37 protein-coding genes and 2 pseudogenes are annotated in these 46,285 nt (G+C 72.0%); 13 read left to right on the top strand and 26 right to left on the bottom strand.

The window, feature by feature from the left end; genetic code table 11:
• Window positions 1-301: 301 nt before the first annotated feature.
• The 3 genes from ACIQMV_RS37645 to thyX form a co-directional block, all read right to left on the bottom strand.
• Window positions 302-1,987, bottom strand: a complete 1,686-nt coding sequence (locus ACIQMV_RS37645; protein WP_402597581.1) for a ribonuclease J — start codon at window positions 1,985-1,987, stop codon at window positions 302-304.
• A gap of 157 nt (window positions 1,988-2,144) precedes the next feature.
• Window positions 2,145-3,044, bottom strand: a complete 900-nt coding sequence (gene dapA / locus ACIQMV_RS37640) for a 4-hydroxy-tetrahydrodipicolinate synthase (RefSeq protein WP_402597580.1) — start codon at window positions 3,042-3,044, stop codon at window positions 2,145-2,147.
• A 215-nt stretch (window positions 3,045-3,259) separates the two neighbouring features.
• Window positions 3,260-4,000 (bottom strand): FAD-dependent thymidylate synthase, encoded by a 741-nt coding sequence (thyX, locus tag ACIQMV_RS37635; protein WP_225080559.1) that lies wholly within the window; start codon window positions 3,998-4,000, stop codon window positions 3,260-3,262.
• 202 nt (window positions 4,001-4,202) lie between these two features.
• Between thyX and ACIQMV_RS37630 the strand changes: the two genes are divergently transcribed.
• Entirely contained in the window at window positions 4,203-4,442 is a 240-nt protein-coding gene (locus ACIQMV_RS37630; protein WP_401781901.1) for a hypothetical protein, read from the top strand.
• Window positions 4,443-4,575: 133 nt separating this feature from the next.
• The gene (locus ACIQMV_RS37625) at window positions 4,576-5,130 is read left to right on the top strand and encodes a hypothetical protein (RefSeq protein ID WP_402597578.1); all 555 of its coding nucleotides are present in this window, start codon (window positions 4,576-4,578) and stop codon (window positions 5,128-5,130) included.
• A 79-nt stretch (window positions 5,131-5,209) separates the two neighbouring features.
• Here the strand turns inward: ACIQMV_RS37625 and ACIQMV_RS37620 are convergent, their stop codons facing one another.
• The 5 genes from ACIQMV_RS37620 to rpsO form a co-directional block, all read right to left on the bottom strand.
• On the bottom strand, window positions 5,210-5,665 hold the full coding sequence (locus tag ACIQMV_RS37620; RefSeq protein WP_141357753.1) for a hypothetical protein: 456 nt from the start codon (window positions 5,663-5,665) through the stop codon (window positions 5,210-5,212).
• A gap of 15 nt (window positions 5,666-5,680) precedes the next feature.
• On the bottom strand, window positions 5,681-6,433 hold the full coding sequence (gene dapB / locus ACIQMV_RS37615; RefSeq protein ID WP_402597577.1) for a 4-hydroxy-tetrahydrodipicolinate reductase: 753 nt from the start codon (window positions 6,431-6,433) through the stop codon (window positions 5,681-5,683).
• Window positions 6,434-6,469: 36 nt separating this feature from the next.
• On the bottom strand, window positions 6,470-7,849 hold the full coding sequence (locus ACIQMV_RS37610; protein ID WP_141357757.1) for a pitrilysin family protein: 1,380 nt from the start codon (window positions 7,847-7,849) through the stop codon (window positions 6,470-6,472).
• Window positions 7,846-10,065: a polyribonucleotide nucleotidyltransferase gene (locus ACIQMV_RS37605; protein ID WP_402597584.1), complete on the bottom strand. Its 2,220-nt coding sequence runs from the start codon at window positions 10,063-10,065 to the stop codon at window positions 7,846-7,848. The genes ACIQMV_RS37610 and ACIQMV_RS37605 overlap by 4 nt, the downstream gene beginning before the upstream one ends.
• Window positions 10,066-10,413: 348 nt before the next feature.
• A complete protein-coding gene (rpsO, locus tag ACIQMV_RS37600; RefSeq protein ID WP_141357759.1) occupies window positions 10,414-10,701 on the bottom strand; it encodes a 30S ribosomal protein S15 in 288 nt (95 codons plus the stop codon).
• A 281-nt stretch (window positions 10,702-10,982) separates the two neighbouring features.
• On the opposite strand from rpsO, the gene ACIQMV_RS37595 reads away from it, so the two are divergent.
• The 8 genes and pseudogenes from ACIQMV_RS37595 (at window position 10,983) to ACIQMV_RS37560 (ending at window position 21,734) form a co-directional block, all read left to right on the top strand.
• The gene (locus ACIQMV_RS37595; protein WP_141357761.1) at window positions 10,983-11,276 is read left to right on the top strand and encodes a DUF397 domain-containing protein; all 294 of its coding nucleotides are present in this window, start codon (window positions 10,983-10,985) and stop codon (window positions 11,274-11,276) included.
• Between the two features lie 454 nt (window positions 11,277-11,730).
• Window positions 11,731-11,862: pseudogene (locus ACIQMV_RS37590) on the top strand (SCO5717 family growth-regulating ATPase); the annotation flags it as partial.
• 495 nt (window positions 11,863-12,357) lie between these two features.
• On the top strand, window positions 12,358-15,468 hold the full coding sequence (locus ACIQMV_RS37585; protein ID WP_402597583.1) for an AAA family ATPase: 3,111 nt from the start codon (window positions 12,358-12,360) through the stop codon (window positions 15,466-15,468).
• 315 nt (window positions 15,469-15,783) lie between these two features.
• Window positions 15,784-17,664 (top strand): ABC transporter substrate-binding protein, encoded by a 1,881-nt coding sequence (locus ACIQMV_RS37580; RefSeq protein WP_402597576.1) that lies wholly within the window; start codon window positions 15,784-15,786, stop codon window positions 17,662-17,664.
• A gap of 14 nt (window positions 17,665-17,678) precedes the next feature.
• Window positions 17,679-18,752 carry an ABC transporter permease gene (locus ACIQMV_RS37575; RefSeq protein WP_402597575.1) on the top strand — a complete coding sequence of 358 codons (1,074 nt, stop codon included), beginning with the start codon at window positions 17,679-17,681 and terminating at the stop codon, window positions 18,750-18,752.
• Window positions 18,749-19,693 carry an ABC transporter permease gene (locus ACIQMV_RS37570; protein WP_402597573.1) on the top strand — a complete coding sequence of 315 codons (945 nt, stop codon included), beginning with the start codon at window positions 18,749-18,751 and terminating at the stop codon, window positions 19,691-19,693. The genes ACIQMV_RS37575 and ACIQMV_RS37570 overlap by 4 nt, the downstream gene beginning before the upstream one ends.
• On the top strand, window positions 19,690-20,697 hold the full coding sequence (locus ACIQMV_RS37565) for an ABC transporter ATP-binding protein (RefSeq protein ID WP_402597571.1): 1,008 nt from the start codon (window positions 19,690-19,692) through the stop codon (window positions 20,695-20,697). The genes ACIQMV_RS37570 and ACIQMV_RS37565 overlap by 4 nt, the downstream gene beginning before the upstream one ends.
• Window positions 20,694-21,734, top strand: coding sequence for an ABC transporter ATP-binding protein (locus ACIQMV_RS37560; RefSeq protein WP_402597570.1), 1,041 nt, complete (start codon window positions 20,694-20,696; stop codon window positions 21,732-21,734). Before ACIQMV_RS37565 ends, ACIQMV_RS37560 begins: the two co-directional genes overlap by 4 nt.
• A gap of 132 nt (window positions 21,735-21,866) precedes the next feature.
• Here ACIQMV_RS37560 and ACIQMV_RS37555 read toward each other — a convergent pair whose 3' ends face one another.
• The 9 genes from ACIQMV_RS37555 to rimP all read right to left on the bottom strand — a co-directional run bounded on the left by ACIQMV_RS37555 (window position 21,867) and on the right by rimP (window position 34,077).
• Window positions 21,867-22,823 (bottom strand): bifunctional riboflavin kinase/FAD synthetase, encoded by a 957-nt coding sequence (locus ACIQMV_RS37555; RefSeq protein WP_402597569.1) that lies wholly within the window; start codon window positions 22,821-22,823, stop codon window positions 21,867-21,869.
• Between the two features lie 186 nt (window positions 22,824-23,009).
• A complete protein-coding gene (locus tag ACIQMV_RS37550) occupies window positions 23,010-26,681 on the bottom strand; it encodes a trypsin-like peptidase domain-containing protein (RefSeq protein ID WP_402597568.1) in 3,672 nt (1,223 codons plus the stop codon).
• A 266-nt stretch (window positions 26,682-26,947) separates the two neighbouring features.
• Window positions 26,948-27,853 (bottom strand): tRNA pseudouridine(55) synthase TruB, encoded by a 906-nt coding sequence (gene truB / locus ACIQMV_RS37545; RefSeq protein WP_402597567.1) that lies wholly within the window; start codon window positions 27,851-27,853, stop codon window positions 26,948-26,950.
• On the bottom strand, window positions 27,850-28,302 hold the full coding sequence (gene rbfA / locus ACIQMV_RS37540) for a 30S ribosome-binding factor RbfA (RefSeq protein WP_141357777.1): 453 nt from the start codon (window positions 28,300-28,302) through the stop codon (window positions 27,850-27,852). Before rbfA ends, truB begins: the two co-directional genes overlap by 4 nt.
• 63 nt (window positions 28,303-28,365) lie before the next feature.
• The gene (locus tag ACIQMV_RS37535) at window positions 28,366-28,659 is read right to left on the bottom strand and encodes a DUF503 domain-containing protein (protein WP_100571646.1); all 294 of its coding nucleotides are present in this window, start codon (window positions 28,657-28,659) and stop codon (window positions 28,366-28,368) included.
• A gap of 262 nt (window positions 28,660-28,921) precedes the next feature.
• A complete protein-coding gene (infB, locus tag ACIQMV_RS37530; RefSeq protein ID WP_402597565.1) occupies window positions 28,922-31,978 on the bottom strand; it encodes a translation initiation factor IF-2 in 3,057 nt (1,018 codons plus the stop codon).
• Window positions 31,979-32,143: 165 nt separating this feature from the next.
• Complete coding sequence (locus ACIQMV_RS37525; RefSeq protein ID WP_402597564.1) at window positions 32,144-32,425, bottom strand: YlxR family protein; 282 nt, start codon at window positions 32,423-32,425, stop codon at window positions 32,144-32,146.
• A gap of 165 nt (window positions 32,426-32,590) precedes the next feature.
• On the bottom strand, window positions 32,591-33,577 hold the full coding sequence (nusA, locus tag ACIQMV_RS37520; RefSeq protein ID WP_402597563.1) for a transcription termination factor NusA: 987 nt from the start codon (window positions 33,575-33,577) through the stop codon (window positions 32,591-32,593).
• 2 nt (window positions 33,578-33,579) lie between these two features.
• Window positions 33,580-34,077: a ribosome maturation factor RimP gene (gene rimP, locus ACIQMV_RS37515; RefSeq protein WP_141357785.1), complete on the bottom strand. Its 498-nt coding sequence runs from the start codon at window positions 34,075-34,077 to the stop codon at window positions 33,580-33,582.
• A gap of 195 nt (window positions 34,078-34,272) precedes the next feature.
• Between rimP and ACIQMV_RS37510 the strand changes: the two genes are divergently transcribed.
• From ACIQMV_RS37510 to ACIQMV_RS37500, 3 genes are all read left to right on the top strand, one after another.
• Window positions 34,273-34,884, top strand: coding sequence for a hypothetical protein (locus ACIQMV_RS37510; protein WP_402597561.1), 612 nt, complete (start codon window positions 34,273-34,275; stop codon window positions 34,882-34,884).
• Window positions 34,881-35,357 (top strand): ferritin-like domain-containing protein, encoded by a 477-nt coding sequence (locus tag ACIQMV_RS37505; RefSeq protein ID WP_402597560.1) that lies wholly within the window; start codon window positions 34,881-34,883, stop codon window positions 35,355-35,357. Before ACIQMV_RS37510 ends, ACIQMV_RS37505 begins: the two co-directional genes overlap by 4 nt.
• Before the next feature lie 121 nt (window positions 35,358-35,478).
• Window positions 35,479-36,387, top strand: coding sequence for an aminoglycoside phosphotransferase family protein (locus ACIQMV_RS37500; protein ID WP_402597559.1), 909 nt, complete (start codon window positions 35,479-35,481; stop codon window positions 36,385-36,387).
• 392 nt (window positions 36,388-36,779) lie between these two features.
• On the opposite strand, the gene ACIQMV_RS37495 is transcribed toward ACIQMV_RS37500, so the two are convergent.
• The 9 genes and pseudogenes from ACIQMV_RS37495 to ACIQMV_RS37455 form a co-directional block, all read right to left on the bottom strand.
• Window positions 36,780-38,480: a proline--tRNA ligase gene (locus ACIQMV_RS37495; RefSeq protein WP_402597558.1), complete on the bottom strand. Its 1,701-nt coding sequence runs from the start codon at window positions 38,478-38,480 to the stop codon at window positions 36,780-36,782.
• Between the two features lie 106 nt (window positions 38,481-38,586).
• Window positions 38,587-39,180: a GNAT family N-acetyltransferase gene (locus tag ACIQMV_RS37490; protein ID WP_225080538.1), complete on the bottom strand. Its 594-nt coding sequence runs from the start codon at window positions 39,178-39,180 to the stop codon at window positions 38,587-38,589.
• A gap of 54 nt (window positions 39,181-39,234) precedes the next feature.
• Window positions 39,235-40,083 carry a GNAT family N-acetyltransferase gene (locus tag ACIQMV_RS37485; RefSeq protein WP_402597557.1) on the bottom strand — a complete coding sequence of 283 codons (849 nt, stop codon included), beginning with the start codon at window positions 40,081-40,083 and terminating at the stop codon, window positions 39,235-39,237.
• 145 nt (window positions 40,084-40,228) lie between these two features.
• Complete coding sequence (locus tag ACIQMV_RS37480) at window positions 40,229-41,119, bottom strand: ABC transporter permease (protein ID WP_402597555.1); 891 nt, start codon at window positions 41,117-41,119, stop codon at window positions 40,229-40,231.
• Window positions 41,119-42,054, bottom strand: coding sequence for an ABC transporter permease (locus tag ACIQMV_RS37475; RefSeq protein ID WP_402597554.1), 936 nt, complete (start codon window positions 42,052-42,054; stop codon window positions 41,119-41,121). The genes ACIQMV_RS37480 and ACIQMV_RS37475 overlap by 1 nt, the downstream gene beginning before the upstream one ends.
• Window positions 42,051-43,427 carry an ABC transporter ATP-binding protein gene (locus ACIQMV_RS37470; RefSeq protein WP_402597553.1) on the bottom strand — a complete coding sequence of 459 codons (1,377 nt, stop codon included), beginning with the start codon at window positions 43,425-43,427 and terminating at the stop codon, window positions 42,051-42,053. Before ACIQMV_RS37470 ends, ACIQMV_RS37475 begins: the two co-directional genes overlap by 4 nt.
• Window positions 43,424-44,620 carry an ABC transporter substrate-binding protein gene (locus ACIQMV_RS37465; protein ID WP_402597552.1) on the bottom strand — a complete coding sequence of 399 codons (1,197 nt, stop codon included), beginning with the start codon at window positions 44,618-44,620 and terminating at the stop codon, window positions 43,424-43,426. The genes ACIQMV_RS37470 and ACIQMV_RS37465 overlap by 4 nt, the downstream gene beginning before the upstream one ends.
• A 134-nt stretch (window positions 44,621-44,754) precedes the next feature.
• A complete protein-coding gene (locus tag ACIQMV_RS37460) occupies window positions 44,755-45,816 on the bottom strand; it encodes a LacI family DNA-binding transcriptional regulator (protein WP_401874814.1) in 1,062 nt (353 codons plus the stop codon).
• 295 nt (window positions 45,817-46,111) lie between these two features.
• A pseudogene (locus tag ACIQMV_RS37455) lies at window positions 46,112-46,285 on the bottom strand (4-hydroxy-3-methylbut-2-en-1-yl diphosphate synthase); the annotation flags it as partial.

Genomic DNA, 46,285 nt, shown 5'->3' with positions numbered 1-46,285 from the left:
TACTCACCCTCTCGGGCTTTCCTCCGGGCTTCCCTTCGGTGTTTCCGACTCTATCAGATCTTTCCGATCCGATTTCCTCGGTGCTTTCCAGGTTTCCGCTCTCGCGTTTCCCTTTCCAGCGGCTCCGACTTTATCAGAGATTCTGAGTCGGATTTCCCGCCGCTTCCGGGAGTGTCTTCCGAAGTGCATGAAGCCTTCGGGTTCCCATCCTGGCGGAGCCGTAAACGTACTGGAGCGGGGCGCCCCGATGCAAATCGAGGTGCCCCGCCACCAGTTCGCGCGTCCCGGGGGACGTGCGGGGTCAGACCTCCACGACGACCGGGAGGATCATCGGCCTGCGCCGATAGGAGTCCGAGACCCACTTGCCGAGGGTGCGGCGGATGAGCTGCTGGAGCTGGTGGGCGTCGGCGATGCCCTCCTGGGCGGACTTCTCCAGGACCTCCGCGATCTTCGGGATGACCGCGGCGAAGGCGGAGTCGTCGATGCCCGAGCCGCGGGCCTGGACGTGCGGGCCACCGGTGATCTTGCCGGTGGTGGAGTCGACCACCACGAAGACCGAGATGATGCCCTCGTCGCCGAGGATCTTGCGGTCCTTCAACGCGGGCTCGCCCACGTCGCCGACGGAGAGGCCGTCGACGTACACGTAGCCGGCCTGGACCTTGCCGGAGATCTTGGCCTTGCCCTCGATCAGGTCGACGGTCACGCCGTCCTCGGCGATGACGATCCGGTCGTGCGGCACTCCGGTGAGGGCGCCCAGCTCGGCGTTGGCCCGCAGGTGGCGCCATTCACCGTGGACCGGCATCAGGTTCCGCGGGCGGCAGATGTTGTAGAAGTACAGCAGCTCGCCGGCCGAGGCGTGGCCCGAGACGTGGACCTTGGCGTTCCCCTTGTGCACGACGTTGGCGCCCCAGCGGGTCAGACCGTTGATGACTCGGTACACCGCGTTCTCGTTGCCCGGGATCAGCGACGACGCCAGGATCACCGTGTCGCCCTGGACGATGCGGATCTGGTGGTCCCGGTTGGCCATGCGGGACAGGGCCGCCATGGGCTCTCCCTGGGAGCCGGTGCAGACGAGCACGACCTCGTGGTCGGGCAGGTCGTCCAGGGTCTTGACGTCGACCACCAGACCCGGCGGGACCTTCAGGTAGCCCAGGTCCCGGGCGATGCCCATGTTGCGGACCATGGACCGGCCGACGAAGGCGACCCGGCGGCCGTACTCGTGCGCGGCGTCCAGGATCTGCTGGATGCGGTGGACGTGGCTCGCGAAGCTCGCCACGATGATCCGCTTGCTGGCGCCGGCGAAGACCTGGCGCAGCACGTTGGAGATGTCCCGCTCGTGCGGGGTGAAGCCGGGAACCTCGGCGTTGGTGGAGTCGGTGAGGAGAAGGTCGATGCCTTCCTCGCTCAGCCGGGCGAACGCGTGGAGGTCGGTCAGGCGGTTGTCCAGCGGCAGCTGGTCCATCTTGAAGTCGCCGGTGTGCACGACCATGCCCGCGGGGGTGCGGATGGCGACCGCGAGGGCGTCCGGGATGGAGTGGTTGACCGCGATGAACTCGCAGTCGAAGGGACCGACGCGCTCGCGCTGTCCCTCCGCCACCTCGAGGGTGTACGGACGGATGCGGTGCTCCTGGAGCTTGGCCTCGATGAGGGCGAGGGTCAGCTTGGAGCCGATGAGGGGGATGTCCGGCTTCTCGCGCAGGAGGAACGGGACACCGCCGATGTGGTCCTCGTGACCGTGGGTGAGGACGATGCCCTCGATGTCGTCGAGACGGTCACGGATGGACGAGAAGTCCGGCAGGATCAGGTCGATTCCGGGCTGCTCCTCCTCGGGGAAGAGCACTCCGCAGTCGACGATCAGCAGGCGGCCGCCGTATTCGAAGACGGTCATGTTCCGGCCGATCTCGCCGAGGCCGCCGAGGGGTGTGACCCTCAGACCGCCGTCGGGGAGACGCGGGGGCGAGCCCAGTTCAGGATGCGGATGACTCAAAAGACTCTCCTCACCACGCGCGCCACGTACCGGTGGGCACGTGGCGCGCGTGACGTTCGTGCAGAAGCAGTTGTCATGGTGGGATGCGGGCGCCGGTGTGGCCCGCCTATTCAGTTGTCAGGCCTCGGGTGTTACGGGGTGGTGCGAAGTCTCGTTGTCAGAGCTGTACCCCGCCGGCGGCAAGATCGATCTTGAGCTGCTCGGTCTCCTCGGGCGTGAGCTCGACCATCGGGGGCCGCAGCGGGCCGCCGGGCAGGCCCAGGAGGGCGAGCGCGGCCTTGGTGGTCATGACGCCCTGGATGCGGAACATGCCGGTGTACACGGGGAGCAGCTTCTGGTGGATCTCGGTGGCCTTCTGGACGTCGCCGGCGGTGAACGCCTCGACCAGGGCGCGCAGGTCCGGGGTGACGACGTGGCCGACGACCGAGACGAAGCCGACCGCGCCCACCGAGAGCAGGGGCAGGTTCAGCATGTCGTCGCCGGAGTACCAGGCGAGACCGGAGCGCGCGATGGCCCAGCTCGCCCGGCCGAGGTCGCCCTTGGCGTCCTTGTTGGCGACGATCCGCGGGTGCTCGGCGAGGCGGACGATCGTCTCGGTGTTGATCGGGACGCCGCTGCGGCCGGGGATGTCGTAGAGCATGACCGGCAGGCCGGTGGCGTCGGCGATGGCCTTGAAGTGGCGGTACAGGCCCTCCTGCGGGGGCTTGTTGTAGTACGGCGTGACGGTGAGCAGGCCGTGCGCGCCGGCCTGCTCGGCGGCGCGGGCCAGTTCGATGCTGTGGCGGGTGTCGTTGGTGCCGACGCCGGCCACGATGTGGGCGCGGTCGCCGACCGCGTCCAGGACCGCGCGTACCAGGTCCGTTTTCTCCGCATCGCTGGTGGTGGGGGACTCGCCGGTGGTGCCGTTGACGATCAGGCCGTCGTTGCCTGCGTCCACCAGGTGGGCGGCGAGCCGCTGCGCGCCGTCGAGGTCGAGTGCGCCGTCCGCCGTGAAGGGCGTGACCATGGCGGTGAGGACCCGCCCGAAGGGGGTCTGCGGAGTCGAGGTCGGAGCCATGGGTAACACGCTACTCGCTGCTCAATGTGAGGGCTGCCCTCGGGGGGCGGGCCGGCGGGTGGGGGCAAAGATGGAGCCCGGCACTGCCTGCTCGGGGGTTCAAGCAGTGCCGGGTCCGTTTGATCAGGCTAGATGAACTTCTCCAAGGGCCGCAATCCGGACACTTCGCGCGGCTGAACCGTACATCTGTACCGGAGCGGGCGGGCGGGCGCCGGCTACGGCGCGACCCGGCCGTTGGCGTTGAAGGCGGCATAGGTCAGCGGCATGAGCCTGGCCCACTCGGCCTCCATCTTCTCGCCCACCATCTCGATCTCCCGCTGCGGGAAGGACGGCACCTTGGCCAGCTCGTGCTGGGTGCGCAGACCGAGGAAGTGCATCAGCGAGCGGGCGTTGCAGGTGGCGTACATCGACGAGAACAGGCCGACCGGCAGGACCGAGCGGGCCACCTCACGGGCGACACCGGCCGCGAGCATCTCCTGGTAGGCCTCGTACGCCTCCCGGTAGGAGTCCGCCATGACCCGACCGACGAGCTCCTGCTGGGCCTGGGTGCCCTCGACGAACCGGTACTTGCCCGGGCGTCCCTCCTGCACGAGCTTGCGGGACTCGTCCGGGACGTAGAAGACCGGCTCCAGCTCGCGGTAGCGCCCGCTCTCCTCGTTGTACGACCAGCCCACGCGGTGCCGCATGAACTCACGGAAGACGAAGATGGGGGCGCTGATGAAGAAGGTCATCGAGTTGTGCTCGAAGGGGCTGCCGTGCCGGTCGCGCATCAGGTAGTTGATCAGTCCCTTGGAGCGCTCGGGGTCCTTGTCCAGCTCGGCCAGGGACTGCTCTCCGATGGTCGAGACGCGGGCCGCGAACAGCACGTCGGCGTCGGACGCGGTGTGCTTGACCAGTTCGACGGTGATGTCACTGCGGAAGCTGGGCTTCGGGTCGTCGGCGGGGGTGGCGGTCACGGCTCGGAGGGTCCCTTCCTTGACGGCTGACGGGCGGCGACCACTCTACGGCCCGGCTCTGACATCGGGGCGTTCGGTGCCGGGGCACGACATCTTCGGTGAAGATCTGCGAATTCGGCGAAACCGGGCACCTTTTGGGACACTCGGTCGTCTGTATGGGTGAGACACCCCAGTTCGACCCCCGGAAGGAGTCGTACCCCCGATGTTCCGTCGGCGCGAACCCGTACCGTTCGCCTTCGTCGCCGAAGCCGACCGGTTCCGCAGCAATGTCGCTCCCCCGCCGCGCGAACGCGCGTCCACCGGCCGAATAGCCGGGCGCTGCCTGCTGGGGCTGACCATCGTCGCCGCGCTCGTGGGCTCCGTGATTCTGGGGACGCCCGCGCTGACCATCAGCCACTCCCCCGCCGAGACGCAGCAGTCCCAGGTCTCCCCAGGACACTGAGCGGGTCCGGACCCCCCACCGCCGCGCCGGCGGTGCGGAGATCACCTCCACGGCCCCCACGGGTGGTGGGCACGGACCCAGGCGGATAGCCTCACCGGGCACAGCCCATGCATGGATTGAGTGAGGACCAGCCGTGCCCCTGTCCTTCCTGACGGCCGACCGCGCCTTCGACGCGGCGGACGACGTAGCGCTGCCGTTCGACGACCGCGAGCGCTGGCGACGCCCCTACCGGCCCGGGCCGTGGCGTGTGGGGGCGGCCGCCCTCCTGCTGCTGCTCGCCTCCTTCGTGCTGCTCGCGGGGGTCGTCACGGCGCTCACCGCCACGCTGTCCTCCGCCGGTTTCTGCTTCGTCGTCGCCCTGGTCGTGATCACCGGCGCGCTGCGGCTGCTGCGCATGGGCGTCTGGGTCAGCGCGCGCGGGCTGCGACACGTGAGCCTCCTCGTCACCCGTACGACGCCGTGGGCGCAGGTCGCCGGTGTACGGACGGTGCAGCAGCCGGTGCGCTGGCTGGGGCTGCCGCGCACGGTGCAGGGGCAGGCTCTGGTGCTCGGCCGCAGGGGCCGTGGACAGCAGGAGTCGCCGTCGCTGATGACCACGCACAACGCCGACTTCCTGGGTCGCGTCGAGGCGTTCGACCGGGCGGCGGACGCGGTGGAGGCGTGGGCGGCGGAGAACGGGAAGCGCTGACCCCGGCCGACGACATGCCAGAGGGGCCCGGTCCGCGCGCGGACCGGGCCCCTCCGCGTTCACAGGGGTGCTCCGGGTGTCAGGCGGCCTGCACCGGCTTGCCGTCGTGCAGGGCGATCGCCCGCTGCATCGCCTTGCGGGCGCGGGGGGTGTCGCGGGCGTCGTGGTAGGCGACGGCGAGACGGAACCAGGTGCGCCAGTCGTCGGGGGCCGCCTCCGTCTCGGCCTTGCGCCGGGCGAAGACCTGGTCGGCCGAGTCACGGTCGACGCGTCCGCTGGGCGTGCGGCTCAGCTCGTCGACGGGCAGGCCCCCCTCGGCGTCGAGCTCGGCGGCGAGCTGGTTGGCCCGGCGGACGAACTGGGTGTTCTTCCACAGGAACCACAGGCCGATCAACGGCAGGATCAGCACGGCGATCCCGAAGGCGACGGTGACGGGTGTGCCGTACTGGATGAGCATGACGCCGCGGCTGCCGACCAGGACGAAGTAGAAGACCAGGACGGCGGCCGTGACGAGGTAGGTGATCTTCGCGCGCATGAGGGGCTTCAGGGCTCAGTTCAGGTCGAGGAAGTGCTCCAGGCCGACGGTCAGGCCCGGAGTGGTCACCACGCGGCGCGCGCCGAGCAGGATGCCCGGCATGAAGCTGCTGTGGTGGAGCGAGTCGTGGCGGATGGTGAGCGTCTCCCCCTCGCCGCCCAGCAGGACCTCCTGGTGGGCGAGCAGTCCGCGCAGGCGCACGGCGTGGACCGGCACCCCGTCGACGCTGGCGCCGCGCGCTCCGTCCAGGGCGGTGACGGTGGCGTCCGGGGCCGGGGCCGAGCCCGCCTCGGCCCGGGCCTCGGCGATGAGCTGCGCGGTGCGGGTGGCGGTGCCGGAGGGGGCGTCGGCCTTGTTCGGGTGGTGCAGCTCGATGACCTCGACCGACTCGAACCAGGGCGCGGCGATCTGCGCGAACTTCATGGTGAGCACGGCGCCGATGGAGAAGTTCGGGGCGATGAGCACACCGGTCTGCGGGGACTGGGCCAGCCAGCCCCGCAGCTGCGCGAGGCGCTCGTCGGTCCAGCCGGTGGTGCCGACGACGGCGTGGATGCCGTGCCGTACGCAGAAGTCGAGGTTGCCCATGACCGACCCGGGGGTGGTCAGTTCGACCGCCACCTGGGCGCCCGTCTCGGCGAGGGTCTCCAGCTTGTCGCCCCGGCCGAGGGCAGCGACCAGTTGCATGTCCTCGGCGGCCTCGACCGCCCGTACCGCCTCGGACCCGATCCGGCCCTTGGCACCGAGGACCGCCACGCGCAGCTTGCTCATCTCTTGCTTCCTTACCACCGACGGACGGACAGGGGGTTAGGCGACCGCGTCGTGCAGACGCGCGGCCTGCTTGTCCTTGAGCGGGCCGATGACCGACAGCGACGGGCGCTGTCCCAGGATCTCCCGGGCAACCGAGCGGACCTCGTCCGGGGTGACCGCCGCCATCCTGGCCAGCATGTCGTCGACGGAGATCTGCTCGCCCCAGCACAGTTCACTCTTGCCGATACGGTTCATCAGCGCACCCGTGTCCTCCAGACCGAGGACCGTGGAGCCCTGGAGCTGGCCGATGGCGCGGCCGATCTCTTCGTCGGTCAGGCCGTTCTCGGCGACGTGGTCGAGTTCGTCCCGGCAGATCTTCAGCACGTCGTGCACCTGGCTCGGACGGCAGCCGGCGTAGACGCCGAACAGTCCGCAGTCGGCGAAGCCGGAGGTGTAGGAGTACACGCTGTAGGCCAGGCCGCGCTTCTCCCGGACCTCCTGGAAGAGGCGGGAGGACATGCCGCCGCCGAGGGCGGTGTTCAGCACGCCCAGGGCCCAGCGCCGGTCGTCGGTGCGGGCGAGGCCGGGCATGCCGAGGACGACGTGCGCCTGCTCCGTCCTGCGGTTCTGGAGCTCGACCCGGCCGGCGGCGCGCAGGGTGCGGCGGCCGTCGCGCGGGGCGATGGGGGCGGCCTGGGCGTTCTTGAGGGCGCCCGCCTTCTCGAAGGCGGCGCGGACCTGGCGTACGACCTTGGCGTGGTCGATGTTGCCGGCGCAGGCGACCACCAGGTGGGTGGGGTCGTAGTGCTTCTTGTAGAAGCGGCGGATGCGGTCGGCGGTGAGGGCGTTGACCGTGTCGACCGTGCCGAGGACGGGGCGGCCGAGGGGGTTGTCGCCGAACATCGTGTGCGCGAACAGGTCGTGCACGCAGTCGCCGGGGTCGTCCTCGGTCATGGCGATCTCTTCGAGGATCGCGCCGCGCTCGACGTCGACGTCCTCCTCGAGGATCAGCGAGCCGGTGAGCATGTCGCAGACGACGTCGATGGCGAGGGGCAGGTCGGTGTCGAGTACGCGCGCGTAGTAGCACGTGTACTCCTTGGCCGTGAACGCGTTCATCTCGCCGCCGACGGCGTCGATCGCGGAGGAGATGTCCAGGGCGGACCGGCGGGACGTGCCCTTGAAGAGCAGGTGCTCCAGGTAGTGCGTGGCACCGCCCAGCGCGGGGGTCTCGTCGCGGGAGCCGACGTGCGCCCAGATGCCGAAGGTGGCCGAGCGCACGGAGGGCAGGGTCTCGGTGACGATGCGCAGGCCGCCGGGGAGGGTGGTCCTGCGGACGGTGCCGATGCCGTTCTGGCCCTTGATGAGGGTTTGGGTACGGGCGACGGCCCGCGCCTCCGAGGAGGTGCGGGCCGTCGCCTTGAAGCCACGGGACGTCACTTGTCGGCGTCGTCCTTCTTGTCGTTGCCGTCTTCCTCGCCCTCGATCACGGGGACCAGGGAGAGCTTGCCGCGGGAGTCGATCTCGGCGATCTCGACCTGGACCTTGTGGCCCACGCCGAGCACGTCCTCGACGTTCTCCACGCGCTTGCCGCCGGCCAGCTTGCGGATCTGCGAGATGTGCAGCAGACCGTCCTTGCCGGGGAGCAGGGAGACGAACGCGCCGAAGGTGGTCGTCTTCACGACCGTGCCCAGGTAGCGCTCGCCGACCTCGGGCATCGTCGGGTTGGCGATGCCGTTGATCGTGGCACGGGCGGCCTCGGCCGACGGACCGTCGGCCGCACCGATGTAGATCGTGCCGTCGTCCTCGATGGTGATCTCGGCGCCCGTGTCCTCCTGGATCTGGTTGATCATCTTGCCCTTGGGGCCGATGACCTCGCCGATCTTGTCGACCGGGATCTTCACGGTGATGATCCGCGGCGCGTTCGGGGACATCTCGTCCGGCCTGTCGATCGCTTCCATCATCACGTCGAGGATGTGGAGGCGGGCGTCACGGGCCTGCTTCAGGGCCGCGGCCAGCACGGAGGCCGGGATGCCGTCCAGCTTGGTGTCGAGCTGGAGGGCGGTGACGAACTCCTTCGTACCGGCGACCTTGAAGTCCATGTCTCCGAAGGCGTCCTCGGCACCGAGGATGTCGGTCAGCGTCACGTAGTGCGTCTCGCCGTCGATCTCCTGGGAGATCAGACCCATGGCGATACCGGCGACCGGGGCCTTCAGCGGCACACCGGCGTTCAGCAGCGACATGGTGGAGGCGCAGACCGAGCCCATCGAGGTCGAACCGTTGGACCCGAGGGCCTCGGAGACCTGACGGATCGCGTAGGGGAACTCCTCGCGTGCGGGCAGCACCGGCACGAGCGCGCGCTCGGCGAGGGCGCCGTGGCCGATCTCGCGGCGCTTGGGGGAGCCGACGCGGCCGGTCTCACCGGTGGAGTACGGCGGGAAGTTGTAGTTGTGCATGTAGCGCTTGCGGGTCACCGGGGAGAGGGTGTCCAGCTGCTGCTCCATGCGGAGCATGTTCAGGGTGGTGACGCCCAGGATCTGGGTCTCGCCACGCTCGAACAGCGCGGAGCCGTGCACCCGCGGGAGGGCCTCGACCTCGGCGGCCAGCGTGCGGATGTCGGTGACACCGCGGCCGTCGATGCGCTTCTTCTCCTTGATGACGCGCTCACGGACCAGGGTCTTGGTCAGCGAGCGGTACGCGGCGGAGATCTCCTTCTCGCGGCCCTCGAACTCGGGCAGCAGCTTCTCGGCGGCCAGCCCCTTGACGCGGTCCAGCTCCGTCTCGCGCTCCTGCTTGCCGGCGATGGTGAGCGCCTGGGAGAGCTCGGGGCGGACGGCGGCGGTGAGCGCCTCCAGGACGTCGTCCTGGTGGTCGAGGAAGATCGGGAACTCGCCGGTCGGCTTGGCGGCCTTGGCGGCGAGGTCCGACTGGGCACGGCAGAGCACCTTGATGAAGGGCTTCGCGGCGTCCAGACCGGCGGCGACGACCTCCTCGGTGGGGGCCTCGGCACCGCCCTCGACCAGCTTGATGGTCTTCTCGGTGGCCTCGGCCTCGACCATCATGATCGCGACGTCGCCGTCCTCCAGGACGCGACCGGCGACCACCATGTCGAAGACGGCGTCCTCGAGCTCGGTGTGCGTCGGGAAGGCGACCCACTGACCGCGGATCAGCGCGACGCGGACGCCGCCGATCGGGCCGGAGAAGGGCAGACCGGCCAGCTGCGTGGACGCGGACGCGGCGTTGATCGCCACGACGTCGTACAGGTGGTCGGGGTTGAGCGCCATGACGGTGCAGACGACCTGGATCTCGTTGCGCAGGCCCTTCTTGAAGGACGGGCGCAGCGGGCGGTCGATCAGGCGGCAGGTGAGGATCGCGTCCTCGCTCGGCCGGCCCTCACGGCGGAAGAAGCTGCCGGGGATCTTGCCGGCGGCGTACATCCGCTCCTCGACGTCCACCGTGAGCGGGAAGAAGTCGAGCTGGTCCTTGGGGTTCTTGGAGGCGGTGGTGGCCGACAGCACCATGGTGTCGTCGTCCAGGTACGCGACGGCGGAACCGGCGGCCTGCCTGGCCAGGCGGCCCGTCTCGAAGCGGATGGTACGGGTGCCGAAGGGGCCGTTGTCGATCACGGCTTCGGCGTAGTGGGTCTCGTTCTCCACTAGCGTTTTCTCCTCGTCGTCGTCCTCCCGCCCGTGTGGCGGGTGGACGGTGGCGGAGAAGCGCTCCGTCTGGTGCGGGCCGGTCTTCGATCGAAGCACCCGGGGTTCATTCTCCCGGGGGCCACTACCGAGGACCGGCGGCGGCGAGGTGCGCTCCTCCTCGTTCGTCGGGCGCGATGACGTGCCGTGCCCTCTTCGGGCAGGCCGTATCACGCCGTGTCATGGGTACTGCGTCGTGCTACCACACTACAAAGCGGCACCGACACTCCGCACGTTCCCGTACGTTCCCTTACGTACGGCAAAGGGAGCGATCCCCTGTCTCCCGGGAACCGCTCCCTTCACGACGTCTTACTTGGCGCCCGCCGCACCACGGCGGATGCCGAGGCGGTCGACCAGCGCGCGGAAGCGCGTGATGTCCTTCTTGGCGAGGTACTGCAGCAGGCGGCGGCGCTGACCGACCAGGATCAGCAGACCGCGGCGGGAGTGGTGGTCGTGCTTGTGGGTCTTGAGGTGCTCGGTCAGGTCGGAGATCCGACGGGACAGCATCGCGACCTGGACCTCGGGGGAGCCGGTGTCACCCTCCTTGGTACCGAACTCGGTGATGATCTGCTTCTTCGTGGCGGCGTCGAGCGACACTCGTACTCCTCGTGCTCCGTGAGTGGCCTCCGAGTGCCCCCGGTCTTCATCTCAGGGGAGCTTCCGTTACTCGGGAGGCGGGGATCCGCTGGGCGCGGCCTCCAGGGCCCGCAGGACTTCCTGCGAGGGCTCCGGGGGTGCGTACACAAACGGCCGTCACACAGGGTACCAGGCCGTGGCGGCCCGATTTCCCCCGGTTCTCCGATCCCGCCGAGGCGGGCCGGCGGGCCACTAGGGTGAGCCCGGCACCGTTGGGCGCGTCTGGAAGGGGTCGCTGCGACATGGCGGAGACGGAAGCGGAGATCAAGGCCCGCAAGGAGCGCGAGCGCGACGAACTGTACGCGCTCGACATCTCCGGCGTGCAGTGGCACTGCGCGCCGGGCACGGAGGAGCACGAGGAGCGCGTCGAGATCGCCTACCTGCCCGCGGGCGCCGTCGCCATGCGCTCCTCGCTCGACCCGGACACGGTGCTGCGCTACACGGAGGCGGAGTGGCGGGCGTTCGTGCTGGGCGCACGGGACGGTGAGTTCGACCTGGAGCCGGCTCCGCACAACGGCGGTCTCGCGTCCGAGTGAGGGGCGCGCGGATACGAAGGGGGGCGGCACGTGCGCGTGCCGCCCCCCTTTTTTTGTCAACCGTCCCGCCGGATGTGCGCGGTTGACCGGCCGGGCCTTCAATGACGCCACCGGACAGATTGGTTCATGAGCCTTGGCGCCTCGCGTTCAGTGTTCACCTTCTGTACGGCTTGGCCACGGATGTGTCCGGTTTACCGGCGAATGCCTTGCTGCATACGGTGATTTCGGGCCGGTTGTCGTCAAGTGGGCGGGCGTCGCGAGACGGACAGGCCTGCCATGGTGAGTCTCCTGGTGATTAGGCTGGTACATGGGGGCGCGATGTCAGAACCCGTGGACCGGACATCGTCGTCACGGGGGGAAGTCGGTGGATCGGACGACCTCGAACGACCAAGGACGACGAGAAATGGTCGCCCCCGCACGGCATTGAGGGTGCTCGACCACACCAGGAGGAACTGTGAGCAGCGATCGGGACGGGATCCGCGGGGGCTGGGCCACGCCCGGCGACGACCAGCCCGACGCGGCGTCCGCCATCGAGACGACGGGCGAGTTCACAATCGACTACGCACCGCCCGCCTGGTACACGCAGAACGCGTCGAGCGGTTCGGGATCCGGGGCGGAATCCGGGGCGGGGCAGGGGGCTGACGCGGCCGGTGCGGCCGGGGGTCCTTCCGTTGGCGCGCCGGGCTCTCCGGGTGGTGGGCCGGGCTCGCCGGGTGGTCCCGCGCGACCCGCTTCTCCGAGCGGTCCGGTTCCCGGACTGACTCCGCCGCCGCACGCCACGGCGGCGCCCGGCGCTCCCTTCACACCTCCTCCGCCTCCTCCGGCGCCGGGAGCGCCCTTCACTCCGCCCCCGCCGCCGGCCGGGAGCCCGATCGCCGTGCCGAGGCTGCCGGCGGGGAGCGGGTTCGAGCCACAGCGGGCGACGGGTTCATCGGAGACGGACCCGGCCGGTGCCGGGTCCCCGACGGCGGTGCCGGACATTCCGGTGGGCGGGTTCCCGTCGCCGGGGGCACAGGCGGCGCGGCCGCAGGCGGACCAGGGTGCGGGTGCCGGGGCCGGTGACCTCGAGAGCGGTGCCACCATGCGGATCTCCGCCGTCGCCGTGCGGCGGGAGGCGGCGGAGGCGGCCGCCGGGGCGCAGCCGGAGCCGGCCGACGAGCAGGGTGAGGTGCCCGACGTCGAGGACCCGGAGGACGAGTCGGCCGCGGTGGCGGACACGGAGTCCGAGGCAGAGGCCGAGACCGACGCCGGGACCACGGCTCACGAGGCCGACAAGACGGAGGACGACGAGGCGGACGAGTCCGGGGAGACCGGGCTGACCGCGCTTCGGGACGGCTCCGACGCAGCGGAGGGCGCGGCCGAGGAAATCGACTCGGGCGACGTCGCCGCGGACGCGGACGCGGCCCCGGCGGATTCCGACGCCGAGGTGTCCGGTGACTCCGGGTCCGGCGACGTGGAGGCCGAGAAGAACCAGGTCGCGGAGACGGACGAGCCGGAGGAGGCGGAGGCGGGTACCGCGGGTGTCTCCGATGTCTCGGCGTCCGACGCCGAGGCATCGGACGACGTGCCCGAGGAATCCGCTGCCGCGGTCTCCCAGCCCGTCACCACCGACCCACGGGACGCCGCTCCCGAAGACTCCACGCCCGCCGCGGAGCCGCAGGACGCCGCCCCGCAGGACTCGGAGCCGCAGGACGCGGTCCCTCAGGACGAGGTTCCTCAGGACCAGGATCCTCAAGACGAGGTTCCGCACGGGTCCGCACCGCAGGACGTGGTTCCGCAGGACGCCATTGCTCAGGCCCCGGCACCCCAATCCCAGGACATGGCGTCGCAGGAAGTGGCCCCGACCGCGGCAGCCGAGGCCTCGCAGGGCGCGCCCGCCACCTGGGCTCCGCCGCCGGTCCCCCAGGGTCCGGTGCCGCCCCTGCCGCCGTCGTACCGGCCCGCGGCGCCCGCGCCGGCGGCCCAGTGGCCCAGCGAGCCGCAGTCGGCGGCTCCGCAGGGGCAGCCGCACCAGCCGGTGCAGCAACCGCCCTTCCAGCCGCAGGCACCTCAGCCGGCCCCCGCCGCCTGGAACCCGCCTGCCGCGCCGACACCGCCGCCCCCGGCGGCCCCGCAGCAGGGCTACGGCTTCCCGCAACCCGGTGCGCAGCAACCGCCCGCCCAGCAGCCGGCGACCGCTCCCGCCGCACCCCCGGCCAACCCCCAAGCCGGATACGGCTTCCCCCACCCCGGCGCCCCCGGCGCGCAGCAACCGCCCGCCCACCAGCCCCCGGCCGGACCTCCCACGCCACCGGCCAACCCCCAGCCCGGATACGGCTTCCCCCAGCCCGGCACCGCCGGCGCGCAGCAACCGCCGACCAGCCCCACCACGCCCCCCGCCAACCCCCAAGCCGGATACGGCTTCCCCCACCCCGGCGCCCCCGGCGCGCAGCAACCGCCCGCCTACCAGCCCCCAGCCGGACCTCCCACGCCCCCGGCCAACGCTCAAGCCGGTTACGGCTTCCCCCAGCCCGGCACCCCCGGCGCGCAGCCCTCGGCGGCGGTCCAGCCGCCGGTTCCGGGCTCGGCGGGCGCACAGCAGCCGCCGCAGCCGCACGGCTACGGGTTCCCCCAGGCCCAGGCCGCCCCGCCCGGCGTCCCCAACCCGCCCGCGCAGCCCGGCGGCTACGGCTTCCCGCAGCAGCCCGCGCAGCCCGACGGTGCTCAGCCCCAGCCGCCGGCTCCCCCGCAGCAGCCCGTCGACCCTCGTCTCGGGGCCAGTTGGCCGCAGCCGATACAGCACGACCAGCGGCAGCCGACCAACCCCGGTGCGGCGCCTCTCGGTTACACCGCGGCCGTGGAGCTGTCCTCCGACCGGCTCCTCAACAACAAGAAGCAGAAGGCCCGCAGCACACGTCCTGCCGGTCCCGGGCCGCGGTTCCGGATCGGCGGGAAGAAGGAGGAGGCCGAGCGGCAGCGGAAGCTGGACCTGATCCGCACGCCCGTGCTGTCCTGCTACCGCATCGCGGTGATCAGCCTCAAGGGCGGCGTGGGCAAGACGACCACCACCACCGCGCTCGGCTCCACGCTCGCCACCGAACGGCAGGACAAGATCCTCGCCATCGACGCCAACCCGGACGCCGGCACGCTCGGCCGCCGGGTCCGCCGGGAGACCGGGGCCACCATCCGTGACCTCGTCCAGGCGATCCCGTACATCAACTCCTACATGGACATCCGGCGGTTCACGTCCCAGGCGCCCTCCGGCCTCGAGATCATCGCCAACGACGTCGACCCGGCCGTGTCCACGACGTTCAACGACGAGGACTACCGCCGCGCGATCGACGTACTCGGCAAGCAGTACCCGATCATCCTCACCGACTCGGGTACGGGTCTGCTCTACAGCGCCATGCGTGGTGTGCTCGACCTCGCCGACCAGCTCATCATCATCTCCACGCCGTCCGTGGACGGTGCCAGCAGTGCCAGTACGACGCTGGACTGGCTCTCGGCGCACGGGTACGCCGACCTCGTCGCCCGTTCCCTCACGGTGATCTCCGGGGTGCGCGAGACCGGCAAGATGATCAAGGTGGACGACATCGTCGCGCACTTCCAGACCCGTTGCCGCGGTGTCGTCGTGGTGCCCTTCGACGAGCATCTGTCCGCCGGTGCCGAGGTCGACCTCGACATGATGCGGCCGAAGGTGCGGGAGGCGTACTTCAACCTCGCGGCGATGGTCGCGGAGGACTTCGTCCGGCACCAGCAGGCGCACGGGCTGTGGACCTCCGACGGCAACCCGCCGCCGGTCGCGGCCCCGCCGATGCCGGGCCAGCCGGTTCCGGGCCAGCCGGTTCCGGGACAACCTCATCCGGGCCAGCCGTACCCAGGGCAGCCGGCGCCCGGTCAGGCGTACCCCGGTCAGGCGTACCCCGGGCAGCCGGTTCCGGGCCAGCCCGCCCCCGGCCATCCCGGCCCGGCCCAGGCGTACCCCGGCCCGGCCCAGGCGTACCCCGGGCAGCCCGCCCCCGGCCAGCCGACTCCGGGACAGTTCGCTCCCCAGCAACAGCCCGGCGCTGGTCAGCCGTACCCGGGCCAACCGCAGCCGTACCCCAGCCGGCCCGGCCACCCCGCACAGCCCTACCCCCAAGCCCCTCACCACCCCGAGCACCCCCAGCACCCCCAGGGGCAGACCCCGCCCCCTCCCCCGCCCCACCAGTAGCTCCACCGCACCCTCCGGGCCCGCGCCGTTCCCCACGGCGCGGGCCTTCGCGTGTTCGCAGTCAGAACCGGTCGGATTCCGCCGCCACGCCCTCACCAGGGAGGCTTCAGTGGTCTCCACCAATGGGAGCAAGATCGCGGTCAAGTCGTTATTTCCGCAGGCCACATGGGGTTTGACATACCGTTGACGCGCGCAGACTGCCGCTGATAGACACTCACTTCATTCCGCTGGCGTCACCAGATCAAGCCCGTTCAAGCCCGCCCGACAGAAGACGCAAACCGTCTTCTGCGTGCGACGACGCGAGGTCACCGAGCCATGAAGACACATGATCAGCACGGCAGAGGACGTACCGGCCCCCGCCTGAAGGGCATACGGCTCCTGGCCGCGGGCATCGCCGCCCTCGTCCTCACGGCCGGGCTCGCGACCCCCCTCGCTCCGGCCGCGCCGCAGGCCCACGCCGCGGAGAGCGCGCAGGGCAAGAAGGGCAAGAAGGTCCTCACGGTCGCCGTCGCGCAGAGCGTCGACTCGCTCAGCCCCTTCCTCGCGGGACGACTGCTCAGCACGAGCGTCCACCGGCTGATGTACGAGTACCTGACCAACTACGACCCCAAGGACGCCCACGTCGTCCCGGCCCTGGCCACCAAGTGGGAGTCGTCGCCGGACAAGCTGACCTGGACGTACACGATCCGCTCCGACTCCAGGTGGTCGGACGGACAGCAGGCCACCGCCGAGGACGCGGCGTGGACGCTCAACAAGATGATGACCGACGAGGGCGCTGCCACCGCCAACGGCAACTTCGTCACCAACTTCGCCGAGGTCACCGCGCCCAGCCCCACCCAGCTGGTGATCCGGCTGAAGGAACCGCAGGCCACGATGACCGCGCTCGACGTGCCGATCGTGCCCAAACACGTCTGGGAGAAGGTCACCGACTTCTCCAAGTTCAACAACGACAAGAGCTTCCCGATCGTCGGGAACGGGCCGTTCGTCCTGACCGGCTACAAGCCCGACAGCTATGTGCGGCTGGAGGCCAACAAGAACTTCTGGCGAGGCGCGCCGAAGTTCGACGAGCTGGTCTTCCGGTACTACAAGGACCAGGACGCCGCCGTCGCCGCGCTGCGCAAGGGCGAGGTCTCCTTCGTGGCCGGCTCGCCGGCCCTGACACCCGCCCAGGCCGCCTCGCTCAAGGGCGAGAAGGACATCCACGTCAACGAGGGCCCCGGCCGCCGCTTCTACGCCCTCGCCACCAACCCGGGCGCCCAGGCCAGGAACGGCAAGAAGTTCGGTGACGGCGACCCGTCCCTGCTGGACGAGCGGGTGCGGCACGCGCTGTTCATGGCGGTGGACCGGCAGACCATCGTGGACAAGGTCTTCCAGGGCCACGCGGCGGAGGGCCAGGGCTACATCCCGCCGCGGTACGAGTCGTACTTCTGGAAACCGTCGGCGGACCAGGAGCTGGCGTACGACCCGGCGAAGGCCGCCCAGCTCCTCGACGAGGCGGGCTACCAGCAGAACGCGGACGGCAAGCGCGTCGGCAAGGACGGCAAGCCGCTGAACTACCGAGTGCTCTGCCACGCCACCGACCCCAACGACAAGGCGGTCGGCAAGTACCTCCAGGAGTGGTGGGGCAAGCTGGGCATCGGGGTCGAGCTCAGCTGCCTGGACAACGTGACCGACCCGTGGCTCGCGGGCAAGTACGACCTCGCCTTCGACGGCTGGTCTGTCAACCCGGACCCCGACTACGTGCTCTCCATCCACACCTGCGCCGCGCTCCCGGCGACCCCGAAGGACACCGGCGCCACCGACAACTTCATCTGCGACAAGAAGTACGACGAGCTGTACGCCCAGCAGTTGGCCGAGTACGACCCCGCCAAGCGGGCGGACCTGGTCAAGCAGATCGAGTCGCGGCTGTACGACCTCGGGTACATGAACGTCATGGCCTATCCGAACGCCGTCGAGGCCTACCGCACGGACCAGATCGAGTCGATCACCACCATGCCGGCCAAGGCGGGCAACATCTACGGCCAGGACGGCTACTGGAGCTGGTGGTCGGCCGTTCCGGCGAACTCCGACGATTCCTCGGGCGGTTCCACGTCGACGGGCGTCATCATCGCGATCGTCGCCGGCGTCGTCGTCCTCGGCGGCCTCGCGGCGCTCTTCGCGGTGCGCCGCCGGGCAACGGCAGAAGACCGCGAATAGGCAGTGAGCGCACAATGACCGCTGAAGCGACACCCGCGCTGGTCGAAGGGCCCGCCGCCGATCCGGGGAAGTCCGGACCGGCGGCGGGCCGCGACCCCCGGGCGCGGACCGGTACCGCCTATCTGCGGTACGCGGCGGGCAAGCTGGCCGGTGCGGCCGTGTCACTGCTCGCCGTCCTCGTCACCAGTTTCTTCCTCTTCCGGCTGATCCCGGGCGACCCGGTGAAGTTCATGACCGCCGGCCGGCCCGTCTCCTCGCAGCAGCTCGCCGCCTACCGGAGGGAGTTCGGGCTCGACCTGCCGATGTGGCGGCAGTTCACGGACTACTGCGGCAAGGCGCTGACCGGGGACCTGGGGACCTCGTACCAGTTCCGCACGCCGGTCATCGACAAGATCACCGAGGCACTGCCGAACACCCTGCTGCTGACCGGTACGGCCTTCGTGCTCTACACCGCCCTCGGGATCCTCCTCGGCACCCGTTCCGCCTGGCGGCACGGCGGGCTCGGCGACCGCCTCAACACGGGGCTGGCGCTGACGCTCTACTCGATTCCCGCGTTCTGGCTGGGGCTGCTGCTCATCATCGTGCTCTCGGTCGGTGTGGGCCCCATCCCGGGCCTGTTCCCGACCGGGGGCATGGAGTCGGGCGGCAAGGAGGGCTTCGCGTACGCCGCCGACGTCGCCCACCACCTCGTGCTGCCGGTGCTGACGCTGGTCGCGGTCGAGTACGGGCAGACGTTGCTGGTCACGCGGTCGGCACTGCTGGACGAGATGGGCAGCGACTATCTGACGACCGCGCGCGCCAAGGGGCTTCGCGACGACGTCGTACGACGGCGGCACGCCGTGCCGAACGCGCTGCTGCCGACCGTGACGCTGATCTTCGTCAACCTGGGGCGGACGGTCGCGGGAGTGATCCTCGTCGAGACCGTGTTCTCCTGGCCGGGTCTGGGCGGGCTGTTCTACCAGGCGCTGAGCGTGCCCGATCTGCCGCTGGTGCAGGGGCTGTTCTTCGTCTTCGCCGCGGCGGTGATCGTGATGAACACCCTTGCCGACGTCCTGTATCCGCTGCTCGACCCGAGGGTGGGCCGATGACCACCGACACCGCCACGACCGCCGGCCCGGACCAGGCGCCTGGTTCCGGCCCCGGCCCCCGCGCGCTCGCCCGGCAGCGCCGCCGGGCCTCGGTCGTCCGCTTCTGGCGGCAGTACCGGACGCACCGGGCCGGCCTGGTGGGCCTCGCCGCCCTCGTGCTGTGCGCGCTGGTCGCGTTGACCGCGCCGCTGACCGTCGGGGCGGACGTGCAGAGCGTGACCGACGCGCCCGGCAGGCCGCTGGAGAGTCCGAGCGCCCACTTCCCGCTGGGCACCGACCAGTTCGGGAGGAACCTGCTGGGCCTGCTGATCTGGGGCTCGCGCGTCTCGCTGCTGGTCGGACTGCTCGCCGCCGTGCTGTCGGTGGCCATCGGGGCGGTCATCGGCATCACCGCCGGGCACTTCCGCGGCTGGTACGCCGCCGTGATGATGCGGATCACCGACTGGTTCCTGGTGATGCCGACGCTGGTGCTCGCCATCGCGCTGGCCACCGTGATGTCCCGCTCACTGGGCACGATCATCCTGGCGATCGGCGTCACCACCTGGCCGACCACCGCCCGTCTGGTACGGGCGCAGACGCTGGCGGTGGAGTCACGGCCGTACATCGAACGGGCCAAGGCGCTCGGCGGCGGCCACTGGCACGTGATGTCCCGGCATGTGCTGCCCAACGTCATGCCGCTGGTCCTCGCCCAGACCACCCTGATCATCTCCTCGGCGATCCTGGCGGAGGCGACGCTCGCCTTCCTCGGGCTCGGCGACCCGACGGTCGTCTCCTGGGGCGGGCTGCTCCAGGACGCGCGCGAGGCCGGCGCGGTCAGCTCCGGCGACTGGTGGTACCTGGTGCCGCCGGGCATCGCCATCGCGGTCGTCGCGCTGGCGTTCACCCTGTGCGGGCGGGCCGTCGAGGCCGTTCTCAACCCCAGGCTGGGGGTGTCCCGTTGAACCTGCTCGAGGTGCGCGATCTGGAAGTGACGTATCCGTCGGGGGCGGCCGCGGTGCGCGGGGTGGACCTCGCGCTCGCGTCCGGCGAGAAGCTCGGCATCGCGGGCGAGTCCGGCTGCGGCAAGTCCACGCTGGCGCTGGCGCTGCTGCGGCTGCTGCCGGCCGGGACCCGGGTCGGCGGCGAGATCCTGCTCGACGGCGAGGACGTGCTGGCCATGAAGTGGGGCCGGGTGCGGGCGGTGCGCTGGGCGGGGGCGTCGATCGTCTTCCAGGGCGCGATGCACTCGCTCAACGCCGTGCACCGCGTCGGCGACCAGATCGCCGAGCCGATCCTGCTGCACCGCAGGGCCACGCCGGCCGGCGCGCGGAAGAAGACCGGTGAACTGCTGGAGCAGGTGGGGCTGCCGGCCGCGCGGGCCGGCGCCTACCCGCACGAGTTGTCCGGCGGACAGCGGCAGCGCGTGATGATCGCGATGGCGCTGGCCTGCGACCCGCGGCTGGTCATCGCCGACGAGCCCACCACCGCGCTCGACGTGATGATCCAGGCGCAGATCCTGCGCCTGATCGAACGGCTCGTGAGCGAGCAGGACCTGGGCCTGCTCATGATCAGCCACGACCTCGCCGTGCTGGCCGACACCTGCGACCGGCTGGCGGTCATGTACGCGGGCCGCGTGGTGGAGGAGGGTCCGGCCCGGCAGGTCTACGAGAACGCCAGGCATCCCTACGGCAGGGCCCTGTCGGAGGCGTTCCCCCGCATCGGCGACCCGGCGTCCCGCTTCGCCCCCCGCGGACTGGCGGGCGATCCCCCGGACCCGTCCGCCGTCCCCTCCGGCTGCGCCTTCCACCCCCGCTGCCCGGTCGCCCTCGACCTGTGCGGCACCCGGGACCAGTTCCTGAGGGATGCGGGCCCGCGCCGGCGGGCGGCCTGCGTCCACGTGGACGCGCGGGCGGGGGCGCCGGAAGCGGAGACGACGGAGGACGACGTGAGGAGCAGCACGCCATGACCACATCCTCGCTGCTGAGCGTCGAGGGGCTGCGGGTCGTGTTCCCGGGCCGGCGGGGCGGGGCCGCGGCCCGGGCCGTGGACGGGGTCGACCTCGACATCCGGCGCGGCGAGATCGTGGCGCTGGTCGGCGAGTCGGGCTGCGGCAAGACGACGCTGGCCCGCTCCCTGCTCGGTCTGGTGCCGCCGACCGCGGGCCGCGTCACGTTCGACGGCGCCCCGCTCGACTACTCCTCGCGCGCGCTGAAGGCGTACCGCAAGCGGGCCCAACTGGTGCTCCAGGACCCGAGCGGCTCGCTCAACCCGCGGCACACGGTGTACGACGCCGTGGCCGAGGGGCTGCGCGTCCACGGGTACCGCGGGGACGAGCGGGCGGCGGTCGCCGGGGCCCTGGCGCGGGCGGGGCTGCGGCCGCCCGAGCGCTTCTTCCTGCGCTACCCGCACGAGTTGTCCGGGGGGCAGCGCCAGCGCGTGGTCATCGCGGGCGCCCTGGTGCTGGAGCCGGAACTCCTGGTCGCCGACGAGCCGGTGGCCTCCCTGGACGCCTCGGTGCGCGGCGAGATCCTGGCCCTGCTGCTGCGGCTGCGCGCCGAACTCGGCCTGTCCGCGCTGGTGGTGACGCACGACCTGGGGCTGGCCTGGAACATCGCGGACCGGGTCGCGGTGATGTACCTCGGCCGGATCGTGGAGACCGGCGAGGTGGAGCAGGTCCTGACCGCTCCCCGGCACCCGTACACCCAGGCCCTGCTGTCCGTACTGCCCGAGGCGCCCGGAGATCCGGTCGTCCTGGCGGGCGAGCCCCCGGACCCGTCCCGGATCCCCTCCGGCTGCCGCTTCCACGTCCGCTGCCAGATCCTGGCGAGCGGCGAGGCCGAGCGGGCGGGCGTCGCGCACGCGTGCCGCGGCCGGGACCTGGAGATCCTGGGCGGGGGCGGGGAGGCACAGGTGGCGTGCCACTGGGCGCGTGCCTCGGCCGGGGCCGGGGCCGAGGAAGAGGCAGGAGCCCACGAAGGGGCAGGGGCACAGACGGAGGCGTAGGCCGGTCGCCGGTCGCCGGTCGCCGGTCGCCGGTCGCCGGTCGCCGGTCGCCGGTCGCCGGTCGCCGGTCGCCGGTCGCCGGTCGCCGGTCGCCGGTCGAGGCTACCGGCGGCGGAGCGACCTCCGCTCCCGCTACACCGTCTTGGCGTCCGCCGCGACGAGCCGCCGGCACTTCTCGACGTCCTCGGCCATCGTCTCCAGGAATGCCTCCAGCGAGTCGAACTTCGCCTGGCCGCGGACGAAGTCCAGGAAGTCGACGCCGACGTGCAGGCCGTACAGGTCGAGGCCCACCCGGTCGATGGCGTACGCCTCCACCGTGCGTTCGGTGCCGTCGAACTGCGGGTTCGTGCCCACGGAGATCGCGGCGGGCATGACCTCGCCCTGGGCGTGCAGATAACCGGCGTAGACGCCGTCGGCGGGGATCGCGGTGTGCGGGAGGGTCTCGACGTTGGCCGTGGGGAAGCCCAGCTCACGGCCGCGCTGGGCACCGCGGACCACGACGCCCTCGACCCGGTGCGGGCGGCCCAGGATCTCCCGGGCGCCCTGGACGTCGCCCTCGGCGACCAGTCGGCGGGTCAGGGTCGAGGAGAACGGCTCGCCGCCGCCCGCCTCTCCGGTGACGTACAGGTCGACGACCTCGACCTCGAAGTCGTAGGTCTTGCCCTGCTCGGCCAGGAACTCGACGTTGCCGGCCGCCTTGTGCCCGAAGCGGAAGTTCGGGCCCTCGACGACGGCTTTGGCGTGCAGCTTGTCGACCAGCACCTTGACGACGAAGTCGGCCGGGGACAGCTTCGAGAACTCGGCGGTGAAGGGCAGGACGAGGGCCGCGTCCACGCCCAGTCCGGCCATCAGTTCGGCACGGCGGTGGTGCGGGGCGAGCAGCGGCGGGTGGCTGCCGGGTCGCACGACCTCGCTGGGGTGCGGGTCGAAGGTGACGACGACGGCCGGGACGCCCAGTTGGCGGGCGCGGTCCACGGCGTGTTCGATGATCAGCTGGTGTCCGCGGTGGACTCCGTCGTAGGAGCCGATGGTGACGACGCTGCGCCCCCAGTCCTGGGGGATGTCCTCCAAGCCACGCCAGCGCTGCACTGTGACCGCTCCTCGTCGAACCCGTGTCCGTGTCGTCTCGGGTTGTCCTAGTTGTTCTTGCTGCCTTGTCCGCAGGTCTAAGGGTGCCATGCCCGGCGGTCGCCGCCTGCATCGGCATGGGGGCTGTGATCGGGCGCACGTCGTCGGGCGAGGACGGGTGCGTCGACGACGGAGACGGGTGCGCGGTCAGGCCGGGACGGGTACGCCCGCCATGTTCTCGATCATCCGGCGGGCGCTGGGACCCACCACCACGGCCCAGTCCTCCGGCGCGTCGGTCAGCCAGCTGGCCGCGCGATCGGCGAAACCGGGCACGTGCCGGCCCAGGTCCACCAGTCCCCGGTCGAACACGGCCGCGCCGTCGGGGGTGCGGACGAGGAGTAGGCCGACGCGGTGGACGAGGCCGCGCAGGTCCTCCTCGGCGGTGGAGGCGGCGGCGCGCAGTACCGCGTCCAGGACGGCCGGGGCGCCCTCGTGGGCCAGGAGGAAGTCGAGCAGCTCCCGGCGCAGCGGGCGGGAGGCCGGGGTGCCGGGGGCGGCGAGCACGGTGGCCAGCGCGGAACGCAACCGCTCCGGGCCGCCGTGGTCCCGATGGCCCCGGTCGCCGGCGCCCTCGCCCTCACCGCCGTCGCGCCCCTCCCCGCCGCCGTCGAGGAGGCCTGCGACCAGGGGGAACAGCACCGAGCGGGCGGCGGGGTCGTCGTCCAGGCGGTGGTCGACGTACGCCGCCACCGGCCCGGCGGCCTCCGGGTGCCGTGTCACCGCCTCGCGGACCAGGACGGCGACCCGGCGGGCGAGCGCCGGTGTGGCGACGTCGCCCAGGGCGCACAGGACCTCACCGATGCCGGTGCCCCGGCGCAGGCACGCGCCGATGGCGGCGAGGACCGCCTCGGGGTGGGTGGTCAGGGCGGGCGCCAGCGTGCTCGGCGGCAGGTGCGGGTCGCCCGCCGCGAAGTACCGCAGCGCCTGCGGCAGATGGCGGGCGCGGGTGTGCGGATCCCGGACAAGGAGGGCGAGCGCGCCGCCGTGCAGGGCGGAGTCGGCGGGGTGGCCGAGCAGGGTGAGGGCGGCGTGGCGCAGCAGTTCGCGGTCGGCCTCGGTGCGAGCCCGGGGCGCGGTGCGCAGGCCATACGTCAGGGCCGCCGCCCTCAGCGCCGGGCGGTCGTCGTGCGCCCACCGGTCCACGGCCCGGCACAGCGCGGACGGCTCCTCCTCGGCGAGTACGGCCAGCAGTTCCTCGGCGCGCGGGTGGGCGCACCCGGCCAGCGTGTCGGTGAGGTCGTCCGGGGCGCGGTCGCGGTGGGTGTGGAGCAGGGCCTGGGCGGCCGTGGCCACGGTGGCGTGCGGCGTGGCGGGCAGCGGGCGCTCGTCGTGGAACCAGCGCGTGAGGTGCGGTTGCACGGCGGCGGGGTCGGCGGTGAGGAGGCGCGCGACGGCGTCCAGGTACCGGGACGGGCGGCGGGGTCCGCCGCTCGCGCCGTGGGTGTCCCGCGACGCGCCGTCGGCGAGGAGGAGGCGCCTGAACAGGTCGCAGCGGTCGGCGTCCGACAGGTGCAGAGCGGTCCAGAAACCCGGCCCGAAGCCTGGCGGCACAGGCAGGTCGCACTGCTGCCACACCACGATCCGCTCGGCGAGCAGCCGCAGCACGCGGAGGTACGGTGTCGCGTCCGCCACGCGCAGCAGTACGCCGGCGAGGAGGCGGGACGCCCACCAGGAGTGCGGGTCGGTGTCGAGGGCGCACAGCAACTCCTCGAGCCGGACCGCGAGTCGGCGTGTGCCGTGCTGGCGGGCCAGGAGAAGCAGGGCCTGGACGACGGGTCCGATGCGGTGGTGCGGAACGGGCTGCGGGCGGCGCGGCGTACCGGGTGTGTGCCGCCGGTGGACCAGGACGCGCAGGGCCTCGTCCAGGTCGAGGTGGGTGCCCTGGATCCAGTCGGCGAGCTCCTCGTGCGCGAAGCGGTAGCCGTCGCCCGCCGGCACGAGGAGGCCCTCGGTGAGAACGGCCGCCGCCCAACCGGTGCCGCCGCCGAGGCGGGCCGGGGCGGGTCCCCGGGGGAACAGTTCCTCGAACGCCGCCCGGTCCAGTTCCCCCTGGCCGAGGCTGCGGCGGGCGGCCTCGTGCACCTGGCCGGAGACCCTCGCCGCCAGCCGACGTACCGCGGTGCCGCGCAGACCGTTCTCCGCGGCGAGGCGGACGGCGATGCGCAGGCACATCAGGTCCAGGTGGGCGGCGAGGACGTCGTCACGGTCGAGCGGGGGGTGGTCGGCGGCGTCGGGGAGGGCGGCGCGCACCTCCGCCAGGAGCCGGAGGGTGAGCGGGTGGCGGGCGGCGGCGTCCACCAGTGTGCCGTCCGGGATGCCGTGGCGGGCGCGGGCCTCGTGGGCCTCGGCGGGGGTGAGGCCGCCGAGGCGCAGACAGGGCGGCAGATGGCCGGTGCCGCCGTCCGTACCCGCCCCCGCCGTGACCGGGGTGTGGAGCAGGTCCGCCGGGAATCGCGCTCCCGCCGCCTCCCAGTACGCCTCACGGCAGGCCACCACCAGCCGTACCCCCGTGCCGCGCAGCCACCGCGCGGTTCCCTCGGTCCACTCGGGGAGCCGGTCGGCCAGAGCGGGCGGCATCTCCTCGGGTCCGTCGAGGAGGAGCAGGAGGGGACGGCCGTGGGCGCGGGCGAGGCGGGCGACGCGTTCCGGGGTGAGGTCGGTGAGCTCGGTGGGCAGGGGCGACCGGGAGGACGCGACGATCCGGGCCGCCCGGTCCAGCGCCCGGCCCACCGCGTCGGCGACCGAGGTGTCGGTGGCCAGCAGATCGGCCCCGCGGAGCCACAGGGTGGGCGCGGGGGAACCGCCGCCGGCACGACGGCCGGCCAGCGCCGCGAGCTCCGTCGTACGGCCGCTTCCGGAGTCCCCGACGAGCCCGAGCACGGCGGCCCGGCCGGCACCGAACGCGGCCAGCTCCCCCGCGACGGCGGCGCGTTCGACCGGTCCGGCGGGCGATCCGGGACCGCACGGTCCCCGGTGGGGGAACGGCAGGGCTCCGGCGGGGCCGTCCTGGGCCAGGGAGGTGGCCGTGAGTTCGAGGACCGCCGCCAGGTTCAGGTCGGGGCCGTAGGCGGCGACCGTGGCGGCGTTGCGGCTGAGGAGGTCGGCCAGGGGGCCCTCGCAGGGGCGGCGCAGCGGTACCGCGAAGCCGGCGTCGCCGCGGCCGGACTCCAGGGCCGTGCCGAGGACGGCGACCACCGTGCCGGTCGTCATGTCGAGGACCGGTCCCCCGGCGGCCCCGCCGCCCAGCCGGAGCGCGTCGCGGCCCGCCGTGCCGATCGCCAACTCCGTGACGTCGTCGAGGAGATGGGAGTGGTCCGCGGTCGTGTACGTCACCGCGGCCGCGCCGAGCACGCGGGCCTCGCGCCAGCGGTCGGCCGCGATCCGGACGTAGGTGCCGCTGCGGACGCCGTCCCGCACGGTGACGGGAAGCGGCTCCACGCCGAGGCCCTCGGTGCGGACGAGGGCCAGGTTCAGGGCGGGCAGCGCGGTGATCGCGTCGGCCGTCACCACGCAGGAGCGCTCGCCCGCGCCGGGAGCGTGCAGCACGAGCCGGGACAGTCCGTCGACCGCCTCGTGGCTGGTGATCACCGTGCCCCGGTGGTCGGCCGCGAAGCCGGTGCCGCGGGGCCGTCCCGTCAGGTCGCGGATGCGGACGAGGGAGCGGTCCAGAGCGCGGTCCCGGGCTTCCGTCGCCGCCTGCCGCCGGATCGTGCCGTCCGGTTCCTGTCGGCTCCCGGCGGGCCGGAGCGCGTGGCGGCCGGGGCGGGATCCCTGTGATCCATGCGCCTGTGTGGATTCATGGAGGTCCCGCCCATCCATGCCCGAACCTCCCCGCCGTACCGCCGTGCCTACCCTCGACGGTAGGCGGCGGATGATCAGCGGGACAGGCCGAGCGGCGAACGCGCCCCCCTGCACTCCCCCGGTTCACTCCGAGCGCCCGCACGGCCGGGTGAATGGGCGCGTGCCGCTGGATAAAGCTCATGGGTGGGGGAACCGAGGGGGGACGGGACCGTGGAGCGGCGGCTGAGGAACACCCTGTATTCGCCGCTCCACGGGCGCCGCTCCACGGGCACCGCCGCGCGCGGTCAGCCGAAGACGGCCAGGCTCTTGGCCTTGCCCCGCTGTTCCTCCACGAGCGCGAGGAGACGGCCGCCGGGGCCGTAGACGGCGACGGCACCGGCGCCCGCGTACTCGTCGGGCACCTCCAGCCGTACGCCGTTGATGAGCAGCCGGGCGCGCCGGGCGTCGACGTCCCAGCGGGGGAACGCCGCGGCGGCCGCCTCGCCGATCGGCATCACGGTCAGCTCCTGCTGGAGCTGGTCCAGCGTCCTGGCGGAGTCCAGCTTGTACGGACCGACCCGGGTGCGGCGCAGCGCGGTGAGGTGGCCGCCGACGCCGAGGTCGGCGCCCAGGTCGCGGGCGAGGGCGCGGATGTAGGTGCCGGAGGAGCAGACCACGGACACCACCAGGTCGAGCACGGGGGTGCCGTCGTCGGCGACCGCGTCGCGGACGTCGTGGACGCTGAAGGAGGAGACGGTCACCGGCCGGGCCGGGATCTCGAACTCCTCGCCCTCCCGGGCCCGCTTGTACGACCGCACGCCGTTGATCTTGATGGCGCTGACCTTGGACGGCACCTGCATGATGTCGCCGGTCAGCTTGGCGACGACGGCGTCGACGGCGTCCCGGGTGACCTTGGAGGCGTCCGTGGCGGAGGTGATCTCGCCCTCGGCGTCGTCGGTGATCGTGTTCTGGCCGAGCCGGACGGTGCCGAGGTACTCCTTCTCGGTCAGCGCGAGGTGGCCGAGGAGCTTGGTGGCCTTCTCCACGCCGAGCACGAGCACACCGGTCGCCATGGGGTCGAGGGTGCCCGCGTGGCCGATCCGGCGAGTCCTGGCGATGCCGCGCATCTTGGCCACGACGTCGTGCGAAGTGAAGCCCGACGGCTTGTCGACGATGACGAGGCCGTCGGGCGGGGTGGGCTTGCTGGTCATGCGGTGGTGTCGTCCGTCCCGTCGTCGGACTCCGGCTTCTTGTACGGGTCCGCCTCACCGGCGTACGTGGCACCGGCGGACGTCTCGCGCACCTTCGCGTCGGAGGCACGGGCCTTGTCGAGGAGGTCCTCGATGTTCCGGGCGGTGTCCGGCAGGGCGTCCGCGACGAAGGCGAGGGTCGGGGTGAACTTCACTCCGGCCGCCCGGCCGACCTCGGAGCGCAGGATGCCCTTGGCGCTCTCCAGGCCCGCGGCCGCGGCCTTCCGCTCCTCTTCGTCTCCGTAGACGGTGTAGAAGACGGTCGCCTCCCGCAGGTCACCCGTGACCCGGGTGTCCGTGATGGTGACGTGCGAGCCGAGCCGCGGGTCCTTGATCCCGCGTTGCAGCTTCTGGGCCACCACCTCTCGGATGAGGTCCGCCAGCCTTTTCGCCCGCGCGTTGTCGGCCACTGGTCCGTCTCCCGTTCTTTCTTCTTCTGCTTGTGCGGTGTGGATGGTGCGGTGGGGTGCGGTCTAGTCGTCCTCGCCGTGGAAGCGGCGTCTGACGGACAGCAGCTCCACCTCGGGACGGCCGGCGACCAGCCGTTCGCACCGGTCCAGCACGTCGGTCAGGTGCGTCGCGTCGCCGGAGACCGCGGCGAGACCGATGACGGCCCGCCGGTGGAGGTTCGTGTGGTCCACCTCCGCCGCGCTCACCGCGTACTTGCGCTGGAGCTCGGCGACGATCGGGCGGACGACGGAACGCTTCTCCTTCAGCGAGTGGACGTCGCCGAGGAGCAGGTCGAAGGACAGAGTCCCCACGTACATGTGTGTGCCCGGGTTGCCCGCCGGTACGGGGTCGATGGTCCTGCCCTCTCGGTGGACAGGGACATCAAGAACGGTACCGCGAACCCCGCCGGTGACTCGACGGGGTTTTCCGCGGCCCGGGTGGGACGAGGGTCTCCCGCTGCCGGGGCGGGCGGGGCTTCGCGCCCCGCACGGCTCGCGGGGCCCTGGGCCCAGCGGCCCCGGACACGGCCGTGCCGGCCGACGGGAGTGGTCCCGTCGGCCGGCACGGGTGTCTGCGGCGTTACGCCCGCGGCTTCTCGCGGAGCTCGTACGTCGCGATGACGTCGTCGACCTTGATGTCGTTGAAGTTTCCGAGGTTGATACCACCCTCGTAGCCTTCGCGGATCTCGGTGACGTCGTCCTTGAAGCGACGCAGACCCTCGATGTTGAGGTTCTCCGCGATGACCTTGCCGTCGCGGAGGAGGCGCGCCTTGCTGTTGCGCTTGACCTCGCCGGAGCGGATGAGCACACCCGCGATGTTGCCCAGCTTGGACGAACGGAAGACCTCGCGGATCTCCGCCGTGCCGAGCTCGACCTCCTCGTACTCCGGCTTGAGCATGCCCTTGAGGGCCGCCTCGATCTCCTCGATCGCCTGGTAGATGACCGAGTAGTACCGGACGTCCACACCCTCGCGCTCGGCCATCTGCGCGGCACGCCCGGCGGCGCGCACGTTGTAGCCGATCACGATGGCGTCGGAGCCCATGGCCAGGTCGATGTCCGACTCCGTGACCGCACCCACACCGCGGTGCAGGACGCGGATGTCGACCTCTTCGCCGACGTCGAGCTGGAGCAGCGAGGACTCGAGGGCCTCGACCGCACCGGACGCGTCGCCCTTGATGATGAGGTTGAGCTGCTGGACCTCGCCGGCCTTGAGCACCTTGTCCAGGTCCTCGAGCGAGACGCGGCGGACGCGCTTGGCGAACGCGGCGTTGCGCTCACGGGCGGCACGCTTCTCCGCGATCTGACGGGCCGTACGGTCCTCGTCCACCACGATGAAGTTGTCGCCCGCACCCGGGACGTTGGTCAGACCCAGGACCTGCACCGGCGTCGACGGGCCGGCCTCGGCCACGTTGTTGCCGTTGTCGTCGAGCATCGCCCGGACACGGCCGTACGCGTCGCCGACCACCATGGTGTCGCCGACCCGCAGCGTGCCTCGCTGGACGAGCACCGTCGCCACGGCACCGCGGCCGCGGTCGAGGCGGGACTCGATCGCGATGCCCTGCGCGTCCTGCTTCGGGTTGGCCCGCAGGTCGAGCGAGGCGTCGGCGGTCAGGACGACCGCTTCCAGCAGCGAGTCGATGTGCAGACCCTGCTTGGCGGAGATGTCGACGAACATCGTGTCGCCGCCGTACTCCTCGGCCACCAGGCCGTACTCGGTCAGCTGACCGCGCACCTTGGTCGGGTCGGCGCCCTCGACGTCGATCTTGTTGACCGCGACCACGATCGGGACGTCGGCCGCCTTGGCGTGGTTGAGCGCCTCGACCGTCTGCGGCATGACGCCGTCGTTGGCCGCGACGACCAGGATGGCGATGTCCGTCGACCGGGCACCGCGGGCACGCATGGCGGTGAACGCCTCGTGACCCGGGGTGTCGATGAAGGTGATCGCCCGGCCCTCGCCGTTGACCTCGGTCGCGACCTGGTAGGCACCGATGTGCTGGGTGATGCCGCCGGCCTCGCCCGCGATGACGTTCGTCTTGCGGATGGCGTCGAGCAGTCGGGTCTTTCCGTGGTCGACGTGACCCATGACGGTGACGACCGGCGGGCGGACGACCAGGTCCTCCTCGCCGCCCTCGTCCTCGCCGAACTCCAGGTCGAAGGACTCGAGCAGCTCGCGGTCCTCCTCCTCGGGGCTGACGATCTGAACCTGGTAGTTCATCTCGTCGGCGAGGAGCTGGAGCGTCTCGTCGGACACGGACTGCGTGGCCGTGACCATCTCGCCCAGGTTCATCATGACCGCGACGAGCGACGCCGGGTTGGCGTTGATCTTCTCCGCGAAGTCGGTGAGCGACGCACCGCGCGACAGGCGAATGGTCTCGCCGTTGCCGCGAGGCAGCATCACGCCGCCGACCGACGGGGCCTGCATGGCCTCGTACTCCTGGCGCCTCTGCCGCTTCGACTTGCGGCCACGGCGCGCGGGACCGCCGGGACGGCCGAAGGCGCCCTGCGTGCCACCACGGCCACCGGGACCACCCGGACGGCCGCCGAAGCCGGGACGGCCACCGCCGCCACCGCCGAAGCCGCCGCCACCACCGGGACGACCGGCGAAACCGCCGCCGCCACCGGGACGACCGGCACCGCCGCCACCACCGGGACGACCGGCGAAACCGCCGCCGCCACCGGGACGACCGGCACCGCCGGGACGACCCGCACCACCCGGGCCACGACCGCCGCCACCGGGGCCGGGACGCGGGCCGGCAGCGGGACGCTGCGGCATCATGCCGGGGTTCGGGCGCGGACCGCCCGGACGCGGACCGCCCTGCGGACGGGGCATCGAGCCCGGGGTCGGGCGCGGACCGCCCGGAGCCTGCGGACGCGGACCGCCGCCCTGGGCACCGGGGCCCTGCGGACGCGGACCGGCGCCGGGAGCACCGGGGCCGCCGGGCCGCTGGCCCTGCGGACGCGGCGCCTGCGGGCGCGCCATGCCGGTGGAGCCACCGGAGGTGAAGGGGTTGTTGCCCGGACGCGGACCGGCCGGACGGGCGCCCGGACGCTGACCCTGGCCACCGGGGCGCGCGGCACCCTGGCCCGGACGCTGACCCTGGCCCTGGCCGGGACGGCCACCGGGCTTCGGGGCGCCCGGACGGGCGCCGGGCTTCGGCGCGGCCGGCGACGGAGCCGACGGAGCCGACGGCGGAGCGGTGAACTCCGGCGTGGTGGGCGCGGCCGGAGCCGGACGCGGCGCGGGCTTGGGACCCGGCACCGGACGCGGGCCGGGGGTCGGCGCGGACGCCGCCGGGGCCGCGGGCTGCTGCGCCGGGGCGGGCTTGGGCGCGGCCGGCGGCTTGGGCGCGGCCGGACGCTCCCCCGCCGCCTTGACGGCGCGGGAGGGACCCCCGGCCTGCGCCGGAGACGGCGCGGCGGGCCTGGGGGCGGCCTTCTTCGGGGCACCCGGCTTCGCGGCGGACCTGCCGCTGCCGTTGCCCTGCTGGAAGGCGTCAGTCAGTTTGCGTACTACGGGCGCCTCGATCGTCGAGGACGCCGATCGGACGAATTCACCGAGTTCCTGGAGCTTGGCCATGACGACCTTGCTCTCCACACCGAACTCCTTGGCGAGTTCGTAGACCCGGACCTTAGCCACTTCGCTCCTTTTAGGTCCGGGTTGCGGCCGGACCGTCGCTAGTTCATGGGCGTACTCATCGCGTACTCATCGAGTGCTCATCGCAATCTCGACCTGCTTTCGACTCGCGAGGTACCAGGCCGCACGGGGGCTTCCGTACGACATGTCATTCCTTGCCGTGTTGCCTCAGCAACCTTGTGCCTGCTCGACGTACCGGCGCAACGCCGTTACGTCGAGCGGTCCCGGGACGCGGAGCGCCCGCGGAAATGCCCGGCGGCGCACCGCCTGATCGAGACAGACCGGGGCGGGATGTACATACGCACCCCGGCCGGGCAGCGTACCGCGAGGATCGGGGACGCACTCTCCCTCGACCACCACGGTCCGCAACAGTTCGATCTTGGCCGCCCGCTCCCGGCATCCCACACAGGTACGCTCAGGGCATACGCGGGCACGCGTCCGGCCAGACACAGCTAAGTCTACCTCCCCGCACCGACCTCACCCCTGTGGGGCAAAGATCGAACGGCTGTTGTCGTAATCCGAGCGACCTGCGGCCCGGATCTATTCCCCCCGGACGGGTGAATTCCCCCGCGTGTCCTGCCCGGACGCCTGCTCGGAGGGCTGCTCGCCGGAGGGCTACTCGGGGGCCTGCTCGGTGTCCGGGCGGATGTCGATCCTCCAGCCGGTGAGCCGGGCCGCCAGCCGGGCGTTCTGGCCCTCCTTGCCGATCGCCAGCGACAGCTGGTAGTCGGGCACGATGACGCGGGCGGACCGGGCGGCCAGGTCCACGACCTCCACCTTGGAGACGCGGGCCGGCGACAGCGCGTTCGCCACCATCTCGGCCGGGTCGTCCGACCAGTCGACGATGTCGATCTTCTCGCCGTTCAGCTCGCCCATCACATTGCGCACCCGGCCGCCCATGGGGCCGATGCAGGCGCCCTTGGCGTTCAGGCCCGAACGGGTGGACCGTACGGCGATCTTGGTGCGGTGACCGGCCTCACGGGCGATCGCGGCGATCTCCACGGAGCCGTCGGCGATCTCCGGGACCTCCAGGGCGAAGAGCTTCTTCACCAGGTTCGGGTGCGTACGGGACAGGGTCACCGAGGGGCCGCGGACGCCCTTGGCCACCCGGACGACGTAGGACCGCAGCCGCAGGCCGTGCGGGTAGGTCTCCCCGGGGACCTGCTCCTGCACCGGCAGGATGGCCTCCAGCTTGCCGATGTCGACGAGCACGTTCTTCGGGTCGCGGCCCTGCTGGACGACCCCGGTGACGATGTCGCCCTCGCGGCCGGCGTACTCGCCGAGCGTCGCGTCGTCCTCGGCGTCGCGCAGCCGCTGCAGGATGACCTGCTTGGCGGTGGTGGCGGCGATACGGCCGAAGCCGGACGGGGTGTCGTCGAACTCGCGGGGCTCCTGGCCCTCCTCGAGGTCCTGGGGGTCCTCCTTCGCCCACACGGTCACATGCCCGGTCTGCCGGTCGAGCTCCACGCGCGCGTGGCGGCGGCTTCCCTCGGTGCGGTGGTAGGCGATGAGGAGGGCCGACTCGATCGCCTCGACCAGCAGGTCGAAGGAGATCTCCTTCTCTCGTACCAAGCCCCGCAGGGCACTCATGTCGATGTCCACGGCTACGCCTCCTCTTCCTTCTGGTCCTTGCGGTTGAACTCGACCTGCACCCGTGCCCTGACGACGTCCGGGAAACCGAGTCTGCGGGTCGTGGGCTTGCGCCCCTTCACCCCTGGCACTTCGAGGTCGAGGCCTTCGTCGTCGACCCCGAGGATCCTGGCCACCAGCTCGCCGCCGTCGGCCAGCTGGAACTTGGCCAGCCGGCCCGTGGCGCGCACGTAGTGCCGGTGTTCCCTGAGGAGGCGCTCCGCGCCCGGGGTGCCGACCTCGAGGGTGTACTCGCCCTCGCCCATCGCGTCCGTCTCGTCGAGCCTCGCCGAGAGCGCACGGCTCACATCGGCGATCCGGTCCAGATCGGCCCCGGTGTCGGAGTCGACGACGACGCGCAGCACACGCTTGCGTCCTACGGAGTCCACGGCGATCTCTTCGAGATCCAGGCCCTGGGAGGTGACGAGCGGTTCCAGCAGTTCCCGCAGCCTCTCGCTCTGGGTGGTGCTCATCCGGGTGACTCCTCGGCCGCGTGTGCTGTTGTGGGGTGGTCGCGTGTCTGGTCAAAGGGTATCCGGTCCGAAGGGGTGTTGCCGTCCACCTGGGCAGCAGCGGTGCCGCTGAGTGATGCGTGCGCGGGGCGCGGGTACCGTGATCATGGGCGAGCCGCCCCTCCCACTTCGTTCACGCACCCGAGGACGTCTGCCGTGCCGTTCCCCTCACCTCCGCGCGCCCTGGCGGGCCCGCGCAGAAGGAGCCTGCTCGCCTCGGCCGCGGGGGCCGCCCTGCTCGTGGGCTGCTCCACCGGTTCCGACGACTCCGGCGGCACGGGCCAGGCCCCGTCGGCCGCCGAGCGGATGCGCGCGCGTGCGGCACGCGACAGCGAGGAGCTGGCGCGGCGGTACGACGCGGTGATGGCCGCGCATCCGGAGCTGGCGGAGCGCCTGCGGCCGCTGCGCGCGCACGTCGCGGCGCACGCGGAGGCGTTCGGCGGCACCGCGAAGGCCTCGCCCGGCGCGACGGCGCCGACCACGCCGCCGGTGGCCTCGACCGTGCCGCCGGCGGTCTCGGCCGCGCCCGAGGGATCCGGTTCGCCCGAGGACTCCAGGGCACCGGCGGGAGCCGAGGCCTCGGGCTCTCCCGCCGCCCGGGAGACCGCGAAGTCCGCCCTGGCGGGGCTCGCCGCCGCCGAGCGTTCCTTGTCCGACCGGCGCACGGCGGCCCTGCTCCAGGTGCCCGGCGAACTGGCCCGCCTGCTGGCCTCGGTGGCGGCGGCCGGTGCCGCGCACGCGTATCTCCTGACGGAAGGTGACAAGTGAGCCAGGTGACGGACCGGCGGCGGCTGGAGGCACTCCAGGCGGCGCTCGCCGCCGAGCACGCGGCCGTGTACGGGTACGGCGTCGTCGGGGGCCGGATCGGCGAGAGCCGGCGGGCCGAGGCGCGGTCGGCGTACGACGCCCACCGGGCGCGGCGGGACGCGCTGGCGCGCGAGGTGCGGGATCTGGGCGGGCAGCCGGTGGCCGCGGCGGCCGCCTACACGCTGCCGTTCCCGGTGCCGGACTCCGCGGCGGCGGTACGGTTCGCCGCCGAGCTGGAGGAACGCGTGGCCGGGGTGTACTCCGACCTGGTCCGGGCGGCCGGGGGCGAGCGACGGCGGGAGGCAGCCGGGGCGCTGCGCGAGGCGGCGGTCCGGGCGGTGCGCTGGCGCGGGGGGAGCGTAGCCTTCCCTGGTCTTGCCGAACGGGCCGGTGCGGCGGGCACGCCCACGGCTTCGACGGCACCGACGCCGTAGGGCGTACGGATGTCCCGGACGGGCACGGACGGACACGGACGGGAGGAACGGGACGGCGCAGGAGGCGCCCACGGCGACAGCGGAGAACGCGTCCAGGAAGTCAGGAAGGAAAGACTCGCGCATGGCTTTCGAACCGCCGCGGCGTCTGGTGCGGGCGCTGGGTGAGACCGCACCGGACGGGGACGACTGGCTGGAGAAGCTGCCCGGACTGGCGCGGCAGGCGGTGGCACTGCGCGAGCTGACCGTCGAACGGGTGCAGATGCCCGGCGGACGCAGCAGCCTCGTGGTGCTGGTGCGGACGGCGGACGGGACACCGGCCGCGCTCAAACTGGCCCCTGCCCGGGCCCGCCCGGAGAGCGAGCGGGCGGCGCTCGCGCACTGGGGCGGGCGGGGCGCCGTGCAACTGCTGGAGGACGGGCCGGCCGGGCCGGCCGAGGGCGTGCTGCTGCTGGAGCGGCTGCATCCGGACGTGTCGGTGCGGTCGCTGCCGGAGGCGCGGGCGCTGCTGGAGGCGGCGGGCACGCTGCGGCGACTGTGGGTCGAACCGCCCGCCGAGCACACCTTCGAGACGGTCGAGGAGCGGACCGGGCGGCAGGCCGGGGCGATGCGGGCGAGCGCGGAGGCCGACGCGGAGGTGGCGCCGCTGGTCGAGGCGGCGCTCACGGCCCGCGCGGAACTGCTGGCCGCGCCACCCGAGCGGCGGTTGCTGCACGGCACGTTCCGGCAGAGCAAGGTGCTCGCCGGGGACCGGGCGCCGTGGCTGGCCGTGGGCCCGGACCCGGTGGTCGGCGAGGCCGCCTTCGACCTGGCGCGGCTGGTCCGCGACCGGGTGGAGGACCTGATCGCCGCGCCGTCCGGCGCCGCCACCACTCGGCGCCGGATCAAGCGGCTGGCGGATTCCCTGGAGGTCGACCGCGACCGCCTGCGCGGCTGGACGCTCTTCCGGGCCGTGGAATCCGGCGTGCGCGCCCGCCGCGTGGGCCGCCCGAAGGACGCGGAACTCCTCCTGGAATTCGCCACCTGGCTCTGACCCACCCGGCCACGACGAAACCCCCCAGGCGGCACCGCCGTGACGACGACCGCTCCCCCGCCTGCCCGGGCGCCGACCTGGGTGCGGGGAGACGGTGGCGAGGGATCAGTGCCCGCCCGCAGGACATGACCCGAACGCCGAGGCGGCCGCCTCCGCAGCGCAGGCCGGCCGGGAACCACCAGGCCCCACGCCCCAGGGCCGACAGTGACACAGCCCTCATGACGGTCGCTCCTCCGCACCCGCCGGGCGCCGGCCTGGGAGAGCGGTGACGCGGGGGCAGTGAGCGGTCGGCGGATCTTGACGCGGGTGCGGGGTCCGGCGCGTCCTCGTTCGCCCGGTGGCTGGACGCGCCTGACCCCGCTTGCTGCCGTGACCCGTGTCGCGGGGCAGGACTACGCCGTGAGGCGGGCGATCGCTTCCTCGATCGGGAGCTCCTCGCGCTCGCCGGTGCGGCGGTCCTTCAGCTCGACGACACCCTCGGGCGCGCGGCGGCCGACGACCAGGATCTGCGGGACGCCGATGAGTTCGGAGTCGGTGAACTTCACGCCCGGGGAGACACCGGCCCGGTCGTCGACGAGGACGCGGACGCCTGCCGCGGCGAGCTTCTGGGACACCTCCAGGGCCACCTCGGTCTGCAGGGCCTTGCCGGCGGCGACCACGTGCACGTCGGCCGGGGCGACCTCCTTGGACCAGATCAGGCCCTTGTCGTCGGCGTGCTGCTCGGCGAGGGCGGCCACGGCGCGGGAGACACCGATGCCGTAGGAGCCCATGGTGACGCGGACCGGCTTGCCGTTCTGGCCGAGGACGTCGAGCTTGAGGGCGTCGGCGTACTTGCGGCCGAGCTGGAAGATGTGGCCGATCTCGATGGCCCGGTCCAGCTTGAGGCCGGTGCCGCACTTCGGGCAGGGGTCGCCGTCCTGCACGACCACCACGTCGACGTACTCGTCGACCTCGAAGTCGCGCCCGGCGACCACGTTCTTCGCGTGCGTGTGCTCCTTGTTGGCACCGGTGATCCAGTCCGTGCCGGGCGCCACGCGCGGGTCGGCGATGTACTTCACCTTGTCCAGGCCCTGCGGACCGACGTAACCGCGGACCAGGTCCGGGCGGCCCACGAAGTCCTCGGCGGTGACCAGCTCGACGGCGGCCGGGGCGAAGTGCGCCTCGACCTTGCCCAGGTCCACCTCGCGGTCGCCGGGGACGCCGACGGCGACGATCTCCCCGTCGACCTTGACCAGCAGGTTCTTCAGGGTGGCGGAGGCCGGCACGCCGAGGGAGGCGGCGAGGGTCTCGATGGTCGGGGTGTCCGGGGTGGGGATCTCCTCGGCCGCGGGCACGCCGGAGCCGTCCACCGGCACCAGCTCGTACTCGATCGCCTCGGTGTTGGCGGCGAAGTCGCAGTTCGGGCAGTCGGCGAAGGTGTCCTCGCCGGCGGCGGCCGGGGCGAGGAACTCCTCGGACTTGGAGCCGCCCATCGCGCCCGCGGTCGCGGCGCAGATCCGGTAGTCCAGGCCCAGGCGGTCGAAGATCCGCTGGTAGGCCTGGCGGTGCAGGGCGTAGGACTCGGCGAGGCCCTCGTCGGCGAGGTCGAAGGAGTAGGAGTCCTTCATCAGGAACTCGCGCCCGCGCAGGATGCCCGCGCGGGGCCGGGCCTCGTCCCGGAACTTGGTCTGGATCTGGTAGAGGATGACCGGCAGGTCCTTGTAGGAGGTCGCCTGGTCCTTCACCAGCAGGGTGAAGATCTCCTCGTGGGTCGGTCCGAGAAGGTAATCGCCGCCCTTGCGGTCCTTCAGACGGAACAGCTCGGCGCCGTACTCGTCCCAGCGGCCGGTCGCCTCGTACGGCTCACGGGGCAGCAGCGCGGGCAGCAGCACCTCCTGGCCGCCGATCGCGTCCATCTCCTCGCGGACGATCCGCTCCACGTTGGCGAGGACCTTCTTGCCCAGCGGCAGCCAGGTCCAGATCCCGGCGGCGGTGCGCCGTACGTAGCCCGCGCGGACCAGCAGCTTGTGGCTCAGGACCTCGGCGTCCGCCGGGTCGTCGCGCAGCGTCTTCGCCAACAACTGGGACATGCGCTGGACCGGTGCGTTGGCCATGGTTCTCGTACTCCTGCCGATGGTGGCCCCCGCTCGGGCGAGGCCGAGGGTGGGGGAAGCTGATGGCTAGGAGGTTAGCCGGGCTTGCCGCGCCGGTGGAAATCGGTTAAAGCCGACCGGGCGCCGTGTCCGGACGGCGGCGCAGCGGCAGCGGGGCGCCCATCACGGCGTACGGTTTCGGCGCGCTGGGGAAGTGCACCTGGCGGGCGAGGTCCTCGTAGCCCAGGGAGTGGTAGAGACCGCGGGCCGGGCTGTCGGTGTCGATCGCGGAGAGGATCGAGCGGGGCTCGCTCGCACTGTCGGTGATGGTGGTGATCAGGGCCCGTCCGATGCCGCGGTTCTGGTGGCTCGGGTGGACGTGCAGTTCGGTGATCACGAAGGAGTCGTCGAGCCAGTCGTCGTGGCCGAGGGCGCGCAGGTAGGGCTCGACGACGGTGGACCACCAGTGGGTGCGGTCGTTGGGCATGCCGTAGACGAATCCCGCGAGCCGGCCGTCGGCCGTGGTGGCACCGAGCGCGCGGGCTCCCCGGCAGGTCATGTGGCGCAGCACGATCTGCCGGCGTACGGCCACCTCGTCGGCGCCGAGACCGAAGGCGACGGCCTGCACGGCGAGCGCCTCGTCGACGCGGACCGACAGGTCCAGGGGGCCGATCACGACGTCGTCGCTGCGGCGGTGTCCGTGACCGGGGAAGTGCGCCATGCCGGGAGACTACAGGGCGTGCACGAGGCGCTGAACAGCGCAGTGAGGCGCAGGTCAGAAGAGAACGCTCATGAACGCGCCGACCTCCTGGAAGCCCGCCTTCAGGTAGGTGCGCCTGGCCGCGGTGTTGAAGTCGTTCACGTACAGACTGACCACCGGGGCCACATCGGCCAGCGCGTACCGCAGGACCGCCGCCATGCCGGGGACCGCCAGGCCTCGGCCGCGGTACTCGGGGGCCACCCACACGCCCTGGATCTGGCAGGCCTCGGAGGTCGCGGCACCGATCTCCGCCTTGAACATCACCTTGCCGTGCTCGTCGAGGCGGGCGAGGGAGCGGCCGGAGCCGACGAGTTCGGCGACCCGGGCCTGGTAGAGCAGACCGCCGTCCCCGGCGAGCGGGGAGACGCCGACCTCCTCCGTGAACATCGCCACGCAGGCCGGCATGATCGTCTCCATCTCGTCCTTGCGGATGCGGCGGACGTAGGGATCGGGAGCGATGCCGGACGGCATGCGGTCGGTGACCATGAGCGGCTGGTGGGCGCGGATCTCGCGGGCCGGACCCCAGCCGGGTTCCAGGAGCCGCCACAGCTGGGCGGTGGGTTCGGCCGGTCCCACGATGGAGGAGCAGCGGCGGCCGGCCCGGCGCGCGCGGTCCGCGAAGGCCCGGACGGCCCTGGGGGTGGCGCAGATCGGGACGAGGTTGGCCCCCGCGTAGCACAGGGACGTGAGTATGCCGTCCTCGTACCAGCCCCACATCTCTCCGCCGAGCCGCCACGGGTCCAGTCCGGCGACCTGAACGCGGGACGTCACGAAGGCGTTCACGACCGGCTCGCGGCCGAGGACCGCGAGCGCGGCGTCGAGGTCGCTCGGTCCGAGGACCGCGGTGGTCGTCTGGGTCAACACGTCGGCGGGGCCTCACCATGAGGATCTACTGGTTCCCGCACTGTACCTGGCAGCGACGGGGGACGCCGCCCGGCGGTGAATGCCGCCCGGCACCGCCGCTGCCAGTGGGAATGGCCGGCCCCCTGCCCCTCGGAGCGGCCGTCTCCTACGCCGACCGGTCCTCCTTGACGCGGGTCACCAACTGGGTGGGATTGACGAAGCGCAGGGCGATCACCAGCAGTACGAGCATCGACAGCGTGTACATCACGGCCATCGCGTCGATGGACTGCTGGGTGCGGATACCGGCCGAGAAGACGGCGTAGTAGAGGGCCACGACGAGGGTCTGGCTGTCCGGTCCCGCGGTGAGGAAGGTGAGTTCGAACATGCCGACCGTGCGGACCAGGACCAGTACGGAGGCGGCGAGGATGCCGGGCACCAGCAGCGGCGCGAGGACGCGCAGCAGGACGGAACCGGTTCGGGCCCCGCACATCCGGGCGGCCGCCTCGATCCTGGGGTCGATCTGCTCGATGAACGGGGTCATCGTCAGGACGACGAACGGCACCGACGGCACCAGGTTCGCCAGCACCACCCCGGTCAGGGTCCCGGCGAGCTGGAACTTGTACAGGACGGTGGCCAGCGGGATGCCGTAGGTGAGAGGCGGCACCAGGATCGGCAGCACGAACAGCAGCAGCACGGCCTTCTTGCCGGGGAAGTCCCGCCGGGCCAGCGCGTAGGCGGCCGGCACCCCGATCACCACGGACAGCGCGACGACGAGCACGGAGACCAGCGCGGTCGTCCAGAAGACCTGGCCGAGCTGGAACTCCCGCCAGGCGGAGCCGTACCACTTCGTCGTCCAGCCCTGCGGCAGCCAGCTGGTGAACCAGCGGGTGCCCAGGGAGTCGACGAGCGGGACGCCGATGACTCCGGCGAGTTGGAGGAGGAAGAATCCGAAGACGAGGGCGGCGATCCAGGTGCCGGGGCGGATCCGGCGCCACCGGGAGGGGGCGGCCGGGTCCGTACCGGTCTGCGCCGCTGGGGTCCGGACGAGGTCGGCCATCAGCCCTTGCCTCCCGTCGCTCCTCGGTACAGCAACGACCGCCAGGCGAGTACGAGGACGACGACCGCGAGCATCACCGCGGCCATGATCATGGCGATGGCGGAACCGAGGGAGTAGTCGAATTTCTGGAACGCCGCCTGGTACGCCTCGATCGAGATGACGTGCGTGGTCTTGCGCGGGTCACCGACCAGTTGGGCGGACGGGAACACCGCGAACGCCAGGACGAACGACAGGCAGAAGGTGATGGCAAGGCCCGGTGCGAGCAGCGGCAGGAGCACGTACCGCAGCCGTTTGCGCCAGTCCGCGCCGAGCGTCGCGGCGGCCTGCTCCAGGCTGGGGTCGATACCGGTCAGGTACGACAGCGTCAGCAGGTAGGAGAAGGGGAAGCCGGTGATGATCAGCGAGGCCAGCACACCCCAGTAGTTGTGCACCAGGGCGAGCGGCTCGTCGATGAGGCCGAGTCCCAGCAGGGCCTTGTTGAACCAGCCGTTGGGGCCGAGGTAGCCGAGCAGCCCCTGGGCGGTGAGGACCGTCCCGAGGGTGATCGGCATGACCAGCAGCGTGGTGATCAGCCGCCGGCCGCGGAACACTCCGCGGGTGCGGAACGCGACCGGCACGGCGGCAAGGCAGTTGATCAGCGCGGCGGGCACGGCCAGGCCCAGGGTGATCCACAGGGTCTCCCGCAGATACGGATCGCTGAAGAAGAGCCGGTAGTTGGCGAACGGACCCCCGCCCTGGGCGGGTTGGAACGACAGCCCCAGCCCGTAGAAGAAGGGGTAGCAGAACAGCACGGCGAGGAAGAGCACGCCCGGGACCGCGAGGAGCAGGAGCCGGTCGACCCCGCGCTCGGCCAGGCGGTGGCGGAGCGCGGGCCGGGCGGACGGGGGTTCCGGCGGCGCGGGCGGCGGGGCCGCGCGGGTGTCGGTGGCGCTCATGTGGCCACCTGCTTCGGGGTGTCACGCGCCTCCCGCGACTTCTCGGAAGGCTCCGCCGCGCCCTCGTCCGCCGGTGCGGCCGCCGGGCTCCGCGGGCCGGCGGAGTCCGGCTCCCCGGCCTCGGGGGCGGACGGTCCGGGTGCAGCCGGTCCGGGGGCAGCCAGTCCGGGGGCAGCCAGGCCGGGGGCGGACGGTCCGTCCCCGGCGCCGGCGCCACCCGGTCCGCGGGACGGACCGGTACCGCTGTCGCTCGGCTGTCCGTCGCCGTCGTCGGCGGCGAAGACGAGGACGCGGTCGGGCGGTGCGACGAGCCGTACCGACTCGTCGGGCGCGAGCCGTTTCCGGGTGCGGAAGTGGACCCGGCGCCCGTCCGTCAGCCGTGCCTGCACGGCGAGTTCGCGTCCGTGGTACTCGACGACCTCGACCGTCGCGGGCAGTCCGGGAGTGCCGGAGGTGACGGAGGTGACGGAGGTGCCGTCGGCGGGCTCGTCCACGGTCACCGCGTCCAGGTCCTCGGGGCGGATGGCCGCCGTGACCCGGCCGCCGGCCGCCACGCCGTCACGGTCGAGCCCGACGAGCGGGCTGCCCGCGATGTCGACGACCACATGGGGGCCGCGGGTCCCGGTGACGGTGGCGTCGAGCAGGGTGCGGTAGCCCATGAAGGAGGCGACATAGCGGTTGGCCGGGCGGCTGTAGACCTCCTCCGGGGTGCCGATCTGCTGGGTGCGGCCGTCGCGCAGCACGACGAGCCGGTCCGCGAGGGAGAGGGCCTCCTCCTGGTCGTGCGTGACGTACACGGTGGTCAGTCCGAGCCGCTGGTGCAGGCGGCGGATCTCCGCCCGCATCTCCAGGCGCAGCGCGGCGTCGAGGTTGGACAGCGGCTCGTCCATCAGCACCAGCCGCGGTTCCAGGACGATCGCGCGGGCGATGGCGACCCGCTGCTGCTGCCCGCCGGAGAGCTGACCGGGCCGTTTGTGGGCGTGAGCGGTCAACTGCACCATGTCCAGGGCCCTGGTGACCCGTTCGGCGGCCTCGGCCCTGGGGACCTTCGCCATCTTCAGGCCGAAGCCGACGTTGTTCCGGACGGTCATGTGCGGGAACAGGGCATAGTTCTGGAAGACCATGCCGAACCCGCGCCGCTCGGGGGCGAGTTGATCGATCCGCTCCCCGTCGAGGAAGATCTGGCCGCCGGTCAGCGGCAGCAGTCCGGCCAGGCAGTTGAGGGCGGTGGACTTGCCGCATCCGGAGGGGCCCAGCAGCGCCACGAACTCGCCGCCCGAGATCTCCAGGTCCAGTCCCCGCAGAGCCTGGTGTCCGCCGAAGCTGCGGGTGACCCCGGCCAGGCGCAGGGTCGAGATACGGGCCGCGGTCACTGGCCGGCCACCTGACGGTTCCACAGGTCGAATGCCTTGACCTGCGCCTGCGAGGACAGCGACGGCTTCTTCGGGAACTGGTCGATCCACGTGTCGAACTCGGGGACGCCGTACTCCTTGATGACCTGCTGGGACTTGGCGGGCGCCATCGACAGGGGCACGTCCTTGACGGCCGGGCCCGGGTAGAAGTAGCCGTCGTCGTAGGCCTTCGCCTGCTGCTCGGGGGTGAGCATCCAGTGGAGCAGGTTGAGCACCGCGGACATCTTGTCGGCGCTGACTCCCTTGGGGACCACGGCGTACTGGGCGTCGGTCACCCAGGTCATGTCGTCGAAGTGACCGGCCTTCATCTTCTTCGGCACGGTGCCGAGGGCACGCGGGTTGATGTACCAGCCCGTGGTACTCATGATCATGTCAACCTGACCGGTGGCCAGGTTCTTCATGGTCTCGGAGGTGCCCGAGCCGTACACGTCGACGTACTTGTCGAGTTCCTTCAGGTACGCCCACGTCTTGTCCCACCCCTTCTCGGGGTCGGACGGGTCCTTGTCGCCGAGGAGGTACGGCAGCCCCATCAGCCAGGTACGGCCGGGGCCCGAGTTGGCCGGGTCGGCGTACTGGAAGCGCTTGGGGTGGGCCTTGGCCCAGTCGAGGAGGTCCTGCGGGGTCCTCGGCGGGTTCGGCACCTTGGCCGGGTCGTACTCGTACAGCGGCCCCGACGGGTAGTACACGACGGCCGTGCCCTTGCCCTGCGCCAGCTTCGCCATCTCCGCCGCCGGCGGCAGGTAGTCCGGGTTGCCGATGGCGTCCTGGTGCGCGGCCATGTCCGCCCAGAGGTGCTGCTCGAGCCCCGCGGCGAGGCCGTCGGTGCCGGTGAGGACCATGTCGATCTGGACGCGGCCCGCCTGCTGCTGCGCCTTGATCTTGCCCGCGAGTTCCGGAGCGGGCGCCTTGGAGTACGAGATCTTGCCGACGATCTCCGGATGCGTCTTCCGGAACTCGTCGATCATGCCCTGGGTCAACTGGAGGTTCCCGGCGACGTCGAGGATCTCCAGCGAGACCGGCTTGCTCGGCTTGTCCGGCACCTTCTGGGCGGACTGCCCCTTGTCCCCCGACGACTGACTGCTCGGTGCGCTGCATCCGACCACCGTGACCGCGAGCAACAAGCCGGCGGCGACGAGGCGCTGAACGGACGGCATACGAAGACTGGCTCTGTGGACGGTGCGGGACACAGCAACTCCCTGCGGGCATCGGCCCGATATGCGTCAGCGACAGTGAGGAAACGCTTTCTCAGCCTGGTGCCCGAACAAAATCCTGCCAGTCATCGGATCTGTCAAGAAGGTGCGCCGGTCGAACTGCGAACGTGCAGGTCGACCGGGATGGATTCGCCCTCGATGTCATCCTCGCCGGCCATCAGCCGCAGCAGCGCCGCACCGGCGGCCTGCCCGAGTCGACCTCGGGGAATCGCTACCGTGGTGAGGGGCGGCGCCGAGAAGCGCGCCATGTCGATCTCGTCGAAGCCCGTCAGGGACACATCGTCCGGCACCCGTACGCCGAGTTCGGCGAACCGCGCCAGCAGTCCGAGCGCCACGAAGTCGTTGTAGGCCATCACGGCGCTCGCGCCGGTGCCGAGGGCGGCGTCGGCCGCCGCGTATCCGTCGTCGGCGGTGGAGCCTCCGTCGACCGTGCGCACACGGAGCCCGAAGTCCTCGGCGGCGGCGAGGGCGCGCATCCGCTCGTGGTGGGCCCAGGCGCTCCCGGGGCCGGCGACGTAGACGACGTCCCGGTGCCCGAGCTGGGCGAGGTGGCCGCAGAGGGCGAGGACACCGCGGAAGAAGTCGACGGTGATCGCCCGCAGACCGAGACCGGGCTCCTGCCGGTTGGTGACCAGGATCGGGGTGTCGCGGCCGGTCAGCGCGACGAGGTCGGCGCGCGGCATCCGCGGGGAGCAGAGCAGCAGGCCGTCCGCGTACCGGACGAGGTCCTCGGCCAGTTCCCGCTCGGCGGCGGGGTCCTCGTTGGAGTCCATGACCAGGACGCGGGACCCGTTGGATCTGGCCACCGCGGAGAGGGCCTTGATGATGTCGTGGAAGTACTGGTTCGCCAGGTCCGGGACGAGCACCCCGAGCGTGCCGGAGCGGCCCCTGGCCAGGCCCTGCGCCGCGGCGTTCGGGCGGTAGCCCAGGTCGGCGATGGTCTCGCGGACCCGGTCGGCGAGGTCCGGGGCGACGGTGCCGACCTGGTTGATCACCCGCGAGACGGTCGACACGGAGGCGCCGGAGGCGCGGGCCACATCGGCGATGGTGACGCGTTTCTGCCCCCGCCCGGAGGACCGCCTCGCGGACCCCTCACCACCGTGTCCGGCGCGCTCTCCGGTGCGCCGCGCTGTGGTCATCGCATCCCCCCTGGAGTCGTCCCGCGCCGAGATAGCGATTTCTCGGCCTGCTCGTCAGCAAGTTAGCAGTCACAAGCGAGCGCGAAGAGGGCGTGGACGGCGGCGACGGGCGAACCGTCGCAACATTTCGGTGAAGACGCTTTCCGGAGAACCGGACAGCCCCGCCCCTTCAGGGGCGGGGCTGCGGTGTGGCGTGAAGGGTGAGGCGAGGCGGCAGGCGGGGCGGGAGCCGCCGGAGGGTCGGCCGCGCCGCTCTGGGTCGGTCACCGTCCTGCGGTCAGCCGTCGTCCTGCGGTCAGCCGCTGACCGAGATCTCCGGCTCGCCCGAGGCGACGCCGTCCTGCTCCATCTGCTCGGCGATCTTCATGGCCTCTTCGATCAGGGTCTCCACGATCTTCGACTCCGGAACGGTCTTGATGACCTGCCCCTTGACGAAGATCTGCCCCTTGCCGTTGCCGGAGGCGACCCC

It is taken from the genome of Streptomyces sp. NPDC091412 (assembly GCF_044756885.1).
GTDB lineage: Bacteria > Actinomycetota > Actinomycetes > Streptomycetales > Streptomycetaceae > Streptomyces.
Note: the sequence above shows the minus strand (reverse complement) of the source record. Positions and strands in the feature narration are given on the sequence as shown.

Coding starts and splice junctions, on each gene's coding strand:
- ACIQMV_RS37495 (WP_402597558.1), bottom strand. CDS start 38,480: ATGGCCAACGCACCGGTCCAGCGCATGTCCCAGTTGTTGGCGAAGACG.
- ACIQMV_RS37475 (WP_402597554.1), bottom strand. CDS start 42,054: ATGAGCGCCACCGACACCCGCGCGGCCCCGCCGCCCGCGCCGCCGGAA.
- ACIQMV_RS37595 (WP_141357761.1), top strand. CDS start 10,983: ATGGCGGAGACGGAAGCGGAGATCAAGGCCCGCAAGGAGCGCGAGCGC.
- ACIQMV_RS37465 (WP_402597552.1), bottom strand. CDS start 44,620: ATGCCGTCCGTTCAGCGCCTCGTCGCCGCCGGCTTGTTGCTCGCGGTC.
- ACIQMV_RS37500 (WP_402597559.1), top strand. CDS start 35,479: ATGGCTTTCGAACCGCCGCGGCGTCTGGTGCGGGCGCTGGGTGAGACC.
- ACIQMV_RS37550 (WP_402597568.1), bottom strand. CDS start 26,681: ATGGATGGGCGGGACCTCCATGAATCCACACAGGCGCATGGATCACAG.
- ACIQMV_RS37585 (WP_402597583.1), top strand. CDS start 12,358: ATGCGGATCTCCGCCGTCGCCGTGCGGCGGGAGGCGGCGGAGGCGGCC.
- ACIQMV_RS37575 (WP_402597575.1), top strand. CDS start 17,679: ATGACCGCTGAAGCGACACCCGCGCTGGTCGAAGGGCCCGCCGCCGAT.
- dapB (WP_402597577.1), bottom strand. CDS start 6,433: ATGAGCAAGCTGCGCGTGGCGGTCCTCGGTGCCAAGGGCCGGATCGGG.
- ACIQMV_RS37490 (WP_225080538.1), bottom strand. CDS start 39,180: ATGGCGCACTTCCCCGGTCACGGACACCGCCGCAGCGACGACGTCGTG.
- ACIQMV_RS37620 (WP_141357753.1), bottom strand. CDS start 5,665: ATGCGCGCGAAGATCACCTACCTCGTCACGGCCGCCGTCCTGGTCTTC.
- ACIQMV_RS37535 (WP_100571646.1), bottom strand. CDS start 28,659: ATGTACGTGGGGACTCTGTCCTTCGACCTGCTCCTCGGCGACGTCCAC.
- rimP (WP_141357785.1), bottom strand. CDS start 34,077: ATGAGCACCACCCAGAGCGAGAGGCTGCGGGAACTGCTGGAACCGCTC.
- ACIQMV_RS37560 (WP_402597570.1), top strand. CDS start 20,694: ATGACCACATCCTCGCTGCTGAGCGTCGAGGGGCTGCGGGTCGTGTTC.
- ACIQMV_RS37570 (WP_402597573.1), top strand. CDS start 18,749: ATGACCACCGACACCGCCACGACCGCCGGCCCGGACCAGGCGCCTGGT.
- dapA (WP_402597580.1), bottom strand. CDS start 3,044: ATGGCTCCGACCTCGACTCCGCAGACCCCCTTCGGGCGGGTCCTCACC.
- truB (WP_402597567.1), bottom strand. CDS start 27,853: ATGACCAGCAAGCCCACCCCGCCCGACGGCCTCGTCATCGTCGACAAG.
- ACIQMV_RS37630 (WP_401781901.1), top strand. CDS start 4,203: ATGTTCCGTCGGCGCGAACCCGTACCGTTCGCCTTCGTCGCCGAAGCC.
- ACIQMV_RS37580 (WP_402597576.1), top strand. CDS start 15,784: ATGAAGACACATGATCAGCACGGCAGAGGACGTACCGGCCCCCGCCTG.
- ACIQMV_RS37480 (WP_402597555.1), bottom strand. CDS start 41,119: ATGGCCGACCTCGTCCGGACCCCAGCGGCGCAGACCGGTACGGACCCG.
- ACIQMV_RS37460 (WP_401874814.1), bottom strand. CDS start 45,816: ATGACCACAGCGCGGCGCACCGGAGAGCGCGCCGGACACGGTGGTGAG.